The sequence below is a fragment of the Arsukibacterium sp. genome, assembly GCF_041616895.1.
Classification (GTDB): Bacteria; Pseudomonadota; Gammaproteobacteria; order Enterobacterales; family Alteromonadaceae; genus Alishewanella.
This window is the reverse complement of sequence record NZ_JBFJPY010000010.1, coordinates 1-53,142: the sequence shown is the minus strand read 5'-3', so window position 1 is coordinate 53,142 and position 53,142 is coordinate 1. Positions and strand designations below refer to the sequence as shown.

The window sequence follows — 53,142 nt, the reverse complement described above, 5'->3', positions numbered from 1 at the left end:
CTGAATTTACTCAATAACGGAGTGCATTATGCCAAGGCCTGATTTAAGCCGGTTTTATCCGCTATCAATAGCAGTACTTACCATCTCGGACAGTCGAAGCAGAGCTAATGACAGCAGCGGCGACTTGCTCTGTCAGCTGCTGCAAACCGCAGGTCACCAATTAGCCGAGCGGACATTATTGCCGAACAACAAATATCAGATACGTGCTGTGTTAAGTCAGTGGATCGCAAGCGATACCATTCAGGTGGTGTTGCTGAACGGTGGTACTGGATTTGCTGCGGGCAACTGTACGGTCGATGCATTAACACCACTGCTGGATATACAGGTAACGGGCTTTGGCGAGTTATTTCGCCAGTTATCCTTTAACGAATTAGGCTCAGCCGCATTGCAATCTGGCGCTTTGGCTGGCCTGGCCAATGGCACTTTGCTATTCGCGATGCCGGGCTCCGGCGGCGCCTGCACAGTGGCAATGCAACAGTTGATTTTGCCACAGTTAGATAGCAAAACCGGCCCCTGCAACTTTGTTGCACATATAAAAGGTAACTTTGTTGCTCATGTGAAAAACAACCCAATCAATAAATGTGGAGCCTGAAATGAGTGAATTCCCACATTTGACGCATCTGGATCAAAGTGGCGCCGCTGCCATGGTCGATGTTAGTAGCAAGCAAGACACTAAGCGGCTGGCCCGTGCCGGCGCAGTAGTATTTACCACGCCGGAGGTGATCAGTTTAATTGAGCAGGCATTGCTAAAAAAAGGCGATGTACTGGCCACCGCCCGCATTGCCGGCATTATGGCAGCGAAAAAAACCAGTGAGCTTATTCCGCTGTGTCATCCGCTTATGCTAAGCAAGGTATCGGTCGACTTTCAGCTACTGCCAGCGCAAGGTCAGATAAAAATTGAAAGCTGCTGCGTGCTAAGCGGCCAAACCGGCGTCGAGATGGAGGCATTAACTGCTGCCAGTATAGCAGCGCTAACCATTTACGATATGTGTAAAGCGGTAGATAAGGCGATGACCATTAGCGAGATCCGGCTGCTGGAAAAAACCGGCGGTAAGTCGGGGCATTATATTTCGGAGGCAATATGATTAAAGTTCTGTTTTTTGCAGCACTGCGTGAACGGCTGGATTGTGAACAATACCTGCTTAGTTGTGAAGGCAACACCTTGGATGTGGCGTCAGTGCTCAGCCAACTGCAACGCCGTTGCCAAAACTGGCAGCAAGAACTAAGTCGCACCGACTTACTGTGTGCAGTAAACCAGCAGCTGGTGCCGCTAACCGCCAGCGTGCAGGATGGCGATGAACTGGCATTCTTTCCCCCGGTAACCGGAGGCTGATATGAGCATATTTGTCGCCGTACAAAGTGATGATTTTTGTCTCGCCAGTGAATACAGTGAGCTACGCCGTAATGCAGCCTGTGGAGCAATTGTCACATTTAGCGGCCTGGTGCGGGAGCTGCATGATACCGTTTTGCATGGCATGACGCTGGAGCACTACCCTGGAATGACCGAACAGGCACTTAACCGCATTGCCACCGATGCACTTAACCATTGGCAACTGGCTGCTGTACATATTATTCACCGTGTAGGCAGGCTTAAGCCAAATGAGCAAATTGTGTTTGTCGGGGTTGCCAGCGCCCACCGGGCCGCGGCGTTCGCAGCCTGCGAATTTATTATGGATTACTTAAAAAACCGCGCTCCGTTCTGGAAAAAAGAACATACCGCAAGCGGTGATTACTGGGTAGAGCCGAAAGCCAGTGATCAACAGGCATTAACACGCTGGGAGTAGCCAATGCTGCGTTGTTTATTGTGGTGCTGTTTAATCGTTATGCTGCCATCAGCTGCCAGCGACAAGTTGATGCTGGCGGCAGCGTCAGATTTACGCTATGCCTTAGATGAGGTCATTCTGCTGTTTCGCCAGCAGCACCCCACCACAGATATTGATGTTGTATATGGCTCAAGCGGCAAACTCAGCACGCAAATTCGCCATGGCGCGCCTTTTGACGTGTTTTTTTCAGCTGACAGCCGCTTTCCTGAGCTGCTGTACCAGGATGGTCATGCGGTTACTGCGCCACAACCTTACGCGGTGGGTCATTTGGTACTGTGGAGCCCATGGCGAAATATGTCAGAGGTTGAGCTGCATCAGCTGAAAAACATGACGTTTCGCCGCCTGGCCATTGCTCAACCCGCGCATGCGCCTTATGGCCAGCGCGCCAAAGAAGCTTTGCAAACTCTTGGTCTGTGGGAAGAGCTTGAACCAAAGCTGGTGTATGGCGAAAACATCGCCCAAACCGCACAATTGGTGCAAAGCGGCGGCGCAGACATTGGTATTATTGCGCTGTCATTAGCAAAGTTTCCTGAATTGGCCAAACAAAGTTATCACCTTATTCCGACAGACCTGCATCAGCCGCTTACCCAGGCTTTTGTGGTTACCCGTCATGGCGCGGATAACCGTGCTGCTCAACATTTTAGCGCCTTTATGAAAAATCCGGCAACGCTAACGGTAATGCAACGCTTCGGCTTTGAACTGCCAGCAACTCTGCCAGCACAGGACTAAGCCATGCCTGAGCTTCTTTCAACATTGAGTAGTCAGGACTGGCAAGCCATCCAACTCACCCTTAAGCTGTGTTTATACACCACGGTAATTTTACTACTGCTGGGTACCCCACTGGCCTGGTGGTTATCGCTTAACCACAGCAAACTGCGCACCGCCATTCAGGCGATAGTGGCGCTGCCACTGGTATTGCCACCCACTGTGCTGGGTTTTTATTTGTTACTACTGCTGGGGCCGCATGGCGCTATCGGCAGTACCCTGGAGCAACTGGGGCTAAACCATCTGGCATTTAGCTTTAGTGGCATTTTAATTGGCTCGGTAATTTACTCACTGCCCTTTACCGTGCAGCCTTTATTGGAAAGCTTTCGACGCATGGGACCAAGGCCGCTGGAAGTCGCCGCCACTTTAGGTGCCAGCAAGCTGGATCAGCTGTTTAGTGTAATACTGCCATTATGTCGTGGTGGGTTTGTCGTTGCCGCAACCTTAACCTTTGCCCATACTTTGGGCGAATTTGGGGTTATTTTAATGCTCGGTGGCAGTATACCCGGCGAAACCCAGGTGTTATCGGTACTGATTTATGACCACACCGAAGCTATGAATTATGCGCAGGCACATCAGTTATCGTTAGGGTTATTAATTACCGCCTTTGCCGTGCTGTTTATTGTATATGGGTTAAACCGCCGGTTTGAACGCGAGGCCCTACTATGATCAGCCTGTTGCAACATACCGCCCAGCACTGCTGGAAGTATATTAGCCCGCCACGCCAAATAGCAGCGGCGCCTGAGTGCCAAACGCTTACCGTGCAGTTAAGCCTGGCCCGTGGCGAATTTTCACTGCAAATACATAATAACCTGCCACTAAAAGGTATCACCGCCCTGTTTGGCCGCTCGGGCTGTGGCAAAACCACCCTGCTGCGCGCCATCACCGGGCTCGATCGCCATGCCAATGCGCAAATTTGCCTTAACGACACGCCATGGCAACAGGGTAAAGAATTTGTGCCGGTGCATCAGCGCCGTATTGGTATGGTGTTTCAGGACAGCAGCTTATTGCCACACTTATCGGTTGAACAAAACCTGTTGTATGGTTTTAAACGCCGGGCTAAAAATAGCGTTGTACAGCTTGAACCAGAGCAGGTGATAAGTCTACTTGAACTGAGTACCTTACTGGCGCTGCCACCGGCGCAGCTGTCCGGCGGTCAGCGGCAGCGCGTGGCACTCGGCCGCGCATTATTAAGCCAGCCACAGTTACTGCTGCTGGACGAACCACTGGCATCGCTGGATCAGCAAAGCCGCAACGAAATTTTGCCATTTTTACAGCGCATTGCCAGTCATACCTGCATACCTATGCTGCTGGTTAGCCATCAGCTGGACGATGTTGTCAAACTGGCCGATCAGCTGGTGTTAATGCAGAATGGCCGCATCATCAGTCAGGGCCCACTGCCACAGCAACTCATGCAGCCACAGCTTGCCGCCAGCGGCGCAATGTCACTGCTGCATGCCAGAAGCCACGGCTGCAACCAGCACCTGCTTAAGCTCAGTGTTGGCCAGCAACAGTTGCAACTGCCGGCACCAATGCATACCGGCAACGCAAACTACTCACCCACCGCATACCGTTTACGCATTCAGGCCCGCGATGTCGCGCTTAGCCTGGCGCCACTTAACGACAGCTCAGTCAGTAATCAGCTTAAGGTTAGCATCATTGGCTTTAATACCGCCCCCCACCCGGCTGAAACTCTGGTGCAGCTAACACTGGAAGGCCAGCCGTTGCAGGCGCTACTGACAACACAGTCGGTTGAACGATTGGGGTTGCAGATTGGCCAGCAGGTTTATGCACAGATAAAAGCGGTAGCGTTGGATTAGAAAGAAACAATGCTACATTTCCTCTTCTAAGGGCGTAATCGTACGCCTTTACCGTTTCCATATGAGCGCTTAAACGCTATCAACTAACTCAATACAATCTATTGGGCATACAGCAATACAGGTTGGCTTGTCGTAGTAACCAATACATTCTGTACACAGTGCCGGGTCTACTTCGTAATGCTTTTCGCCCATGCTAATAGCGTCGTTCGGGCATTCGGGCACGCACATGTCGCAATTAATGCAGCTAATATCAATGACAGCGGGCATGCTGTTACACCACCCCGCCCGCTGCATTAATGGCTAAATCACTTGCGGTTGTTGCCGCTGCCGGCAACTGCTTTAGCAGCATGGCAAAACGCAAATCAGTGCGCAGTGGTAATTGAATTTTCAGCTGATAGCACGCCCCGGGGGCCAGCACAATATTGTTGTCCTGCTTATCGCGCAGCGCCTGTAAGGTAAAACTCTGGTTACCTTGCGGCGTCATTAGCAGCAGGCTATCACCAACGCTAAACTGGTTTTTCACCTCCAGCAGCGCAAAACCTTCACTGTCCTGCTCGCCTATAAACTCACCGACTAACAGCTGCTCGCCAACACTGTGACTGGTATCGTAGTTTTGCGTATCCTGTGGTTTATGCCGGCGCAAAAAGCCTTCGGTAAAACCGCGGTTGGCCATGCCGTTAAGCTCAGTGAGTAACGTTGGATCAAACGCTTTACCGGCCACGGCATCATCAATTGCCTGGCGATACACCTGTGCGGTGCGGGCAACATAATACGGCGATTTAGTACGCCCTTCTATTTTCAGCGAGTGCACGCCCATATTGGTTAACGCCGGCACATGCGCAATAGCGCGTAAGTCTTTTGAATTAAGAATATAAGTGCCGTGCACATCTTCATCTATGGCCATCAGCTCACCGGGGCGACCCTGCTCTTCTAACATTGCGGGTGTGGTTATCGGTTTAAACTGGCCTGCTTCATCCTCTGTCGCACCGTGCACCTGATACGGCCAGCGACAACTGTTAGTACAAGCCCCCTGATTCGGATCGCGTTTATTAATGTAGCCCGATAACAGGCAGCGGCCGGAATAGGCCATACACAGCGCGCCATGCACAAATACCTCCAGTTCCATTTCTGGTACTTCGCGTCGAATGTCAGCAATTTCTTCCACCGCCAGTTCACGCGATAAAATAACCCGCTCCACCCCCTGCGTTTGCCAGAATTTCACTGCCGCCCAGTTCACCGTATTAGCCTGCACCGACAAATGCAGTGCCATACCCGGGAAATGCTGTTGTAACAGATAAATAACACCAGGATCAGAGACAATAAGTGCATCGGGACCAAGCGCCACCACTGGCATCATATCGGCAATAAAGCTTTGTAGCTTGCTGTTATGTGGCGCAATATTAACCACCACATAAAACTTTTTACCAAGGGCATGAGCTTCATTAATACCCGTGGCAAGCGCCGTTAAATCAAACTCATTGTTGCGTACCCGCAAGCTGTAACGTGGCTGGCCGGCATATACGGCATCGGCGCCATAAGCAAAAGCAAGGCGCATGGCTTTTAAACTGCCGGCCGGTGACAATAATTCAGGTATTAACATGGTGTCAGTCTCTCTTTTGTCGCAGCCTTAAAGCCTGCAGCAAAATTATTTAAACGCTCTGTCCGGCTGCTACTATCCAGCATTACCTCAATCAGGCTAAAACGCATATCACTGGCCAATGCCAGCGCTAAAGCCTGGTTAAAATCGGCCAATGAACTAACCTGCATGCCATTTCCTCCCATAGTGCGAGCCAGATCAGCATACTTCCAGTTACTTAAGTTGGTACAGTTAAGCCCGGGCGAAAACGCCTCTATCATGTCCCAGCGCTGGTTATTAAACACAATGACAACAGGTGCAAAACCATAGCGGGCGCAGTGCCCAAGCTCCAGCCCGGTCATTAAAAAGGCACCATCGCCTACCAGCACTACCGGCCGCAGGCCAGTAACCGCCTGTACACCAAACGCCGCGGGCACCGCATAGCCCATTGACGCATAAAAGGCAGGCGCAAGCATTAAACTGGGTTTGGCGTGAAGTGAAGCAAATAAACAATCGCCAATATCTGAAATTAGCGGCATGGTGTTATGGCGCTCTGATAACATCTTATCCAAACACTGCACCAAGCTGCTGGTATTCAGCCGCTGCTCGGGTTCAGTAGCGGCCAATGTTGGCAAAATCAATGATTTAAACGGAGGTATTGCCTGGTTTAGTAGCGCCGCCAATAGTGGCTGCAGCCCCAGCTGTTTATAAGTTGTGTCGTTCAGGGTTAACTGGTTCTGATCAATACAAAGTAGCTTTCCTGGTGGGAATAATTCAGCATGAGCAGCAAAATTACTGTCCGTTTTAATCACACCAACCTGAATAATCAGATCGGCCTCTTTAAGCAGCTCTGCCGGACGAACATCCGTTTTATCTAAAAAGATACCACCATACAGAGGATGTTGCTGATCAAAGCTGGCGCGGCCCATCAGGGTGCTGACAAAGGGAATATTCAGCTTGCTGGCCAGTGCTTCCAGCTCGGCTACGGCACCAAAGCGCCGCACATCCACCCCGGCCAGGATCACCGGTTGTTTCGCTTGCCTTAAGCGCGCGGTAAGTTGTGTTACCGCAGCATCAAGCTCAGCCTGAGGAATATCGGCAATTTGATAAGCAGGTGCCAGAGAGGTGGTAAACTGTACTGCGTCGCGCGGTATTTCAAGCAAAACCGGCCGGCTCTGCTCTTTGGCGGTTTGCAGTGCCGCCCGAATATCTTCACCGGCGCGGGCCGGGTTATCTAAGCGGAACTGGAACGCGGTAATTTCCCGGTAAATATCACGTTGTGAATCGACCGTTTTAGCCTGATGATGGATTTGCAGGCCACGCTCAATCTCAGCCTGACTGGGAAAGCCGGCAATAACGACCAGAGGGACGTGTTCAACATACGCCTGGGCCACCGCATTAACAGCATTTAATGCGCCAGCACCGTAAGTTAGGATCACGACTGCCGGTTTATTGCTGATCCGGGCAGCGGCATCGGCGGCAAACACGGCTGAGGGCTCATGGCTTAAATAATACAGCGGCAGCGTGCTGCGCTGCTGTAATTGTTCAAACAGCGGCAGCACAAAATCACCAGGAATACCAAACAGTTGTTTAATTTCGAAAATGTCAAACTCATGTAGCAATACATCCACCAACAACATAACCTGCTCCGGGCCATTACCAGTGCAGACAGTCTGCAGATATTCGTTTTAGCCAGTGTTGATGCAGATCAAGCCTGCGCCAGCTTGTGCTGGCGCAAAGGTGGTATGTGTTGTGTTAACTATCAGCGTAACAGCACTGAAAACGGCTGTATTGATACGACTTCACCGGCAGGCAGGCTGGCGCTGTCAGCCGGCAGCACGATATAGCAATTGGCGTTGGCAATCGAGCTGAGCATACCCGAACTTTGGCTGCCTAATGTTTTCACCTGTAAACCTTGTGCGTCTTGCCAGTACCAGCCTCGCTGATAATCCTGACGCCCGGGTTGTTTTTTCAAAGGCACACTGCATGTCGCCTGCAGTAAAGAGGGTGTACCTTCGTGGGTTTCACCGCTAAGTTTGCGCAGCACCGGCTGTACCAGTTGCTCTAAGGTCACTACGGCCGCAACCGGATTACCGGGTAAACCAAAGAACCAGCAATTATCTAACTTACCAAAAGCAAACGGTTTACCCGGTTTAATCGCCACCTTCCAGAACGCAATCTGGCCAAGTTTCTGCAAAATTTGCCGGGTATAATCGGCCTCGCCTACCGACACACCGGCACTGGTAATAAGGACATCGGCTTCGGTCATTGCCTTTGCAAACGCCTGTTCTATAGCAACCGGATCATCAGGTAGCAAACCCAAATCAAGCACCTGTGCACCGAGGCGTTGTAGCATCGCCGCCATCACATAGCGGTTACTGTCATAAATATGCCCTGATAATAACGGCTGGCCCGGTGGCAGTAATTCATCACCGGTTGAAAATATTGCGACCTTAAGCTGTCGCAACACGTTAACGCTGGCATAACCTAATGACGCCAGTAAGCCAAGATCGGCAGGCCGTAATTTATGGCCTGCCGCAAATACCTGCTGACCTTTAACAATATCTTCACCGGCGAGGCGAACATGCTCACCTGCTTCAGGTACTATCTGACAATGGATCTGCTGGCGTGGCCCGGTCTGGTTTAGCGCGACCTGCTCCTGCATAACGACAGTGTCCAGTTCAGCTGGCATTACCGCGCCCGTGGTAATACGCACACAACTGCCAACCGGCACGGTCTCGTGATAAGCATGCCCTGCCAGCGCAGAACCAATCACATCTAATGGCTGATCGGGTTTTACGTCTGCAGCTCGCAGTGCGTAGCCGTCCATTGCTGCATTATCATAACCTGGCACATTGATTTCAGATAAAATTGGCTGCGCTAACACGCGATCCAGTGCTTCGGCCAACGGCACCGTTAGCGATTCAGATAACGCTGATACTTCGGCCAACATCTGGTCAATGGCACGCGCTGCAGTTAACATGTTTTTTGTTGTACCGCTCTCCTTCATCAGGCTTTAGCTCCCTGTTGGTTGACCATCCATACCGCTGCTTCAACCCGCGAACGCAACCCAAGCTTTTTCAATAAGTGTTTAACATGCACTTTTACCGTGCCATCAGAAATATTCAGCTCCCGGGCAATGAGTTTATTGCTCAAACCTTTGGCAATAAAACTAAGGATTTCGTGTTCACGATTGGTCAGACTATTCAGTTCAGCAGACGTTTTTACCGCGGGCCGGCGCAATGCAGTGGCGAGGACTTGTGTAATGGCTTCACTGAGCACCATTTTACCGGTAAGGGAGCGTTTAATCTGTTCCAGTAACATTTCAGGATCGCTGTCTTTTAACAGATAGCCATCTGCGCCATTACTAATAGCATTTACCACGTCTTCATCAGCATCAGAAACGGTCAGCATCACAATGCGTGAGGTAACCCCTTCATCGCGCATTCTTTTTAAGGTGGCAATACCGTCCATACCCTGCATATTTAAATCCAGAATTATTAAATCCGGGTCAAGTTCAACTGCCATCGGAATAGCGTCAGCACCACTGCTGGCCTCAGCCACCACTTCAAGCTCATCTTCTAACGCTAACAATTGCTTAAGCCCTTTGCGTAAGAGTGGGTGATCATCCACTAACATAATGCTGGATTTTTGCTCTGCCATGTTTTGCTCCAAATGTAATTCGGCTTAATAATGCTATTAGCTTATAACAAGCAGGAACAAACATTGATATAAATCAGTAAAATGATAACTCTTCAGCACCACCACCCTGGCGTAAAACCGGTTATCTCGTTAATTACATTGATCTTATCTTCATGATTTTAATACAGTAAATTTAAATACTCTTTTATGTCTACCACCTTATAGGTACCTACAACTAACCTCCTGGCTTAAGGTGCTAACACCGAAGATACATTGTGACATTGCTCATCGCCCTGCATAGTTCCTTACGCTAAAAAGGCTTTTAACAGGAGTGACCTATGTCAGATCTTAAACAGTGGCAACCAGAAGATGAACACTTCTGGCAAACAACCGGTAAGCGAATTGCGAATCGCAACCTGTGGATTTCTATCCCTAGTTTGCTCTGTGGCTTTGGGGTGTGGATGTTGTGGAGTATTGTCACCGTACAAATGCTCAACGTGGGTTATCCGTTCAGTACCGCCGAGTTATTCACCCTCACTGCAATTGCCGGCTTAACGGGTGCAACGCTGCGTATTCCCTCCAGCTTCTTTGTTCGTTTGTGTGGCGGGCGTTACACCTTGTTCCTTACTACCAGTTTGCTCATGATCCCTGCCGTTGGCACCGGACTGGCGCTGCAAAGTATCGACACACCGCTGTGGGTGTTTCAGCTAATGGCGCTGCTTTCGGGTATTGGCGGTGGTAATTTTGCCTCATCAATGTCAAATATCAGCTTCTTTTTCCCGAAAAAACAGCAAGGCTTAGCATTGGGTTTAAACGCTGGTCTGGGTAACTTTGGTGTCACCACGGTACAAATTCTGGTGCCTATTTTCATGTCTTACGGCGTGTTCACCTTACTTGGCGGCGGTGAGCCGATGGTTCTTGAAAAAGCAAGCGGTACCGTTACCGGTATTATCCCCGCGGGCACCGAAAGCTGGATCCAAAACGCAGGTTTTGCCTGGCTAATTACGCTAATCCCACTGGCCTTTTTACTCTGGTTTGGCACTAACAATATACATACCGAAGAAGTCACCCCCAAGCTGCCTTCTGCTGCAAAGTCGTTCAGTATTATCCTGGCAATGCTGGGCATTGGTTTTATTACCTCTATTGCCGGTTTATGGTTAATTTTGCCGGAGTCGGCTAATGGTTCCGGCTTTGGCATTCCGAAAGAGATCGTGCTGATAGCCATCTTGTTTGCCACCGTGTTTTTATTAAAGCTGTTGCCTGGCGCCATTCGCACCAGCCTGGATCGCCAGTACAAAATCTTTAATAACAAACATACCTGGGTAATGAGTGTGCTGTACGTCATGACCTTTGGCTCGTTTATCGGTTTCGCTGCTGCTTTTCCGTTGTCTATTAAAGTGATTTTTGGCTATAGCCACATCATGGTCGATGGCGTAATGACTCATAATACGTCTAATCCGAATGGCCCCAGTGCCCTAACGTACGCCTGGATTGCGCCCTTTGTTGGCGCACTAATTCGTCCTGTTGGCGGTTGGATTGCTGATAAATTGGGTGGCGCTTTCGTGACACAACTTTGCTCGGTGGTAATGGTGCTATGTGCGTTAGGCGCAGCTTACTATATGCAACTGGCGTATCAAAGTGCCACTCCCGAACAGTACTTTGTGCCCTTTTTTCTGATATTTTTAGGGTTATTTGCCGCCAGTGGTATTGGTAATGGCTCTACTTTTCGGACCATTGCCGTGGTGTTTCCCAAAGAGCAAGCCGGCCCGGTATTAGGCTGGACATCAGCTGTCGCTGCTTATGGCGCGTTTTATATTCCACAGGTGCTGGGTGAGCAAATTAAAGCCGCGACGCCAGAATACGCCATGGTGGGTTTCGCGATTTTCTATGCTCTGTGTTTGTTAGTTAACTGGTTTTTTTACTTACGCAAAAATGGTGAGTTTTATAATCCATAATCAAACTCATATCACACCGCTTAAACAGCGCGAGCGTGTTGCTTTTAAAAGCAACACGCTCAATCTCTATCAGACTGCCATTAACGCGTTTTACCACGTCGGTCTTTTCAGGTAGTACATTATGCGCTTTGCTGTTGCATCAGATACCCAGGTGTAAAACTGAAATAAACGCCGGTACCACCTGCATTACGGCGTTTAATCTCAATCTCACCGCCTAAGTGCTTACTGCGTTCCTGCATAATTGCCAGACCATAGTGATTCATTTTTTCGGCTGATTGCGGAATACCAACGCCATTATCTTCAATAGACAACACGATCGATTGATCTTCTTGTTGTTGTAAATTAATAACAACCTCGGTACCAGCACTATGGTGTACCGCATTTTGACTGGCCTCACGGATAATTTGCAGCAGATGGATCTCTTCATGTGGTGCTAACGGAACATTGGTTAACTGATAATTAAGCTTTATTTGCATACCCGACTGCTCACTAAGCTGTTTTGCAGTCATCTGCAGCGCACTGTGCAAACCGCTACCATCAACTTTAAGCCGGAAGGTCGTCAATAACTCACGTAGCTGCCGGTAGGCCGCATCTAAACCCTGTTTTAACTCAGCAGACACATCAGCGATGGTATCTTTATCGTCCTTTTGTGTCGCTTTATTTAATCGGGTCACCTGAATTTTCAAATAAGAAAGTGCCTGCGCCAATGAATCATGTAATTCACGTGCAATTACAGTACGTTCCTGCATCAATGCCAGGCGCCGAACCTGCTCTTCCTCAGATTTTAAACTCATTGCCAGCGCTAGTTGATCCGCTACCGCCGCCAGCAACTTTTGCTGCCACAGCGCTAACTCTTGACCTTCATCGATACGCGCGACCAACACCCCATATTTTTTCTGGTCTCGCTGCAACAAATAATTATAGATATCACTGCTGCAGCCCGAGGGCTGCGGCGAGCTCAAACAATCACCGCAATTTTTCTGTGCGCAAGGATCTGATTCACTGTCACCCGGTAACACTTGCATATAAGGCTTGTCGCCCTCTTTCGTAAACAAACACAGCTCCAGGTTGTCTACTTTCACTACCGTTTTTAATTCAGCAATTATTTGAGTAAAATCCAGATACTCTGGAACATGTTCACTAATTCTCTGTGCGGTATTATATAAAAAACGTAAGGTGGTATTTGAATGTTTCAGCGCTTCAGTCTGCTCGTCGACGCGCTTTTCCAGGTTACCGTACATATACGAAATAGAATCGCTCATCTTATTAAAACTATGCGCCAGCGCGCCAAGTTCGTCGTTATTTACCACACTGACTCTTTTGGTAAAATCACCCATCGCCACTTGCCGCGCGCCTTTAATTAACTCCTCCAACGGCTGTTGCACCATCACCTTCACCCAGTAAATCACGATGGCTGACAATAATACGGTTGCCAACAATGCTATTAACTGCAATGTACGAAAACTACGGATTTTATCTTCAGCATCTTGCTGAATTAAAGACACCAGCTGCTCCAGCAACACCATTTGCCGCCCTAATGCTTGCTCCATTTGCCCTAAAGTAAGCGTGCGCTGGGTGACTTGCGGTTCAAGTTGTTGCCAATGCTGCTTAGCGGTATTAAATTGCTTTGCTATTTCAGCATGTTGCGTAAAGCGAGTGAATATCGGATGTTGCCAGCTTTGATTAAATTGGGTTGTTGCTTCCTGCAGCTTTTGCTCATCTGGCTGCATTGCCAGCCAGGCAACCCGATAACTTTGCATTCGTAATGAACCGGCGACATTGACAGCAAGGGCATCACTGTCGGCTTTATCTGACAACCAGTACGATGCCAGCATAGTGCCGATCGCCAGGGTGACGATGCATGCCAGCGCAATATTAATCCGGGTAACCATTGAAAACTGTCGCATAACCACTCCGCTTTTTAACAACTTAAGCATACCTGTTTATTCGTTATTATGCCGCAATACTACTAAATACAGCCGAAACACCCCTCAAAATAGCGGGCACAATTGAGCTACCTCTTTTTTCCCGCCAGGGTAGTGTTTTTTTTAATCTCTACACCTGCGGGGGTAGAACAGCCACTATTGTCAGCCATCCAGCCACACTACGCACTACCACCTTGTAGGTATTTCTGTTTTTTATCATGCATTTAGCCCTGTAGCGACGTTGATCCAAATCAAGCATCATCGGCCTGTTGTTTCTATAGTGTGCATATCAGACGAGCAAGACATCTGTTCATGCCGGATAAGACCAGGAGCCATATATGAGTCACCTTCTCGACAAACTACGCTATTTTAAATCACGGAAAGAACCCTTTGCCGACGGGCACGGTATTACTACCGAGCAAGATCGCCGCTGGGAGCAAGGCTATCGTGAACGGTGGCAGCACGACAAAATTGTCCGTTCTACCCACGGGGTTAATTGCACCGGCTCTTGCAGCTGGAAAATATATGTTAAAAATGGACTGGTCACCTGGGAAACCCAGCAAACTGATTACCCGCGCACCCGTCCAGACTTACCAAACCACGAACCGCGGGGCTGCCCGCGCGGCGCCAGCTACTCCTGGTATATATACAGTGCCAACCGGCTGAAGTACCCCAAAATGCGGCAACAACTGATGATGTTGTGGCGTGAAGCTAAAGCGCAGCACGCTGATCCGGTTAAAGCCTGGGAATCTATTGTTTCCGATCCGGTAAAGGCAAAAAGCTACAAAGAACGCCGCGGTTTAGGTGGCTTTATCCGGGTAACCTGGGATGAAGTAAACGAGCTTATTGCTGCCTCGAACGTTTATACCACTAAAAAGTATGGTCCGGATCGGGTAACCGGCTTCTCGCCTATCCCTGCCATGTCAATGGTGTCGTATGCGGCAGGAGCCCGTTATTTATCATTAATTGGTGGTAACTGTTTAAGCTTCTACGACTGGTATTGTGACTTACCGCCTGCTTCACCGCAGGTATGGGGCGAGCAAACCGACGTGCCCGAGTCTGCCGACTGGTATAACTCAAACTACATTATTGTCTGGGGCTCGAATGTGCCACAGACCCGCACCCCGGATGCTCACTTTTTAACTGAAGTGCGCTACAAAGGCACCAAAACCTGCGTCATTACCTCAGATTATTCTGAGGCGTCAAAATTTGGTGATACCTGGCTGGCGCCACGTCAGGGTACAGATGCCGCACTGGCTATGGCTTTTGGCCATGTTATTTTGCAGGAGTTCTATGTTAATAACCCCAGCGCCTACTTTACTGACTATGTCCGCCGCACAACGGATATGCCGATGCTGGTTATGCTGGAGCCCGGTGATAAACACCTGACACAGGGTCGTTTTTTACGTGCGGCCGATTTAGTCGATAACTTAGGCGAAGATAATAATCCGGATTGGAAGACCATTGCCCTGAATAAAGATGGCCGCTTAACCAGTCCCAATGGTGCTATTGGCTATCGCTGGGGTCAAAGTGGTAAATGGAACCTGGAACAAAAAGACAAAGACGGCGAACTGGAACTGCAGTTAACGCTGAAAGATGGCCATGATGAATTGGTTGATGTTGGCTTTCCTTACTTTGGTGGCGCACCGCACGAGTATCAGTATTTTCAGCATACTGCGCATGATGATGTGCAAATCCGGAAAATTCCGGCCAAGCGTGTTGAGTTAGCCGATGGCAGCAGCGTATTGGTTGCCACTGTATTTGATTTAATGCTGGCGCACTACGGGGTAGATAACGGTATCGGTGATGAAAACCGCGCTAAATCCTTCACCGACAATGTGCCTTACACCCCAGGCTGGCAGGAAGCCATTACCGGTGTCCGACCAGATGACGTGATCCGCGTTGCTACCGAATTTGCTCGAAATGCAGACAAAACACGTGGGCGTTCGATGGTGATCGTGGGTGCGGCACTGAACCACTGGTACCACATGGATATGAATTACCGCGGCCTGATTAATATGCTGATGATGTGCGGCTGTATCGGCCAAAGTGGCGGCGGCTGGGCGCATTATGTTGGTCAGGAAAAACTGCGCCCACAAACCGGCTGGACGCCATTGGCCTTTGCCCTTGACTGGCAACGCCCGCCTCGTCATATGAACGGTACCTCGTTCTTTTACAATCACTCCAGTCAGTGGCGTTATGAAAAACTGGACATGACAGAAATTATTTCTCCTCTGGCCAATAAAGAAAAATGGAGCGGCAGTATTCTTGACTTTAACGCCCGCGCCGAGCGGATGGGCTGGTTGCCATCAGCGCCGCAACTGGGAGTAAACCCGCTGGGGCTCGCAGCAGAAGCCAAAGCGGCTGGAGTTGAGCTAAAAGATTATGTACTGGATCAGCTGAAAAACCGCAAAATTAAATTTGCTTGTGAGCAGCCTGAAAGCCCGCAAAATTTCCCGCGCAATATGTTTATCTGGCGCTCGAACTTACTGGGCTCCAGCGGCAAAGGCCATGAATATATGCTGAAGCATTTGCTGGGTACGAAACATGGTTTACTGGGCAAAGACTTAGGCGAGTTTGGCGGTAAAAAGCCGCAGGACATTGAGTGGACTGACGATGGCGCTGAAGGCAAAGTCGATTTATGGGTAACGCTGGATTTTCGGATGTCCACGACCTGTCTGTATTCCGATATCGTGCTACCAACCGCTACCTGGTATGAAAAAGACGATATGAATACTTCGGATATGCACCCGTTTATTCACCCGTTAACGGCTGCCATAGACCCGGTATGGGAAGCCCGCAGTGACTGGGAAATATTTAAAGGCATTGCTAAAGCGTTTTCAAAAGCATCTGTCGGGCATTTGGGGGTAGAGACCGATGTGGTTACCACACCGATGCACCACGATACCCCGGCCGAGCTGGCACAACCCTACGGCGTAAAAGCCTGGTGGAAAGGCGAATGTGAGGCTATTCCGGGTATGACCATGCCACATATTAATGTGGTAGAGCGCGACTACCCCAATACCTATGCCCGCTTTACATCGGTTGGACCGTTGCTGGAAAAACTTGGCAATGGCGGCAAAGGCATCGGTTGGGATACTAAGGTTGAAGTAGATTTTTTACGTCAGTTAAACCGGGTGCACACCGATGAGGGCGTTAACAAAGGCATGGCTAAAATTGACAGTGCCATAGACGCCTGTGAAATGATTTTATCGCTAGCGCCGGAAACGAACGGCCAGGTAGCCGTTAAAGCCTGGGCTGCACTGAGTAAAATGACCGGGCGCGACCATACCCACCTGGCATTACCAAAAGAAGACGAGAAAATCCGCTTTGCCGATATCGTGGCGCAGCCGCGCAAAATCATTAGCTCTCCTACCTGGTCGGGGCTGGAAGATGAACATGTGTCGTACAACGCAGGTTATACCAACGTGCACGAGCTGATCCCATGGCGCACCATTACCGGCCGCCAGCAGTTTTATCAGGATCACGAATGGATGCGCGACTTCGGTGAGCAATTGTGCAGCTACAAGCCGCCGATTAATCTAAAAACTGTTGAACCAGTGTTAAATAAAAAATCTAATGGTAACAAAGAGATAGTGCTTAACTGGATTACGCCACACCAAAAGTGGGGCATTCATAGTACCTACTCTGACAACCTGTTAATGCTAACGCTGTCACGCGGCGGCCCTATTGTCTGGCTTAGCGAAATTGATGCCAAAGCCGCGGATATTGAAGATAACGACTGGATAGAAATATTCAACGTTAACGGTTCAATCTCAGCACGAGCGGTGGTGTCACAACGCGTGCCCGAGGGCATGAGCATGATGTATCACGCTCAGGAGCGGATTGTAAATATACCGGGTTCAGAAATGACCGGCAGTCGCGGTGGTATCCATAACTCGGTGACCCGCGCGGTAATGAAACCCACCCATATGATTGGCGGCTATGCACAGCAAGCCTATGGCTTTAATTACTACGGTACGGTCGGCTGTAACCGCGACGAGTTCGTGGTGGTGCGTAAAATGAGCAAAGTTGACTGGCTGGATACTAAATAAGGTTGGAGTAAGCAATATGAAAGTTAGAGCCCAAATAGGCATGGTGCTGAATTTAGACAAGTGCATAGGTTGCCACACTTGCTCCATCACCTGCAAAAACGTCTGGACATCGCGCGAAGGCGCAGAATATGCCTGGTTTAACAATGTTGAAACCAAGCCCGGTATTGGTTATCCGAAAGACTGGGAAAATCAGGATAAATGGAAAGGCGGCTGGACTCGCGAGAAAAACGGCAAACTGGTTCCTAAAATTGGTGGCAAGTTGCGGGTATTGGCCAACCTGTTCGCTAACCCCGACTTGCCCGAAATTGATGATTACTATGAACCCTTCGATTTTGATTACCAGCACCTGCATAACGCCGGTGATACCAAACACCAGCCCGTTGCCAGGCCACGCTCGCTGATCAGTGGTCAGCGGATGGAGAAAATTGAATGGGGTCCAAACTGGGAAGAAATTCTTGGTACTGAGTTTGCTAAACGTAAAAAAGATCAGAACTTTAACGAAGTCGTGCAAAAGGATATTTACGGCCAGTTTGAAAAAACGTTTATGATGTACCTGCCCCGTTTGTGCGAACATTGCCTGAATCCGGCGTGTGTCGCCGCCTGCCCAAGCGGTGCTATTTATAAGCGCGAAGAGGATGGCATAGTACTGATTGATCAGGACAAATGCCGCGGCTGGCGCATGTGCGTTTCGGCCTGCCCCTACAAAAAAATCTACTACAACTGGAAAAGTGGTAAGTCGGAAAAATGTACTTTCTGTTTCCCGCGGATTGAAGCCGGACAGCCCACCGTATGTTCAGAAACCTGCGTGGGGCGTATTCGCTACTTAGGTGTGTTGCTGTACGACGCTGATAAAATTGCCAGTGCCGCAAGCACGCCAAACGAGAAAGATTTATATCAGGCACAACTGGATATCTTCCTCGACCCATTCGACCCCGATGTTATTTCAGCGGCCAAAGCTGAAGGTATTACCGATAACTGGCTTAAAGCGGCGCAGCGTTCTCCGGTGTATATGATGGCGATGCAGTGGAAAGTCGCCCTGCCGTTACACCCGGAATACCGGACACTACCCATGGTCTGGTATGTGCCACCGCTATCCCCCATTCAAAGTGCGGTGCAGGCCGGGCATGTTGGAATGAATGGTGAAATTCCGGACTTAAAATCGCTGCGGATCCCGCTGCGTTACCTGGCCAATTTGCTTACCGCTGGTGATGAAGAACCGGTAGTCCGCGCACTGGAGCGAATGATCGCAATGCGCGCATTTAAACGCTCTCAGCAGGTAGATGGCGTGGAAGATCTGGAGGTATTAACCCAGGTTGGTTTAACCGCAGTGCAAGTAGAGGAAATGTACCGCTACATGGCGCTGGCAAATTACGAAGACCGCTTTGTTATCCCTACCAGTCACCGGGCTTATGCTGAAAATGCATACGATATGAAGAGCGATTGTGGCTTTAGCTTTGGCAATGGCTGTGCCGGCGGCGAGAGCAAACTGAATATTTTTGGCGGCACCACCAAAGGTGTTCGCAAAGTCATTCCAGTGACGATGAAGGAGTAAACGATGGATATCATTCGAGTCATTTCACTGTTGCTGGACTATCCGCAACCTCAGTTACAAGACGCTGGTAACGATTTACTGGCCATTGTTAAACAAGCCGATTTATCGGCTGCAAAGCAACAACAGCTAAGCGCTTTTATTACTGAGCGTGCCCAAAGTGACATTATGGACTGGCAGTCAGAATATGATGGCCTGTTTGAGCGGGGCCGCTCATTGTCTCTGCTGTTATTTGAACACTTGCATGGCGAATCGCGGGATCGCGGCCAGGCCATGGTTGATTTAATGGCACAGTATCAAGAGGCTGGTTTAGAGATTGGGGTGCGGGAACTACCCGATTATATTCCGCTATACCTGGAATTTCTAAGCACCCAGGGCGAGGAAAATGCCCGGTTAGGTTTAGCTGAAGTGGCGCATATTCTGTCAGTGTTGCAATGTCGTTTAGAGCAACGTGACAGTAATTATCAGGCGTTGTTTGCCGCGCTACTTGAACTCTCCGGAGTTAAGGTAGAACTGGCTCCGCTGCGCGAACAGTTAAAAAGTGAGAAGCCCGACCATACCAACGAAGCGCTGGATAAAGTGTGGGAAGAAGAAATGGTGACATTTGGTCCTGGCGCCGAAAAAGACGGTTGTGCCAGTACCAGTAAACCGACTGAAACCCAGCGGCGCGACCAATACGTCCCGGTGCAGTGGTCTGATGCTTCGCAGCCAAAAAGCTCTAATATTCCGTCAGGAGTCTAGCGATGAAATTTATTGATATGTTGTTATTTGGTATTTATCCCTACGTCGCAACAGCGATATTCTTTATGGGCTGTATTATGCGCTATGAAAGAGAGCAATATACCTGGCGCGCCCAGTCCAGTCAGCTTCTGGATAAAAAATACTTTCGGTTCGCCAGTGTGTTTTTCCATATCGGCATCATTATGATCTTTGCCGGCCATTTTGCCGGTCTGGTCATTCCCTACGAAGTGTGGGAGTTGTTCGGGATCTCTCTGGCAACTAAACAGTTAATTGCTATGGGTGTGGGGGGTATTTTCGGCGTTATCTGTTTTATCGGACTGACGTTGCTCGTGTATCGCCGGCTGTTTAACCCACGGGTCAGAGCCAGCAGCTCTTTGATGGATACATTAATTTTATTACTCATTTACTGGCAACTTATTTTAGGTATTCTGACCATTTTCGTCTCCACCGGTCACATGGATGGTTACGTAATGAAAGGATTAATGAGCTGGTCACGTTACCTGCTAACCTTCAGACCGGCAGAGGCTATTGAATTTATTGACGGCCTGCACTGGATATACAAGGCGCACGTGTTCTGGGGTATCACGTTGTTTGTACTGTTCCCGTTTAGTCGGCTGGTACATATCTGGAGCGTACCGGTGGGCTACTTAGGCCGCAATTATCAGGTTGTACGTCGTCGCTTCGGCGCGAAATAGCCACCGCAATTTTCCGAGTACAGGAGCATTTTATATGATTCAGGTTAACCACACTCAGATCCCGGAAAAAGATATTCTGGCAGAAATGCAGTATCACCCGGCTCAGTCACAACGTGACGCCATGCTTAAGTCGGCAGAGTCACTGATAATTGCTGAATTGTTGCGCCAGCGCGCAAAAACGCTGGGGCTGAACATTGCGAACGACGGCGCCGCTACCAGCCAGGATGACTTTTTAGAGCAATTGCTGGCACAGGAAGTCGATATTCCCACCGCCAGCACTGATGAGTGCGAGCAATATTACCGGTTAAATCCGGGGCGGTTTGAGAGCTCGCCACTGGTTGAGGTAAGCCATATATTGCTGGCTGCCGCGCCAGAGGATGACAAGGCCAGAGTGGAAGCCAAGACATTGTCAGAAGCGTTAATCAGCCAGTTACAGCAAGGTGCCAGCCTGGCTGAACTGGCAAAGCATTACTCTGCTTGCCCTTCAAAAGAAACGGGCGGTAGCCTTGGTCAGATAAACCGGGGCCAGACCGTACCTGAGTTTGAGCGGCAACTGTTCAGTGCTGAGCCGGGCCTGTTACCAAACGCCATCGAGAGCCGTTATGGTTTTCACGTGGTATTTATAGCCCGCAAAGTACCGGGTCAGTTATTACCGTTTAAAGCGGTACAGCAGAAAATTGCAGAATATCTGAACGAAAAAGTACGGCGCAAAGCGGTGGCGCAGTATATTCATACACTGATTGTTGAAGCAGAAATAGCAGGTTACGATTTTAAATTGTCAGCCTCGCCGTTAATGCAGTAACCCGTCAACTTCAGGCAACAGTAAGCCAGCCTAACGTAAGGCGCCGGTGCAGTCTAAGCCGCCGGCGTCTTTTTTCATGGTTAATTTAAACTACGGCACAACGCTACCAACAACGAGGTAACCCCTTAACCTAATTATAAAAAAATCTTTTTCAGGCTAGGATCACTCCATCATCTGCCGTTTGGAGCTACACCATGAAAACCGCTATTTCTGCTTTACCTTTTGCAATTACTTTAGCGTTATCTGCCTCTTTGCTGCCAACACCGGTTAGCGCCAATACCCATAACGAATTGTCTGACGCTGTTAAACAAAGCAGTGTTGCAGTGCATTTTCGTTATCGTCTGGAATATGTCGACCAGGACAACGCGCTGGACGATGCGATAGCCTCTACCCTGCGCAGCCGCTTAACCGTTAACAGCGGCAACGCTTATGGCTTTAGCGCGTTAGTGCAACTGGATAATGTCAGTGTGTTGGGTAATGACAATTACAACAGCACAGTAAATGGCAATACAAATTACAGCATAGTCGCCGACCCTGAAGGTACCGATGTTAACCAGGCATTGCTGCGCTACGCCAATAACAGTGGTACCACCTTTAGCGCCGGACGCCAATTAGTAAACCATATGAACCAACGCTTTTTAGGCGGGGTTGGCTGGCGCCAGAATGAGCAAACACTGGATGGATATCGCTTGCAACAAGGGTTTGGGGAAAAAATAAATGCTGAACTGGGCCATTACCATAACGTAAACCGGGTGTTTGGCCCCAAAGGCGCCGCTGCCGACCGAAACGGCAGTTTTAATACTGCCCTGCTGCAATGGCAGGTTAACCCGGCCCATCAACTGGCCGCATTTGGCTATGATTTTGAATTTGATAGCTGGGCTGCGCGCAGCAGCCGCACTGTGGGTATCGATTATCAGGGCAAGTTAACAACCGGTCCAAAATTGAGCTGGCACTTGGCGCTGGCAAAGCAAGACGATGCGCATAATACACCGCTGAACGTCAGCCATCACTACCATCGTCTGAGTGTTAACTGGGCCTTCGATAACCTGACGCTGCAAGCCGGCCAGGAGCGTTTAGCCGGTAATAGCCAGAGTGCGTTTCAAACCCCGCTGGCTACCCTGCATGCTTTTTCGGGTTTTGCCGATCTGTTTTTAAACACGCCTAATACCGGCCTGCGCGATAACTGGCTGCAAGCCAGCGGAAAATTAAATAATATTGCGCTTACCCTGGCCTATCACCGCTTTGACAGCGATGTTGCTAGCAGCAAATATGGCGATGAATGGAATGCCAGTGCCACTTATGCGGTTAACAAGCAATTATCTGCCCTGGTCAAACTGGCACATTATCAGGCCTACAACCTGGCGGTGGATACCACTAAGGTCTGGTTGATGCTTAGCTATCAACCATAGATACACCGCCTAACGCAGAAGAATTTAAGCTTAGCCGTAGCGATTACGTTTCCCAGCTCCACAGCCAACCCTGCGCTGTTGCAAAACAGCATATAAGCAGCGTTGGTCCTCTGCCGCCCTCCACTTTGGAATGGGCGGTTTTTTATGCCCGCAAGACTTTTTCACCGCATATTTGCGCCACTACTCCCAATGGGGTAGCAAAACCAATAATGCTGCGCCCTGTCGCCATGCTGCCCCTTGCCGCACTATAAAAACGTGATCTGGATCAAGTTTCACACCGCTGGGAAGACTAAGCTGAAACACAACATCTAGTGCCATAAAAAAATAAACGCACTATATAGAGGGTCAAATGCTTAGATTTACTGATGAACAAATCGTCTTTCAGGAAGTGCCGGGAGAAGTATCACTGGCCTTTACTATTGCTGGCTGCCCGCTCGGCTGTAAAGGCTGCCACAGCAGCTACAGCTGGCGCGCCGATATCGGTTGCCTGCTAACCCCCGACTACTTTAGTCACCGCCTGCAAAGCTATCAGGGCTTAATTAGCTGTGTGCTGTTTTTAGGCGGCGAATGGCAGCCCCAGCATTTACTGGCACTGTTAACGCTGGCCCGCACCGCCGGCTTGCATACCTGTTTGTATACCGGCCTGGATGATGTCAGTCCTGATTTAAAACAACAGCTGACTTACCTGAAAACCGGTCGCTGGCTTCAGGAGCGCGGCGGCCTTAGTAGCCCCGACACTAACCAGATTTTTACCGATTTACGCACAGGCGAATGCCTGAACTCTCTTTTTACCCGACAATAACCTGCCGAGGAATTTACGATGCAAGCGCTAAACTTTGACCAACTCCAACAGAAGCTAAGCTTTATTGATAATTATCTGCATGCCACCAATGCCGCGGATGGCTCTAAGCTGGATGCCAATGCCAACGTTACCCAGAAAAATATTGCAACGCTGGAAGCCGAACTGATGAAAGATCAGTTTATTCAGGTTAACCGGGCACTGATCAGCAATAAAATCAGTGAACTATTTGGCGCTGAACTGGCTGCTGAATACCTGCGGCAAATCACTGATCACGAGATATATGTTCACGATGAAACCAGCTTAAAACCTTACTGTGTGTCAGTAACCATGTATCCGTTTTTACGGGATGGTTTAACAAAATTGGGGGGCGAGTCGCAAGCACCAAAACATCTTGAATCGTTTTGTGGTTGTTTTGTAAACTTTGTATTTGCTGTGTCCAGCCAATTTGCCGGTGCTGTAGCAACAGTAGAGTTTTTAACGTACTTTGATTACTTCGCCCGCAAAGACTATGGCGATAACTACTTAAAAACCCACCCTAAGCAAATTGCCAATCATTTGCAGCATGTGGTGTATGCGCTAAATCAGCCAGCGGCAGCGCGGGGCTATCAAAGCGTGTTCTGGAATATCTCAATTTACGATCAGCACTACTTTGACAGCATGTTTGGCAATTTTGTATTTCCGGATTTTGTAAAGCCAGAGTGGCAATCAGTATCAGCTTTACAGCAATACTTTTTAAAGTGGTTTAATAAAGAAAGAGAAAAAACGGTATTGACCTTTCCGGTCGTCACCGTTGCCATGCTAACCGATAATGGCCAGTGTAAAGATAGTGCATTTGCTAACGATATTGCCCGGGAAATGGCTGCCGGTAACGCTTTCTTTATTTATCAGTCAGAAAACGCCGACTCACTGGCCAGTTGCTGCAGGCTGCGCAGTGAAATCAGCGATAATACCTTCTCTTATTCGCTTGGAGCAGGCGGGGTCGCCACCGGCTCTATTAACGTTATAACCGTTAATATGAACCGGCTGGTGCAGGATGGCCGGGATTTAGCCACCGAGATCAGTAAAATTCATAAGTATCAGGTGGCCTATCGCAAAGTCATGGAGCAGTACCAGGATGCAGGCCTGTTGACCGTATATGACGCTGGCTTTATCAGCCTGGATAAGCAGTTTTTAACCATTGGAATTAATGGCATGGTGGAAGCCGCTGAATCGCAAGGGCTGGTTGCCGGCAATAATCCGGCCTATATCAGTTTTGTGCAACAGCAGTTAAAAGTTATTTTCGATGCTAATAAACTGGCTAAAGCTGAATATGGCTACATGTTTAACACCGAATTTGTGCCGGCAGAAAACCTTGGCGTTAAGAATGCTAAATGGGACCGGGAGGATGGCTACCTGGTGCCGCGCGATTGTTATAATTCGTATTTTTACGTGGTAGAGGATGAACAAAGCAATACCCTGGATAAATTTCAACTGCACGGCCGTGAGCTACTGGATTACCTCGACGGTGGTTCAGCCCTGCATTTAAATCTGGAGGAAAAACTGGATCAGAATGGTTATCTGCAACTGCTGAATATCGCTGCCCGCACCGGTTGCAATTATTTTTGCGTCAATGTCAAAATCACCATCTGCAACCGTTGCGAAACCATCGACAAACGTACTTTGTGCGCCTGCCAGGCATGCGGCAGTGACGATATTGACTACGGCACCCGGGTTATTGGCTATTTAAAGCGGGTATCAGCCTTTAGTAGCGGTCGGCGGCAAGAGCATGGGCTGCGCCACTATGAAAGAGTAAACAACAATGGTTTAAACCGCGCCAGATAAAAAATACCACCAAGCTGAGCCAATGCCAGCACCGCGCAGATCGCGCGGGTTGGCATTGTAAGGCTTTGTTTTAACGCCCCTACGCCAAAACCAATATAGCCCAGTAATAGCAGAATTTTAAACCCCAGCCACTGATGAGCAAAAGGCTGCCAGGGCCCTATTGCCAAAAGCGTAAAAGCTAAGGTTAATAGCAAGGTGTCATTAATATGTGGCAAATGGCGCAATGGACTATGCCGCCAGGTTGGTTTACCCAGCATATCCAACAAGAGTCGACCAATAAACAAGGTTGCACTCAAATAAGCACACAACATATGTAAGTGTTTAAGCGGTAAATAATATTCCATTCTTGCGTTCCGTCTTCACTAACTGGCTACTGCCTGGTTACTACCTGGCCACTACCTTAGAGCAACTTTATTGCTATGCCTATATCGCCAAAGGGGTAGAAATCACCATCAGCCTATCACCCTGGGTATTTTTAACCTGCTAAGTATATTTCACCCGACATTGCTCAGGTCAAAACCACCCCAACCTGCTATAAAATAATATATATTCATTTAAAACAACAACTTAAATTCTGGCTTGATTTTTGTAATGGCTGGTCTGGCGGGTAAAGCTCTGCCGATAAAAAACAGGAGTGAAAAATGACACTTTGGCGCGACAACATAATTATCTTAAGGGGGCTATATGGCCGGATATCGTAAACTCTGGTGGCTGTTAATTGCCATTTTAGCCATTACCTTCTCGGTGCTGGGCTATTTTGGTGCTGAGGTGTACCGCTCAGCGCCGCCAATCCCGGCTAAGGTGGTTAATCAGCAAGGGCAAGTGCTGATGACTAATGAGACTATCTTAAACGGCCAGACCGCCTGGCAATCTGTCGGTGGCATGCAGCTTGGGTCAATTTGGGGGCACGGTGCCTACCAGGCACCAGACTGGACTGCCGACTGGCTGCATCGTGAACTAATGGCCTGGTTGGAATTAGCCGCGCAAGACGAGTATGGACGGCACTATGCTGAGCTTAATGCAGCAGAGCAGAATGCACTGCAATTTGCGTTAAAACAGGCGTATCGCCGTAACAGCTACGATAAAGCAACTGACACCCTGTTGCTTAGCGACAGACGAGCACTTGCGATTTCGCAAACCGCTGAGCATTACATTGCCTTATTTGGCGATGACAGTTCGCTAAGCCAGACTCGCGCTAACTATGCGATGAAAAACAATACCCTGCCCTCACTGAAACGCCGCGAAGAAATGACCCAGTTTTTCTTTTGGACGGCCTGGGCCGCCAGCACGGAAAGAACCGCGGGCAGCGCGACCTATACCAATAACTGGCCGCACGAGCCGTTAATTGATAACCGTCCTACTGCAGAGAACCTGATCTGGTCGTTAGTGAGTATTATTTTACTGATCGCCGGGGTAGGTGCCCTGATCTGGGGCTGGGCATTTTTACGCAAACATGATGAAGAAGAGCCCGAAACACCTAAGTTAGATCCTATTGCCCGCTTAACACTAACGCCGTCGCAAAAGTCTCTGGGTAAATATATTCTGGTGGTCGTCGCCTTATTTACCTTGCAAGTTATGCTCGGCGGTTTCACCGCGCACTATACCGTTGAAGGTGATGGTTTTTACGGACTAAACACGACTGAATGGCTACCCTACAGCCTGGCTCGTACCTGGCATATTCAGGCAGCAATGTTCTGGATAGCGACGGGCTTTCTGGCAGCAGGATTATTTTTAGCACCGATAATTAACGGCGGCAAAGATCCTAAGTACCAAAAACTGGGCGTAGATATACTGTTTTGGGCGCTGGTGGTGCTGGTGGCTGGCTCCTTTGCCGGTAACTACTTTGCCATTATGCAAATTATGCCGGAACATTTATGTTTCTGGTTTGGCCATCAGGGCTATGAATACATCGATATTGGCCGCTTCTGGCAAATTATTAAATACGTTGGCGTATTGTTCTGGCTGCTGTTAATGCTGCGGGCTATTGTGCCGGCGTTTAAAGCACCGGGTGATAAAAACCTACTGGCGTTATTTGCTGCTTCGGTCATTTGTGTCGGTTTGTTCTACGGTGCCGGCCTGTTTTATGGCGAGCGTACCCATTTATCAGTAATGGAATACTGGCGCTGGTGGGTGGTTCACCTGTGGGTAGAGGGTTTCTTTGAAGTGTTCGCCACTGTGTCACTGGCATTTATTTTTCATAGCATGGGACTGGTGTCGCGCACCGTCGCGACCAGCGCCAGCCTGGCATCAGCCTCATTGTTTATGCTAGGCGGTATACCGGGTACCTTCCACCACCTGTATTTTGCTGGCACCACTACGCCGGTAATGGCAGTCGGCGCTACTTTTAGTGCACTGGAAGTAGTACCACTGGTGGTGCTTGGCTATGAAGCCTGGGAAAACTGGCGCTTAAAGAATAAAGCGCCATGGATGGGTGATATAAAATGGCCACTGATGTTTTTCGTTGCCGTAGCGTTTTGGAATATGCTTGGTGCCGGCGTGTTTGGTTTTATGATTAACCCACCTATCGCACTGTATTACCTGCAGGGCTTAAATACCACACCAACCCACGCTCACGCTGCGTTGTTTGGGGTTTATGGTTTTCTGGCACTTGGCTTCTGCCTGTTAATCCTGCGCTATATCCGACCGCAGTTGGTATTTGATGAAAAGCTGATGAAAACGGCATTCTGGTGGATGAACGGTGGCTTATTGCTGATGCTGTTTACCAGCCTGCTGCCCATTGGCTTTATTCAGTTTTATGCCAGCGCCACAGAAGGCTTATGGTATGCCCGCAGCGAAGCCTTTATGCAAAGCGATATACTGCAAACACTGCGCTGGGTTCGCACGGTGGGCGATGTGATCTTTATCATCGGCGCCTTAGCAGTAAGTTGGCAGGTGGTTAAAGGGGTGTTTGACAGTAACGCTGCCGTGCAACCATTGCAGCAGCCTAGCTGATTTAAAGCTAACCGGCTTCACTTTAAAGACGCCGCTTTTAACAGCGGTGTCTTTTTTTATGCTTACTGCTTATACTTGCCCCCCTTTGGTGCAAATACCGGATTTGCCTTTGCAAACTAAAGCAAAAAACCTGCTAAGTATGATGCTGGCCCAACTGGGCCTGATTAAACATGACAGCCAGCGACTATCCGCCATACCACTAACCGAGCGGTTAAAGGTAGCTTTCGCGGCATTTATAGCACTGTTTATCGTCACCTTTATTAGCCTGCAACTGGCCGATACCGCCAGCACTATAGTGCTGCTGGCCTCTATGGGCGCGTCCTCCGTATTGTTATTTGGCTTACCAAACAGCCCATTGGCCAGACCCTGGTCATTTGCAGCCGGCCATCTTATCTCCGCTGCAGTAGGCCTTATCTGCTCGCATCTGTTTACTGATCTGGCCCTGATGGCTGCAATGACCATTGGTTGCGTGCTGTTTGTCATGTACATTTTTGAATGTATGCACCCACCAGGCGGCGCCACGGCGTTGGTACCAGTAATTGCCTCAACCGATTCGGTACTCGGCTATGACTTTTTACTCTACCCGGTAGCGTTAAACGTTTTTGTGATGCTGGCGGTTGCCATGTTATTACAAAAATTCTGGCTAAAACGGGGTATGCAACTCACGTCACAGAAATTTGATCCAGTGCATCTGCATCACGATCAATCTCCGCTTAAACGCCTCGGCTTACAACCAGAGGATTTACTCGACGCTTTAAATAGCTTTGATACCGTAGTCGATATTAGCGAGCAGGATTTAGAACGCTTATATCATCAAGCACAACTGCATGCTTATCAGCGTAAAAGTGGCGAAATACGCTGTGGTGATATTATGTCGCGTGATTTAATTACAGTTGAACCAGATAGAGCTGTTGCTGCTGCCTGGCAGCTGCTGCGCAAACATAAAATCAGTATGCTTCCGGTTACTGATAGCCAGCAGCAACTGCTGGGTGTGGTATCGACAGTAGATTTTCTTAAAAACTTGCAGGTCCCACACTACTGGGGCTTACTGCGCCATGTTAATCAGCTGCTTTTAAAAAACCGCCACAATAAACAATACAAACGTAAAGTGGCAGAGATTATGGTGACCAAACTGACGGTTGCCCATGAAGACGATCATATTGCGGCACTGGTACCCATGTTGTCAGATCAGGGCCTGCACCATATCCCGGTGCTTAATGCACAGCAGCAGCTGGTGGGAGTTATAACGCAGTCGGATCTGATTGCGGCGTTATTTAACACCAAACTAAACTGAACGCGCTTTGCTAGTAGACTAAAATGCTTGAGCCCTACCCCATCTGGGGTAAAACCTTTACCCCTTAAAACCACATCTTAGTGCTCCACGGATTTGATACACTGGCTCAAATTCTTACTGAGCGTTTTTTATGAATATTGAATCCTACACCGACTTGATCCGCGCTGCCAGCATTCAGGATGAGCCGCAGCGCTTACTGTTTGTATTTGCTAAAGCCGAATTGCCCAATGGTTTTACCGATAGCCAGAAAAATAACTTTGAAAATGGCCAGGGGGGCGCCTTAGCGCCGGTGCTGTGTGTAGATAAACTGCCTGACGAAGTCGTCGAATTCAGTACTTTAGTAGCAGAATCTGAAAAAACCGGTATTGACTGGGATATCGCTTTTGTCTCAGCAATTGCGGGGCGCGGCAGCTTTGCCCCAAACAGTGATGAGGCCAGCCAGCCACTTAAAATGATGACTGAAAAAATTCAGGGCGGCATGATTGCCGATTTTCTGACCTTTAATAAAGCCGGCGAGTTAGTGGCGCTCTATTAACGAATATTGGGGCGTATATTTGCGCCCAGTTCATCCAATGTTTATCCTTCGGGCGCCATTGTATTTAACAACAAACGGGCGCCCTTACCGAATTACACCACTTTCGAATAGCGCTGTTGGCCCTGGGTTAAATAGGCGTCGAAACTGGCGCAGATACTTCGCACCCAGAGCCTGCCATTGTCAGTTACTTTAATTCGCCCGGCGTATACCTCAACCAGGCCGTCTTCCATAAAGGGCTGAAGCCGTTCTAGTGCCTCGGCAAAGTAGTGCCAAAAACCATCAATGCACCACTTTTGACTAAACGCTTCTATATCAAGCTCAAAGTGGCAGATTAACTGGCTGATCAACGCTGCGCGGATTTTATCATCGGCATTTAAACTAAAACCGCGCTCGGTGGGGAGTTGGCCGTTACTAATGGCAGCATAATAGGCAGGCAACTCTTTGCTGTTTTGCCACAGTACGCCATTTACCTGGCTAATACTGGATACGCCAAGGCCAATTAAAGCGTCTTGCCCCGCGGTGGTATAACCCTGAAAATTGCGCTGCAGCTTACCTGCCGGCTGTGCTTTGGCTAAGGTATCGTCTGGCCTGGCAAAGTGGTCCATACCAATAAACTGATAACCGGCAGCGACAAAACGCTCAATCGCCAGCTGCATCAGTTCCAGCTTTAATGGCGCATCTGGCAGGCTGCTATCGGCTATTTTACGCTGGGCGGCAAAGCGCTCGGGAATATGGGCATAGCTAAACAATGAAATACGGTGCGGGTTAAGGCGGATAATTTCATCAACCGTTTGGGCGAAGCTGGCCGGTTGCTGAAACGGCAAGCCGTAAATTAAATCCAGATTAATTGAGCTAAAACCGAGCTCACGGCTAAGCTGCACCTGGTGGCGAATTAAATCAGTATCCTGCACCCGATTAATAGCAATTTGTACTTTCTCGTCTAAATCCTGCACCCCGAAACTCACCCGGTTAAACCCCAGGGTGCGTAAATAGCGTAATTTATTGTCACTGCAGCTACGTGGGTCAATTTCAATACTGATTTCAGCATCGTTATTAATAGCAAAGTTCTGGTGCAACAAGTCCATCAACCGGCTTAGCTGAACTTCGGTTAAAAAGGTGGGGGTACCCCCACCTAAATGCAGCTGATTAATCTGTTTGCTCTGCAGCAAGGGGGCATACAGCGCCATTTCCTGCGCTAAGGCATTCAGATAGTTATCGGCTTTATATTGATGCCGGGTAATAACCTTATTACAACCGCAGTAGTAACAAAGCTTGTGGCAAAATGGGATGTGCAAATACAGGCTTAGCTCATTCGGACTCTGAGCAATAGCGGTTGCTATCAGTGCCGGGTCAAAGCTGCTGTTTAACGCCAATGCCGTGGGATACGACGTATATCGCGGGCCGTTAATGTTATACTTACTGATTAATTTAGGATCCCATTGTACGGTTTGCATCTTAACCTCATTAATTGTGTTGCTGGTTCTCACTGCACTGATCAGCAGCTAACTGACTTTGCGCTAACGCAGCATGTTGCTGCGCCAACCAGTTAAGGCTTGTGGACACGGGCAGCGGCAATCGCTCTGGGCCAATGCTATCGAGCAGATTTTTGCAGTACAAACCCAGCTCGGTGTCGCCTAACATTTGCAAGCGACGACGAAAAAACAGCGTATCCGGATCGGCCTGGTTACTGATCATGGCAACAAAATCCGCAAGTTCGGCTTTTAACAATAAGTTGTACTGCAACGGTCGCAACACCACCTTTAACTTGCAGCCATCAAGACTGATCCCAAATTGCAAACCAATATCACTGACCTCAATCTGCAGTATCTTATGCTGCATAAAGTTCAGCTCGCCTGCGCTAAGCTCTGACTGGAAAAATTGGTTTAATGCCAACTGTATCATTCCAGCTTGCAACCGTTCGGGAGCATAGCAGGTAAGCTGGCGCAACATTGTAGGTAGTCCTGATACCAACTTAGAGTTAACTCTTTTAATATCAAACATATAAAAGCATTCCTATTCATTATTCTTCTATAATAAAACCACAATATTTGCCGTGCAGCTATTCCCTGTCGGAGGTAGCTGAGGTTGATAATTAACTCAAGAGGCAATACATGGAGCTGCTCTGTCCTGCTGGCAGTATGCCGGCATTAAAGGCTGCAATTGAACATGGTGCGGATGCGGTATATATCGGTTTAAAAGATGACACCAATGCCCGTCATTTTGCAGGATTGAATTTTGACGAAGCCAGGCTTAAAGACGCAGCCTGCTTTGTGCATCAGCATGGCAAAAAGCTACACGTAGCCATTAATACCTTTGCCCATCCGAACAACTATCAACGCTGGCAATATGCCGTAGATATGGCTGCTAACGCCGGTGCTGATGTGCTGATCCTGGCCGATATTGCGGTACTGGCTTATGCGGCGCAGCGCTACCCTAAACTTGAACGGCATTTGTCGGTGCAGGCGTCTGCAACCAATGCCGCCGCCATCAATTTCTATCGCCAGTTTGATATCAGCCGGGTGGTTCTGCCGCGGGTATTATCAATGCAACAGGTTCGGGCGCTCGCCAAAAGCTGTGATATAGATCTTGAAGTGTTCGCGTTTGGCAGCCTGTGCATTATGGCCGAAGGTCGCTGCTACTTAAGCTCCTACATGACCGGTCAGTCACCCAATACGGCGGGGGCGTGCTCCCCGGCGGCGTTTGTAGACTGGCAGGACAACAATGGCACTCTGGAGTCACGTTTAAACGGCATTTTAATTGACCGTTTTGCGCCGAATGAAACCGCCGGTTATCCGACGCTGTGCAAAGGCCGGTTTAATGTCGGCAATGACACTTATCATGCGCTGGAAGAGCCTACCAGCTTAAACACACTGGACTTACTGCCGCAACTTCATGCTGAAGGAATTAAGTCACTAAAAATTGAAGGCCGGCAGCGCAGTCCGGCCTATGTCGCGCAAATTACTAGAGTCTGGCGTGCCGCCATCGATGCGGTGTTAAGTGCGCCAGATCATTTTCGTGTACAACCACAATGGCAACAAGTTCTGGCCGCGCTTTCCGAAGGCAGCCAGACGACCCTGGGCGCTTATCATAGAAAATGGAAATAACCACATGCAATTCTCACTAGGCCCAGTTCTCTATTTCTGGCCCAAAGCTCAAATACTGCAATTTTACCGGGAGGTCGCCGCCAGCGACATTGATATTGTCTATTTAGGTGAAACAGTTTGTAGCAAAAGACGTGAGTTAAAATTTGAAGACTACTTTGCCTTGGCGCAAATGCTGCGCGACGCTGGGAAGCAGGTGTGCTTATCATCCATGACATTATATGAAGCGCCCGGTGAGCTGCGGGAATTACGTAAATACGTTGATAACGGTGAGTTTTTAATTGAAGCCAACGATGTGGGTGCGATTAGCATGCTGCAGGATCAAGGTTTGCCTTTTGTCGCCGGCGCAGCAATCAACTGCTATAACCAGCATGCGCTGCGTCGCCTGGTGAGTATGGGATTAACCCGCTGGGTAATGCCGGTAGAGTTATCAAGCCAGTGGTTAAGTGACGTGTTAAGCCAAAGTATCATTAGTGATATTCGTGACTGTTTTAGCACTGAAGTATTTGCGCTGGGCCATTTGCCGCTGGCCTGGAGTGGCCGTTGCTTTACCGCCCGCTCTGAGAACCGCAGTAAAGATCAATGTGAACTCTGTTGCATTAACTACCCACAGGGGCGTGAAGTTACAAGCCAGGATGGCAGTCAGGTTTTTGTTTTAAATGGTATTCAAACTCAATCAGGATACCGTTACAACCTGGTAAATCAGCTTAGCACTATGCAAGGTTTGGTGGATATAGTACGGTTAAGCCCACAACAAACCGGTACGTTTGACTGGCTGGCCAAGTTTAAAGCTAATGTGGACGGCAAAGCACCACAGCAGCTTGGTAATAGCGACAGCAATGGTTACTGGCTGAATTTAGCCGGTATGATGACGGGGTAAACGACAAAGGCGGATATAGTATTGACGCAAGTAATCTAAGTGAGAATCGACTTACCCTTAGCTAACCGTTGCAGGCCAGGATGCTGACAAATTCGTCAGGAACGAATTTGAACAGCTGAGCTGGTCCGTAGGATAAACTTCATGGATGAAGTTTATAATCGAGCCCCCAGGGATGGGTTGACGGCGTGTTAGCATGGGTGAGTCGGTTCGTCATATTTAACAAGATGTGGAATCTCTAATGACCAACCAAATCGCCAAAATTGGCATAGTTACAGTAAGCGACCGGGCCAGTGCCGGCGTTTACGAGGATTTATCCGGTAAAGCAATTATCGATACCTTAACAGACTATTTAAGCAGCAACTGGCAGGCTGAATACCGGCTGATCCCGGATGAGCAGCCGCTGATAGAGCAAACACTGCGCGAGCTTTGTGATGAGCAAGGCTGCTGCTTAGTGGTAACCACCGGCGGCACCGGGCCGGCTAAGCGCGATGTAACGCCGGAGGCAACCGAAGCCGTATGCGATAGAATGATGCCGGGTTTTGGCGAATTAATGCGCACTGAATCATTGAAGTATGTGCCAACTGCAATATTATCCCGTCAAACTGCCGGCCTGCGCGGCAGCAGCCTGATTATTAATTTGCCCGGCAAACCCAAAGCCATTCGTCAGTGTTTAGATGCAGTATTTCCAGCGGTACCTTATTGCATAGATTTAATGGATGGACCTTTTTTTCAGTGCAATGAACAAGTGATCAAGCCGTTTCGGCCAAAAAAATAATAGTGGGGCAGCATAGTGCCGTAGCCATTCGTTTCGGCACTATATGTCACTTAGCGTTGATACTCTCCGCCGCGCTCGGGTTGATATACCACCTCGAGTATCTCTACTGTGCGGCTCTGACCATTTGGCATTGGCCACTCCAATGACTGGCCAACAGACAGCCCCAATAATGCACTTCCGACCGGAGCGAAAATCGATATCTGATGTTCACTTTTAGCATCTTGCGGATATACCAGCGTTTTCTCAAACACCTTACTGTCGCCGGCAAATTTAAAGCGCACCGTAGAATTCATGCTAACTACATCTGCTGGCATATTTTCCGGCTCTACGATAGTTGCGCGATCCAGCTCACTCTCCAGCGTTTCAAGCTCTGGCGTCAACCGAGGCATTTTTTCAATTAGCGCTTCTATTCTATCCATATCGACAGCGGAAACAGTAATGGTTGGTTTTGAACTCATTAAACACTCCTGAAAATGACAACCTTAAGAAAAAAGAAAAGCCCGCCGGCACTGGCCGTCGGACTTTCACACAATTTGAACGTTATAGCGCCACAGCTTCAAAAAAGCAAGTTAACGCCTAAGCAAAAACAACCACACTACCAGCAGCAAGGTAATAAACCAGAAACCAGATAACAATTGCCAGAATAACAGTGGGTTGGTTTTATGCTCCTGCTTTACTTCTTCGTGCAAAAACTCTGGGTTTGGCTGCTGTAAATCGGTCAGTAGCTGATTAATACTTTGATAACGCTGTGATAAGTCTAAACTCACTCCTTTTTGCAAGGCACGGTCAAACCAGGTTGGAATAACGGGGTTAAACTGGCAGCTGCAGCGATAGCGTAGTTTGTCGTAATCGGCCGCTGTACGACACTCCTCCACTGCATTCCCGTAGGGTAAATGGCCGCCACTGAACAGCTCATATGCGATGGTAGCCAGTGCATAAATATCGCCCTGCACGCCCGAGTTATGTCCGAGCAAATAATGGGGATCGGAATAGGCTGCTGTGCCAAGCGCGGCTTCGTGTTGCAGCGGACTGTATATTTCAGCCAAGCCTGCGACATAGACCGAGCCAAAATCGACAATTTTTAAGCTACCATCATTCAGGTAAATGATATTGCCAGGTTTTAAATCCTGATGAATGGCGCCCATCCGGTGGAAAGCCTTTAGCCCTTCGGCAATTTGTTTTACCAGCTTAATCGCTAATGCCGGTTTTAACGGTTTCGGTTGGCGCTCAAACCATTGCTCCAGGCTTTGGCCCGGCAAATACTCCATCAGGTAGTATAAAAAGGTCCGCGGTCGGTGTTGGCGCACCACCTTAACTACGTAGTTAGATTCAATCCGCAGGCCGATCCATTCTTCGCGAATAAAGCGGTCAATGTATAAAACATCATCATCGTAGTTAAGTGAGGGGCATTTAAGTACCAGCTGCAGACCACTGCTTTCATCTTCAACCAAGTATAAATGGCTGCGACTGCTGGCAAACAATTCGCGTTGCACCTTATAACCATCCAGCTTCATGCCGGGGCGAAGTGCCGGAGGGAATGGCAGCCGGGTAAGGTGCTCATTTAAATCATCCAGGCTTTGCTCAGGTAGTGTTACTGCTTCGAGCAAAATAAGGCTGATATTATCGTCACTGCCCTGGGCTAATGCCAGCTGCATAAGCTGCTGCGCCGCTTGTGGTAAGTCTGTCGCGATGGACAACTCGCGTTGTAACACCTCAGCACTGATAAAATCGGAAATACCATCTGAGCATAGCAAAAATTTGTCGCCAGGCAGCAGGCTGATACTGCCTTGTTGCAGTTCAACCCGTGCATCCATGCCCAGCGCCCTGCCCAAAAACTGGCGCTGCTCAGACAATACCGTGGTGTGGTCCTGGCTCAGCTGTACTAACACGCCTTCGCGCCAATGGTATAAGCGACTATCGCCAATATGAAAAAAATGGGCAGTTTGCGATTTAATAATCAGTGCAGTAAAGGTGGTCAGATAACCTTTTTGATTATGCACGAACTGATGGCTTAGCTCATACAACTCGTTATTGATGGTGGCAAGCAGCTGGCTGGCGCTGTAAGCGACCGACCAGCTATCGGGTGTCTGGTTATATTCACGACAAAAGCGGCTGACCGCCCGCTCACTGGCTTGCTGACCAGCCTCAGCGGTACTTACGCCATCGGCCAGCGTAAAGCAGGCACCTTTGTAGGTTAACAGGTGCGCGTCATCGGGCACATTCACTGCCACCGCATCTTCGTTGGCCGGCTTAATGCCAGCCTCACAGATACTACTGTAACGAAGTTGCAAGTCAGATTGGCTCACCTGTTAATCCTTTTTCCAGCAATAACCACATTAACCAACGTTAATCCGATGCACAGTACCGTCTTCCCCTACTTCAGTAATATGGCCTTTCGGGTCGTCCAAAAACATGACCGCAACCAGGCCTACCAGGGCAGAAGCCGCAATCACATAAAAGAACATACTGTAGCTGACATAGCTTAGCACCGTTAAATACACCACTGCACCCACGTTACCATAAGCACCCGCCATGCCAGCGATCTGCCCGGTCATGCTGCGTTTAATCAGTGGCACTATGGCAAACACCGCGCCCTCACCTGCCTGCACAAAGAAGCTACAAGCCATGGTTGCCAGCACCGCCAGTGGGATCCACCAATGGCTGTCCATCAAGCCCATCAGGAAATAGCCAGCGGCCAGGCCGCCAATTAACATCAGCATACTTCTGCGCCGGCCAAATTTGTCAGAGAACCAACCGCCCATCGGCCGCGATACTAAATTCATAAAGGCAAAGCCTGATGCCAGCATACCCGCTTTAACCGCGCTGATGCCGTCAAAGGTTTCCAGAAAATACAATGGCAGCATGGAAACCACGGCCAGCTCAGAGCCAAAGGTGGCAAAATAGGCAATATTCAGGATACTAACCTGCTTAAAACTGTATTTATCAGCCTCCGCTACACCAGCACGCAAATGCTCGACATTGATCCGCCAGGTTTGCTGAGTTTGCACTATAAACAACAGCAACAATATGCCCCAGAACACATACATCATATTAGTAGAGAACAAATTAACGCCCGCTGGAGATAACCGCCAGGCCAACATCCCCAATGCCAAATGCATAGGAATATTCATCAGTATCAGGCCCCACAGCGCCCCCCAGCTTGACACGACCATGGCACCGGTTTTTTTCGGTTTAAAATACACCGAGCCTTTAGGGGTATTACGGGCAAATTTATAAAATATCAGCGAATACACTGCACTTATCACCCCGACCGTGCCAATAGCATAGCGCCAGCCATTCTCGCCACCATAAGCCAGAGCCAGTAACGGTAGCGTCATGGCTGCTGCGGCCGAACCAAAGTTACCCCAACCGCCATAAATACCTTCGGCGGTGCCTACCTGATGGTGTGGAAACCACTCGCCCACTAAACGAATACCCACCACAAAACCGGCACCGACAAAGCCCAGTAGAAAACGAAACAATGCCAACGCATCAAACGTTTGCGCAAATGCAAAACCAATACAGAGCAACGCGGAGATAAACAACAGTAAGGAGTACATAATGCGGGGGCCATAACGGTCTACCAGCATACCCACCACTATCCGTGCCGGGATGGTAATAGCAACGTTTAAAATCAGCAGCGCTTTGACCTGTGCATCAGTCAGGGCCAGTGCTTCTTTAATATGAATAAGCAAAGGCGCATGAGCGAACCAGATCACAAAGGTTAAAAAGAACGCAAACCAGGTGAGATGCAGCATTTTTATTTTTTGTTCAGCGAAATTAAGCAGGTTTAACCCACCACCGCTTGGCGTTGCTAAAGCAGGACCAGCCATAACATTCTCCACAGAGTTAACAATTAACTGCGCCTAGTGTAGAGAGCTAAAAAGCTAAAATCATTGATATAAAACAAAGGTGCTCAGTCATGTTTTTCCATAAAAACAAGCAGATACTACTTTATGGGTAGTTCGTAGCACCGCCACACCCTGCCGGATACCGACACTACCTACCTATATGGGTTTAACCCTGTGGCAGGCATAGCCTTCACCAGCGCGTAGGAGGTACACCCTCATTGCTGCGGCAACAGCTCGCTTTAGCGTTACACTACACAGTAATCATTTGCAGCGGATATTTGCTATGGCGCACCGCGCTCCAACGACACTAGCCCAGGCCACATTGCCTGAAGCAAACAGAGCCCTATTACTGGCAACACTGGCTTTTGCGGCCTGCTTTTCGGTTTGGACGCTATATGCCGTTATGGGCATCACGTTGCAACAACAACTTAGTTTAAGTGCTACCGAATATGGCATTTTACTGGCAGCACCTATTCTAAGCGGCGCTGTGTTGCGACTACCCTTCGGCATGCTGGCTGATCGGATCAGCAGTCGGCGCATATGGATATATCAAATGCTGATCATCATTCCGGCATTGCTATTGCTACCGCTGGTTAGCAGCTACGGCGGTTATTTATTTCTGGGTCTGTGGTTTGGGTTAAGCGGTGTATCTTTTACTCTTGGTGTACGCTACGTCAGTAGCTGGTTTGCCTCCAGCCGCCAGGGCCGGGCTCTCGGGCTATTCGGGGTTGGTAATGCCGGGGTGGCGATAACCTTTGTACTGGTGCCTCTGGCCATTCATTATCTTGGCTGGCAGTGGGTAGGCCCTTTGTATGCAGCAGGCATGTTGATAATTACCATCCTGTTTGCTGTATTTTCGCCGGCTGAACCGGCTCAGGCTTATCCTGAAACATCCTCACTGAGTCTGCGTCAACTGGCCAGCGACGCCAGGATCTGGCGGTTTTCACTCTATTATTATTTTGTTTTTGGCAGCTTTTTAGCATTGTTGTTATGGCTGCCGCAATATTATATGCAAGCCTATGCGATGAATGCATCGCATGCGATGGCCTTTACCTTATTTTTTGTCGCTACCTCCAGCATGGTAAGAGCGCTGGGCGGGTGGTTTGCAGATCGCTACGGCGGTCGTGCAGTGAACTGGAGTGTGTTCTGGGTCTGCATTATCTGTCTGTTTTTTTTAAGCTATCCACCCACTACGCTGATTATTCATGGCATGGAGAAAAACGTACAATTAGAGATTGGCTTAAATGTCTGGTGGTTTACTTTACTGATATTTGTAATCGGCGTTGCTCAGGGCTTCGGCAGGGCCAGCGTGTATAAAGTCATCCACGATTACTACCCACATCATATGGGTAGCACCGGTGGATTTGTTGCGGCTATTGGTGCGCTCGGCGGCTGCACCCTGCCTATTGTATTTGGCCTGGCACAAGATGCGTTGGGCATCATTACTGGCTGTTTTATGATTTTATATGGCGTATTGGCGCTGTGTATGATCACCATGTTTTTTGCTAATCAAGCTGCGCAGTACCAACAAAAACTGGCCCAGGCGCGCCGCGACAATTTTTTACTCGATGACGCTATACCTTTTGAACATGAGGACCCACCATGCAAATAACTGATCTGGCAACCGAACAAAAGCTGTTACCACTGCTACGCCAGGCGTTCCGGCCAATGTTTTTAATGGGTGCAGCCTTTAGTACCATTGCTATGCTGTTATGGGGCCTGACGCTTACCGGTCACATTCAGCTTAAACCCTTTGCCAATGTCTTGTTCTGGCATAGCCATGAAATGCTGTTTGGTTTTGTTACTGCGATTATTATCGGTTTTTTGCTGACCGCAGTACAAAACTGGACAGGTCTGCGCGCACCGCATGGTAAAAGTTTGTTGTTTATCAGTCTGTTGTGGCTGGCAGGCAGATTACTACTACTTTTTGGTCAGGACCTGCCGCTGCTGTTAGTCGCAGCTGTAGATCTGAGCTTTTTACCGGTTTGCGCCTTTCTGCTGGCAAAGCCTTTACTACAAACAGGACAAACCAGAAACTTATTTTTTATCCCGGTACTGCTGTTGCTTACCGCCTGCAATGCCCTGATGTACATTGGCGTCGCCACAAACCGCTTTGAACTGATTCAACTTGGCAGCCAGAATGCGGTCTGGCTGATTACCTTACTGATGGCCATTGTCGGTGGTCGGGTATTGCCGATGTTTACCGCTAATGGCACCCAAACTAAAAAGGTGGAAGCCTGGCAATGGCTGGATCGCGCCGCGCTGGGCTCACTCTGGCTGATTTTTGTATTGCACTTTTTTGCCTTTACCCAATATCTGCCAGCCATGGCCATCAGTGGGTTATTTGCACTTAGCGCTGCCTTAACCGCGCTGCGCAGCCTGCGCTGGAAAATATGGATCACCTTAAAAGTGCCGCTGTTGTGGTCACTGCATATGGCGTACTGGTGTATTCCAATTGGCCTGGCACTCTACAGCGCCCGCTACGCCGGTGTTAATATCAGCAATAGCGTTGCGCTGCACACGTTAACCGCCGGTGCTATGGGCAGTATGATTTTAAGCATGATGGCCCGGGTGTCACTCGGCCACAGCGGCCGCATGTTAAAGCCGCATACCATTATGTCGCTGGCATTTTTGCTGGTACTGGCTGCTGCTGTCAGCCGCACCTTATTAATCTGGCTGTGGCCAGCACAAACCATGCAGTGGTTGTGGCTGGGTGTTGGCGGCTGGGTACTGGCATACTTGCTGTACGTACTGGTGTATTTCCCGGTGCTAACAACGCCAAGACCAGACGGCAGGCCGGGCTGAAGCGAGATTACCTCTGAAGAGGTAAGCGTGCCGCGGCTTTGATTTATATCAAGTCGCCGCACGCTGCAGCTTTTACACTGGGTAAATAGTCTTTAACAACGGTGTCCGCTATGAGCCCTGATTACAACGACAAACCCCTGGTATACTCCTGCTCCGGCTGCTCTAACGTCGCGCAGCTGGCCAACGATTTAGCCGTGGTACTGGATCGCGAAGGTTCAGCGCAAATGTCCTGTATTGCTGGCGTGGGTGGTGGCGTCAAATCGTTGATAAAAATAGCCCAATCCGGCAGGCAGATAATAGCCGTTGATGGTTGCCCGCTTAACTGCGTAAAGCATACGCTGGCGAAGGTAGACGTAGTGCCCACCTGGCATATTGAGTTAACGTCACTGGGCTATAAAAAGCGTGAGCATGAAAACTGTGATCTGGGCGATGCTTATAAATTACTGCAAACGGTACACTGTGATATTTTACCTCAGGCAGCAAAGCAGACCGGGTTTTAACTACAAACACGACAGCATGGATCTTTGTTTAAGCCGAACTGACGCCACTGGCCTGTTAGCGCATCAAATAACTGTAATTTGCCATACAGCGGCGTACCTACTTTCGCCAGTATTTTTACGGCTTCCAGCGCCTGCATGGTGCCAATAATACCCACTACCGGGCTTAAAATGCCTGCTTCCATACAGGTGAGTTGTTGCTCACCAAACATTTGGCTAAGACAGTGATAACAAGCGCTCTCTCCTTGCATACTAAAACTGGCAAGCTGGCCTTCAAAGCGGATAGCGGCGCCCGATACCAGCGGCACTTTGGCCTGCACACATGCAGCATTAATCGCATTGCGGGTATCCAGATTGTCAGTGCAATCCAGCACCAGTGAAAACTGGGGTACCAATGCAGCCAAATCCCCTGTAGTTAAACGCTGGCGCAAGGCATGTATTTCAATCTCAGAATTTAACTGGCGCAAACTGGCCGCAGCTTGCTGTACTTTGCTAAGACCAATATCGGCCTCGCGATACAATATTTGCCGTTGTAGGTTACTGCGGTCAATAACGTCATCGTCTACCAGGGTAATACTGCCGATACCACTTGCCACCAGATAAGGTGCGGCAGCGCAGCCAAGCCCGCCCATGCCAACCAGTAACACTTTGCTGGCAAGTAGTGCCTCCTGGCCACGAAAATCCATTGCCGGCAGCATTAGCTGACGGCTGTAACGCATCGCCTGCTCGGGGCTAAGCTCTGACGGATTAGTCGGTTTTGTCATAATCATTATCCTGATTGACTTGTTCAGGGCGGCGCCATAGCCAAAGTGCCACCATCAATAGAAAACATGGCAGCAGCAGTTTTAGTAATAACGGCGCTGCGGATAACTGCAACAACAGCACGCTTAGCAGCATCATGCCACAGGCCAGATATTTTGCACGGCGCGGTACCACGCCGTTTTGGTGCCAGGCCAGGATAGGTGGGCCTAAATGCGGATGGGTTAACAAACGTTGCTCCAGCGCTGGCCAGCCTTTGCCGGCCGACCAGGCGCTAAGTAAAATAAAAGGGACTGTTGGCAGGCCCGGCAAGGGTATGCCTAACAGGCCCAGTGCTAAACTAATTATTGCCAGCGCCCGCCAGAACAGCACCCGACTATAGTGCCACATTATGTTTCCACCAATTTACTTAAGCCCCAACCGTTGTGCCAGTTTATGCAGGTTGCTCGGGTCAAGCTCAAGCTGCCGTGCGGCTAACGACCAACTGCCGTTGTGCTGGCTTATCGCTTGTTGAATCATCTGTCGTTGCAGTTGATTAACCGCCTGCTTTAACGGTATAGCGCTAAGTTGCAACACACTGTTTGTTTCATTGTGCGCAATGGCTGCCGGCACGGTATCCAGATCAAGCAAAGCCGCCTCCAGGGTAACAATGTCAGCTCGCGACGCGCCATGACTTAACGCTTTAATCGCCGCCCGGCTTATTACATGCTCCAGTTCCCGCACATTGCCCGGCCAGTCGTAACTTAACAACGCCAGCTCGGCGTCACTGGATAATCTGAGCGCCCGCAGCCCCAACCGGCTGCGGTTCAGCTCAAGAAAATGGCCGGCTAACAACGGAATATCATCCGGCCGCTCGCGCAGTGGTGGGATGGGTAAAGGGTATACCGATAAACGATGATATAAATCGGCCCGAAACTCGCCACTTTTAACTTGCTGCTTTAAATCACGATTCGTCGCGGCAACCAGCCGCACATTTACCTGACGGGTTTTGTCTGAGCCCAGGCGCTGAATTTCACCGTCTTGCAGTACCCGCAGCAATTTGGCTTGCACGGAAAGTGGCAGCTCGCCTACTTCATCCAAAAACAGCGTACCGCCATCGGCTGCCTCAAAACGGCCGGCCCGCTCGCTGTGGGCACCTGAGAACGCACCTTTGTTATGCCCAAACAGCTCACTTTCTGCCAGGCTTTCCGGCAGTGCCGCGCAATTAATGTAAATCATCGGCTTAGTGGCGCGGGCGGAACTGCGGTGCAAATGACGGGCAAATAGCTCCTTACCCACACCCGTTTCACCAAGCAACAAAACGGGCAGATCAGAGCTTGCCACCACCGTGAGCTCCTGCAGAATTTGTTGCAAAGCTTTACTCTGGCCAATCAGCTCATAACGTTGTTTGGCGGCCGGTTCATATTGCTGCTCGTCGGCCTGATGATTGAGCCGTAAAGCCCGGTTAGCTTGCTCCAGCTCGGTGATCCGCACGGCGGCTTCTACCAGCAAACTGTAGCGCTGCAGCTCATATATCGCAGCCTGAGAAAAACTACCTGCCGTCAATGCGTCCAGCGTTAACGCGCCCCAACAACGCCCCTCAACGTAAAGTGCAATACCCATACAATCATGCACCGGTAGTGCCTGGCCTGGTTGCTCAGCTAACAAACCGTCATAGGGGTCGGGTAATTCAGACTCAGGTTCAAACCGCACCGGGTTGCGGCTGGCCAGAATAGCGGCCAGCCTGGGATGCTCTGCCACCACAAAGCGCCGGCCCTGGGCTTCGCGCACCAGACCATGCAGCGCCACAGGTTTAAGCACGTCATGCTCAAGCCTCAGCAGGCCTACTGCGCCGCAACTAAAGTGGCTACGCAGGGTACTCACCAGCCGCTGCAAGCGCACGGCAGCAGGTAAATCTGTTACTAAATCAGCAATTAAACTTTCTTCCAACATGGTGGTTTTTACCCTTGGGTAGATACTACCCTGAATTAACTGGGTGCAATTTACCACAGCGTAAAATAAAGCTATATAAATCAAAGGAGGTAGTTTTGGCCCAACTCTTGCCATCTTAGTCTTGTTAATAGCGATTAACCGCTCAGTTTAAAGCGGCCCCTTTAATCAATTAAGCAACTAAGTAAGCAGGAGCAAGTATGTCATTCACCCATGTGTCATTTTTAGACCAGTCTTTAGGCCAGATAGCCACTACCATTGCCGGTGCTACGGCGGTATTTCATCAGTACAAACTGGATTTTTGTTGTGGCGGCCAACACAGCCTGCGCGAAGCACTGGCTGCAAAAGAACTGGATGCAACGCCTATTCTCAGTGCTCTTCAGCAATTACAACAACAAGAAGGCGAGATAACCGACTGGCGCATCAAACCGGTAAAGAAGCTTATCGAGCATATCTTGCAGCGTTTTCACCAGCGCCACCGTCTGCAACTGCCCGAGGTTATCCGACTGGCCCGGCGGGTTGAACATGTTCATGCTGACGATCCAAATTGCCCGACAGGGCTAACACAACACCTGGAAGACATGTATCAGGAGCTGGAAAGCCATATGGTAAAAGAAGAACAGATTCTGTTTCCTATGTTGGCAGGCGGCATTTATCCGTCCGGGCCGATTAGCGTAATGGAAGAAGAACACCTGCAGCATGGGGATGCCCTGGAAACTCTGGATAAGTTGACCAATAACATTACTTTGCCGGCCGATGCGTGCAATACGTGGACAGCACTGTATTTGGCATTGCAGGAGCTGAAAGAAGACTTAATGCAGCATATCTTACTGGAAAACCAAATCTTATTTGTCCAGCCCAAAGCCAGTGCTCACGATGATGATCGCCAAATGTGCTGCGGTAGTTGCCAATAACTCATTTTTTCATCGGAACCATGCATTAATGCCTGGTTCCAATCAGCCTTTTAGTGTTTAGCCAGGTGTTTGAATCTGTGTTTAATCGTTTTTCGGCCATTTTTGAGCAATTAGTTAATCGTCGACAAAGCACTAAAATGTGAGTTTATGCTTGGAAACTTTTAATTTGTCACAGTTTTCTTTCTTATAGGTCTATATCTAGCATTCCCCACAGGCTAAAATTGGGACCACATAACCTCTAAGACGTTAAAGATGTTTAAAATCAAAATAATAAAACCATCCTTCCCTATGTTATAGATTCGTTCCCTTCTCAAGTACCCACCTAACCTAGTAGCGACCAGATTGTCTTCCAATAAAGATCGCATTGATATATCAAAAACCAGCAAACACAAAATACACAGTGAGCACTGCAAAGCGAAAAGTGTGCAATATACTGATATTTATACACTTATAGTGCGCACCATCTTGAAAAAAATTAAATAATAGTCAAAATGGAAACTTTTAACTTGTGGCCTTTTAGTGACCAAATAGTATTCTAAAGGCTTTTAAAGCGACCAAAATCTAACTTGAAAAAATATTTTATTGTGCTATAGTTCTTGTAGTATAAGGCTTTCAGGCTACCCAGCCTTATTTTCAGTGTTATTCAAAGCATAAATATACCCCCTTGACATGGTAGGGGTCGGTGGTTCGAGTCCACTAGGACGCACCAAAAATTCCAATAAAAACGCCACCTTATAGGTGGCGTTTTTATTGGTTCTTTTTAAATATCACCATATAACTTACCTTTATGCTACTTACCATGAATGATTTCATAAGCAGTGCCCAGCATACGGCTAACTCTGCCGGCTTCATCCAGAAAAGGCACCAGGCAAGTCTGCGAGTGCGTACAATTAATAGGTAAATCTAAGATTCCCTGATAATCAGTTCACCTGAACTACCTTAGCGGGTGCTAGCAATTCTTCGCTCCGTCACCCGGTTACTTCACTTTACCGCACCGACACTGGATAGCTATCGTTAATCCAGGTAGATGCTAACATTACTATTGTGTGCTGGAAAAATCGAATAGATGAAACTCGCCACTAACAAATACTGCGACCCGCGTCGTTTAACCAACTGTCCAGACCGTATCTTTCGATGCATTGCAGGATGCGCTCTGGCCTGCCCCAATCATCCCAATCGATGTCAGTCATCGGCAGTACCCAGCATTGCTGGGTTACGTTTTGCAGTAAGTCTTTAGAAAAATCCAGTTCTGGCATATGTTTAAAAGTATTACTAATCTCCTGCTCGACAGCTTCTTGCTGCCTACTGCCAAAGCGCAGTTCCTGATTAAGGAGGTGCAGATACAAAAAACACATAAAAAATTTTGGATGTAGTGCCTTAGCAAGTCGCCATAGCAATTCGCCCTTAGCTGCAATAATCATGGTGCTCCATAATGCGTTGCTACTAAACAGTAGCCGAGCTTGCTGGTTATCGGGTTTTTCAAAAAATGCCAATACCGGCTGCACTACTGCGTTGCTGGTAAGCTGACTACCTGACCCAACAGCTGCCGGCTTAATCCAGCCAAAGTCGGTATTGGGCCAGCGAGCTTCAGCGCCAAGCAATACAAGGTGCTGAGAGTCTGCAGCGGCATAAGCTAGCGCTGCATTGGCCAGCGCCACAAAGCGTGCTTCAGGAAAAATAAAATGATCCGAGGGCATAATGATCACACTGGCATCAGGATCCAGTGCCAAAATATGCGCTAACGCCAGATAAACAGCCGCTGCGGTGCCATTATGCTCGGGCTGATACAGCACCATCCCGGGAATAACAGCCATGTCCAGTTCTTCAAAATACATGGCCTGATCAGCTACCGATACCGTGACAATATTATCACTGCCGACAAGTTGCCGCGCTCTACTCCAGGTATTTTCCAGCATAGAGTGCTCGCCGGTAAAGCGGCAAAACTGTTTAGGCCGGTAGCTGCCCAACCACTCGCTAATCGCCTCACGCATTCGTTCACCATGCCCGCCAGCCAATATTATGGCCCAGGTATGTGGCCTAGCTTTGTCGGACTGACACTGCTCGTCTGTTGCATCAGACACAATATTATTTCCATCTTGAGCGGACAGGTAAACGCTGCTGGGTACCATGCTTCCTCCTAAGTAACAATTGAATAATAAAGAGCGATAAACGACGTTGATACAGCGCGACATCGCATTGGATTTGCCAGATAAATTTTAAGAGGACGTTACTTTAACGCAGTTATCAGATGTGCGGGATAGGGGTAAGACGGAATGTAAAGTAGGTAAATCCCTGATTAAAAGCAACCAAGCTTTACCTACAGATTTAATTATCAGACCTATGTTATTCAGCTTGGAATGCACCTACACGGTTTAACACTGCAGAATCGCTAAACGCCAGTAGCGGTGAAGGAGCTAATAGTAGTATAAACCCGGTTACTCCTAACATACGGTGCATTTACCATAACTTTGTCACCCCGCAGAATGACTGCTCAAACCCACAAAGCAGACAACTGAGCATGGCCGCAACTAACAAACAGCTCTCGGCATAAGGCTTAGGCCGATTAACGTTTGTGAAAACGACCTACGTATTACCTGACAAAAATTAGCGCATACAAACTTAAAGACTACAATTATTTATACTAATGAAAATGCGCGTGATGCAAATGCCTACAAAAATGGATACTGATAAAGAAGAATTACAGGCCATTCTCAATACAATGACCGATGTTGTTATTACTACTGACCACCAAGGAATTGTATTGCGAGTTAATCAGGCCGTTGAGCAACTTTTCGGTTATCCATCCACTGAGCTGATTGGCCAGAATATCTCAGTGCTAATGCCAGCGTCTTATGCTTCTCACCATCAACATTACATGGCGCGTTACCTGCAAACTGGAGTACCAAAAATAATTGGCATAGGCCGCGAGTTGACAGCCAAACATAAAAATGGTCATTTATTTCCCATCCATCTCTCGGTCAGCGAAGTGGAACGGTACCCATTTTTTGTTGGCGTTATTCGCGATATATCTGAGTTGGTGAAGTTAGAGCAGGAAGCGTTACTTTGCAGTGAAAAAGAGCGTAACCTTATCAGCAGAGAACTGCATGACGAATTGGGCCAGAATCTATTAGGTTTAACCATGCAACTTCAGGTAATCACCAGGCAGTTAGGTGATACCAATCCCCATATTCAGCAACAATTGCAAAAACTTAGTAGTGGATTAAAACAAAATGTCAGCAATATCAGAGCGATTATTAGTGAACTTGCCACCGTTGAGTTAGAGGAGCAAGGTTTGCAAGAAGCATTGAAAACTTTTGTTGATACCTGTAACAGCTATAACAAAGCCCGAGTGAAGCTAACCTGCGAAGGGCAATGCTTTAAAGAAGATTACAGTATTACTGTACATTTATACCGCATCGCCCGCGAAGCCATTTATAATGCACTGAAACACGCTGATGCCAGCCTGATTGAAGTCAGTCTGGTGCAGCATGGTAATACTACACAACTATCAATACAGGACAACGGAAAAGGGTTACCACCAGACTTGACTGTCCGAGATTGCCGGTTAATTAACGTTGGCAATGGGCTGCGAAATATTCATTCTCGTGCCCATGTTATAGGGGCCCATCTGACTATTAGTTCCTCTGCGGCAAGTGGAACCCGAATTGAATGCCTTTATACCAAACCTGACACCAAACTTAATTTTGACAGAGCAGACAAGTGAGCAATCTGTTATTAATAGATGACCATCCGGTTTTTTGTTGCGGTCTGACGGCTCTTATTCAGGCAGAAGCCGATCTTAAGGTATGCGGCGAAGCGGCAAACGTTACAGATGCTATAAAGCTTATTGCGCAGCTTAAACCCGATATGCTGATATTGGATCTTATTCTCGAGGAAGGTGACGGTTTACAACTAATCAAGCACTTGCGGGCCCGGGGCAGTAAACTGCCCATCCTGGTCATCTCAATGTACGATGAGCAGTTATTCGCCGAGCGGGTGATCAAAGCCGGAGCCAACGGCTATCTTAACAAAGCCGATGCAATCGGCAAAATCATCCCTGCTATTCGCCGGGTACTGCAGGGTCGACTTTATCTTAGCGATACGATGACAGAAATATTACTGCACTCCCAGTTTAACCAAAAATCGAACATCGATATCACTGGCGAAGCAAAGTTGTCTGATCGTGAATTGGAGGTATATATGATGTTAGGCAAAGGCTATTCAACCAAAAAAATCGCTACAGAATTGAACCTTAGCAGCAAAACGGTTGATTCGCATAAAGAGCATATCAAAGAAAAGCTCGCTATTGCTGATAACAACAGCCTTATTCAACATGCTGTCATCTGGATGATGACCCACTAGCACTTCTTTACTACGGGAGTTATTGATACAAAGTTAGGTTTATTCCCTACCCCATAAAATGGTTTTCTCCTAAACCCTTCGTGCAGTGCAACAGCTATTCTTTAGCCATTGGGAACCCCTATGGAGAACGAGCATGAAAATTAAAAGCTGTATGAATCCGGATATCAGAAGTATTAACGCGGCAGAAACCTTGCAGCAAGCTGCAAGAATAATGTGGGAAGCGGACTGTGGTGCCCTGCCCGTGTTAGACGACCACAATCAGGCGATAGGTATGATCACAGACCGCGATATCGCGATGGCCGGTTTTATTCAAGGCCTACCATTAAGCGATATTCCGGTTAATAGTGTCATGTCAAAAACGCTGGTGAGCATTGGTCCAGAGCAGGATCTGAGCGAGGCTGAACACTTGATGCAGGCTAACCAACTCAGGCGCTTGCCAGTGCTGAATGGCAAAAAACAGCTGGTAGGTATCTTGTCGTTAAATGACATTGCCACTGCATATAAACGGGACAGCGGTAAGCAGGTAAAAGCCAACGAAGTTGCCGACACGCTAGCCTCTATTTGTATCCACAGAACCCTGGTAAAAAACTCGGCTGTGGCCTGAAAATTCATCCAAAAAGGAGATCAATAATGAGCTTAATACCAATCGGCGGCCCGTTAGCGCAATGGGACCCATTTAACCAGTTCGGCAGCCTGTATGAAAAATTTAATACGCTGTTTAATGGCAACAATGGGATGCCGTTAGAAACCCAATGGACACCCGCCATGGATATCGTTGAAAAAGACCATGAAATAATGGTGCGCTTAGACACACCAGGCATGGAACGCAAAGATATGAAAGTTGAAATTAACGGCAATATGCTGGTGATTAGTGGCGAACGGAAGTACGAGAATAAAGATGAGAAAGACAATTACCATCGGCTGGAAAGAGGTTATGGTAGTTTCCTGCGTAGCTTCCGGTTACCCGACTATGTTGACCAAAACCATATAAAAGCTGAATGCAAAAACGGTCTGTTACAAATTCATCTTGCCAAAGTACCAGGCAAGAAAAAAGAACTGAAAAGCATTACCATCAACTAATCCAACATACTTAAAGGAGAGTGTTATCGCTGCACTCTCCTTTTGTTTAGGCCTTTTCATTCTATGGCCACTGAGGGGGTGGCCTATAACAGATTTGCTTTGTATGCTGTTGCGTATTGTCATTTGATCAGCGCGGCTTAAATATTAAACCGTTTAGTTCAGGTAATTTTATCGCTACCAACTCACACCTGCGAATGTTGCCAGATAAGGTTGTGATAAACGTGGTGAAGGCGATCTAATTGCTCACGCACTACCGCAGGATTGGTCAGCAGATTCTGGATACTTTGGTCCAGCCAATGCTAATGAGAATAGTTTTTTATTTGCAACTGAAGATTAGTTCAGTTTTTGACGTATGGGTATGGCATCCTTACCACTAAGTATTATCGATTATCTGAGGAATGTTGATGCTCAAATATTCCAGCACCGATGTCAGCGCGGTCTGCGTCTGATCGCTGATAGCCTCTTTGACAAAGTGTAATGCGACATTACACAGGCCGGAGCCGCTATCATTAACGTCATCCGCTTCAATCCGAATGACCTTACCTGTCAGCTTGCTGATGAAGTAAGCGCTGTCGTGGCTAAGCTCATCTAACGTAATATCCAGTTGGTACCGGTCAAACAACTTTATTTGCGCGTTGTAGGTTAGCTGCAACATAACACCGGTGTTACTGATGTTTTTTACCTTCGGCGTTAACTTTGCTTGCGGCGTATAAAGACACACTTTATGCGGCGGCAGCCCGGACAAACGCACCGCATTGCGCTTTTTTGCGCCATTCCAGGACTTGTTGATTGCGTCTTCTAATTTATCCGAACTGAAGGGTTTGACGACGTATTGGGTTACCCCATGTTGCATTGCAGTGATGACATAATCTCTGCCTCCTTTGGCCGTCATCATAATAAAAGGAATATCTTTTACCCTGTGATGTTTTCTGACATTTTTTAACAGTTCCAGTCCGTTCAGCAACGGCATTTCCCAATCCGAGATAATAATATCAATGTCTTTGGTTTTAAGAAGTTCCAGCGCTTCCTGGCCATTCTTTGCAGTATAAATTTTTTCAGCGCCCAACCTGTTTAACAGTGCACTGCTGACAACGCTAATAACGGTTGGAGAGTCATCGACCACCAAAAACTTTACATATTGCATCGTTGCTCCTTCTGAAAAACGTGAGATGATCTGGCCAGTTTGATTGTGCTGTTTAGCATACCGTTTACTTACGATATTGCATCATAAAACCATCGGCAACACGCAAATAGATACTTATTCGCCTTGTAAGGTAATAACCAATGTTCTGCTACCAGCATGGTTACGGTGTTCGCCCAGATAAATGCCCTGCCAGGTACCAAGACACAAACTGCCGCCAGTAATTGGAATGGATACGCTGCTGCCAATTAAGCTACTTTTCAGATGTGCTGGTAAATCGTCACTACCCTCATAAGTATGGGTATAATAAGGCTCGTTTTCTGGTACCGCTTTACTTAAAAATTGCTCAAAGTCCTGCCGCACGGTCGGATCGGCATTTTCATTAATCGTTAAGGAAGCTGAACTGTGTTTAATGAAAATATGACACAAGCCAACTGACAGCTGGTTAAGCTCGGGCAACTGCCGCAATACTTCAGCCGTGATTAAATGAAATCCCCTTGTTTTTGCTGTTAACATCAATTCTTTTTGTAACCACATTGTTATCTGCTCTTGATTAAAACCGTACTTAGCTGGTTACAGCCCACTGCCGCTGAGGCTTACTCTCCGATATCTTCAAACCACAGCTGGGGTTTGGCAGCAATAAAATCCTGCATTAGCTTTATACACTCGGCATTATGCTGATTTTCAAGAGTAACACCGCGGCTTTGTACATAAGCCTCCGGCCCCTGAAAGGTTTGGTTTTCGCCAATAACTACTTTGGGAATGCCATACAGCAATACCGTGCCGCTACACATATCGCACGGTGATAACGTAGAGTACAGCGTGGCGCGCCGGTAATCGGCGGCGGTTAAGCGGCCTGCATTTTCCAGGCAGTCCATTTCAGCATG

48 protein-coding genes and 1 pseudogene are annotated in these 53,142 nt (G+C 48.5%); 30 read left to right on the top strand and 19 right to left on the bottom strand.

Annotated elements, in window-relative coordinates; genetic code table 11:
- Nucleotides 1-28 precede the first annotated feature (28 nt).
- The 7 genes from ABY802_RS03430 to modC are packed head-to-tail and all read left to right on the top strand — an operon-like array spanning nucleotide 29 to nucleotide 4,408.
- Nucleotides 29-592 (top strand): molybdenum cofactor synthesis domain-containing protein, encoded by a 564-nt coding sequence (locus tag ABY802_RS03430; RefSeq protein ID WP_372625610.1) that lies wholly within the window; start codon nucleotides 29-31, stop codon nucleotides 590-592.
- Between the two features lies 1 nt (nucleotide 593).
- The gene (moaC, locus tag ABY802_RS03425) at nucleotides 594-1,085 is read left to right on the top strand and encodes a cyclic pyranopterin monophosphate synthase MoaC (RefSeq protein ID WP_372625609.1); all 492 of its coding nucleotides are present in this window, start codon (nucleotides 594-596) and stop codon (nucleotides 1,083-1,085) included.
- Nucleotides 1,082-1,333, top strand: coding sequence for a MoaD/ThiS family protein (locus ABY802_RS03420; protein ID WP_372625608.1), 252 nt, complete (start codon nucleotides 1,082-1,084; stop codon nucleotides 1,331-1,333). Before moaC ends, ABY802_RS03420 begins: the two co-directional genes overlap by 4 nt.
- Before the next feature lies 1 nt (nucleotide 1,334).
- Nucleotides 1,335-1,784, top strand: coding sequence for a molybdopterin synthase catalytic subunit MoaE (gene moaE, locus ABY802_RS03415; protein WP_372625607.1), 450 nt, complete (start codon nucleotides 1,335-1,337; stop codon nucleotides 1,782-1,784).
- A 3-nt stretch (nucleotides 1,785-1,787) separates the two neighbouring features.
- The gene (gene modA / locus ABY802_RS03410) at nucleotides 1,788-2,552 is read left to right on the top strand and encodes a molybdate ABC transporter substrate-binding protein (protein ID WP_372625606.1); all 765 of its coding nucleotides are present in this window, start codon (nucleotides 1,788-1,790) and stop codon (nucleotides 2,550-2,552) included.
- A 3-nt stretch (nucleotides 2,553-2,555) separates the two neighbouring features.
- Nucleotides 2,556-3,257, top strand: a complete 702-nt coding sequence (modB, locus tag ABY802_RS03405; protein ID WP_372625605.1) for a molybdate ABC transporter permease subunit — start codon at nucleotides 2,556-2,558, stop codon at nucleotides 3,255-3,257.
- The gene (gene modC / locus ABY802_RS03400; protein ID WP_372625604.1) at nucleotides 3,254-4,408 is read left to right on the top strand and encodes a molybdenum ABC transporter ATP-binding protein; all 1,155 of its coding nucleotides are present in this window, start codon (nucleotides 3,254-3,256) and stop codon (nucleotides 4,406-4,408) included. Before modB ends, modC begins: the two co-directional genes overlap by 4 nt.
- An 84-nt stretch (nucleotides 4,409-4,492) precedes the next feature.
- Here the strand turns inward: modC and ABY802_RS03395 are convergent.
- From ABY802_RS03395 to narL, 5 genes and pseudogenes are all read right to left on the bottom strand, one after another.
- Nucleotides 4,493-4,675: pseudogene (locus tag ABY802_RS03395) on the bottom strand (YfhL family 4Fe-4S dicluster ferredoxin); the annotation flags it as partial.
- Between the two features lie 4 nt (nucleotides 4,676-4,679).
- Nucleotides 4,680-6,008: a tRNA 5-hydroxyuridine modification protein YegQ gene (gene yegQ, locus ABY802_RS03390; RefSeq protein ID WP_372625603.1), complete on the bottom strand. Its 1,329-nt coding sequence runs from the start codon at nucleotides 6,006-6,008 to the stop codon at nucleotides 4,680-4,682.
- Entirely contained in the window at nucleotides 6,002-7,624 is a 1,623-nt protein-coding gene (locus ABY802_RS03385) for a thiamine pyrophosphate-binding protein (RefSeq protein WP_372625602.1), read from the bottom strand. Before ABY802_RS03385 ends, yegQ begins: the two co-directional genes overlap by 7 nt.
- Before the next feature lie 122 nt (nucleotides 7,625-7,746).
- The gene (gene glp / locus ABY802_RS03380; RefSeq protein WP_372625600.1) at nucleotides 7,747-8,967 is read right to left on the bottom strand and encodes a gephyrin-like molybdotransferase Glp; all 1,221 of its coding nucleotides are present in this window, start codon (nucleotides 8,965-8,967) and stop codon (nucleotides 7,747-7,749) included.
- Between the two features lie 26 nt (nucleotides 8,968-8,993).
- Nucleotides 8,994-9,647 (bottom strand): two-component system response regulator NarL, encoded by a 654-nt coding sequence (narL, locus tag ABY802_RS03375; RefSeq protein WP_290612736.1) that lies wholly within the window; start codon nucleotides 9,645-9,647, stop codon nucleotides 8,994-8,996.
- A 317-nt stretch (nucleotides 9,648-9,964) separates the two neighbouring features.
- Here narL and ABY802_RS03370 point away from each other — a divergent pair, with 317 nt between their 5' ends.
- Entirely contained in the window at nucleotides 9,965-11,581 is a 1,617-nt protein-coding gene (locus ABY802_RS03370) for an MFS transporter (protein ID WP_372625599.1), read from the top strand.
- 119 nt (nucleotides 11,582-11,700) lie between these two features.
- On the opposite strand, the gene ABY802_RS03365 is transcribed toward ABY802_RS03370, so the two are convergent.
- Nucleotides 11,701-13,488 (bottom strand): ATP-binding protein, encoded by a 1,788-nt coding sequence (locus tag ABY802_RS03365; RefSeq protein WP_372625598.1) that lies wholly within the window; start codon nucleotides 13,486-13,488, stop codon nucleotides 11,701-11,703.
- A 356-nt stretch (nucleotides 13,489-13,844) separates the two neighbouring features.
- Here ABY802_RS03365 and ABY802_RS03360 point away from each other — a divergent pair, with 356 nt between their 5' ends.
- From ABY802_RS03360 to nrdD, 8 genes are all read left to right on the top strand, one after another.
- A complete protein-coding gene (locus tag ABY802_RS03360; protein WP_372625597.1) occupies nucleotides 13,845-17,561 on the top strand; it encodes a nitrate reductase subunit alpha in 3,717 nt (1,238 codons plus the stop codon).
- A 16-nt stretch (nucleotides 17,562-17,577) separates the two neighbouring features.
- Nucleotides 17,578-19,113, top strand: coding sequence for a nitrate reductase subunit beta (gene narH, locus ABY802_RS03355; RefSeq protein WP_372625596.1), 1,536 nt, complete (start codon nucleotides 17,578-17,580; stop codon nucleotides 19,111-19,113).
- A gap of 3 nt (nucleotides 19,114-19,116) precedes the next feature.
- Nucleotides 19,117-19,851, top strand: a complete 735-nt coding sequence (gene narJ / locus ABY802_RS03350) for a nitrate reductase molybdenum cofactor assembly chaperone (protein ID WP_372625595.1) — start codon at nucleotides 19,117-19,119, stop codon at nucleotides 19,849-19,851.
- A gap of 2 nt (nucleotides 19,852-19,853) precedes the next feature.
- Nucleotides 19,854-20,546: a respiratory nitrate reductase subunit gamma gene (narI, locus tag ABY802_RS03345; protein ID WP_372625594.1), complete on the top strand. Its 693-nt coding sequence runs from the start codon at nucleotides 19,854-19,856 to the stop codon at nucleotides 20,544-20,546.
- A 34-nt stretch (nucleotides 20,547-20,580) separates the two neighbouring features.
- The gene (locus ABY802_RS03340; protein ID WP_372625593.1) at nucleotides 20,581-21,348 is read left to right on the top strand and encodes a peptidylprolyl isomerase; all 768 of its coding nucleotides are present in this window, start codon (nucleotides 20,581-20,583) and stop codon (nucleotides 21,346-21,348) included.
- Nucleotides 21,349-21,542: 194 nt separating this feature from the next.
- Nucleotides 21,543-22,757, top strand: coding sequence for a hypothetical protein (locus ABY802_RS03335; RefSeq protein WP_372625592.1), 1,215 nt, complete (start codon nucleotides 21,543-21,545; stop codon nucleotides 22,755-22,757).
- A 349-nt stretch (nucleotides 22,758-23,106) separates the two neighbouring features.
- Nucleotides 23,107-23,559: an anaerobic ribonucleoside-triphosphate reductase activating protein gene (nrdG, locus tag ABY802_RS03330; RefSeq protein ID WP_372625591.1), complete on the top strand. Its 453-nt coding sequence runs from the start codon at nucleotides 23,107-23,109 to the stop codon at nucleotides 23,557-23,559.
- An 18-nt stretch (nucleotides 23,560-23,577) separates the two neighbouring features.
- Nucleotides 23,578-25,380, top strand: a complete 1,803-nt coding sequence (gene nrdD, locus ABY802_RS03325; protein ID WP_372625590.1) for an anaerobic ribonucleoside-triphosphate reductase — start codon at nucleotides 23,578-23,580, stop codon at nucleotides 25,378-25,380.
- Here nrdD and ABY802_RS03320 read toward each other — a convergent pair.
- On the bottom strand, nucleotides 25,338-25,724 hold the full coding sequence (locus ABY802_RS03320) for a SirB2 family protein (protein WP_372625589.1): 387 nt from the start codon (nucleotides 25,722-25,724) through the stop codon (nucleotides 25,338-25,340). The two genes, nrdD and ABY802_RS03320, sit on opposite strands and share 43 nt — an antisense overlap.
- Nucleotides 25,725-26,064: 340 nt before the next feature.
- Between ABY802_RS03320 and ABY802_RS03315 the strand changes: the two genes are divergently transcribed.
- The 3 genes from ABY802_RS03315 to ABY802_RS03305 all read left to right on the top strand — a co-directional run bounded on the left by ABY802_RS03315 (nucleotide 26,065) and on the right by ABY802_RS03305 (nucleotide 30,161).
- On the top strand, nucleotides 26,065-28,332 hold the full coding sequence (locus tag ABY802_RS03315; protein ID WP_372625587.1) for a nitric-oxide reductase large subunit: 2,268 nt from the start codon (nucleotides 26,065-26,067) through the stop codon (nucleotides 28,330-28,332).
- 109 nt (nucleotides 28,333-28,441) lie between these two features.
- Nucleotides 28,442-29,626 carry an HPP family protein gene (locus ABY802_RS03310; RefSeq protein ID WP_372625586.1) on the top strand — a complete coding sequence of 395 codons (1,185 nt, stop codon included), beginning with the start codon at nucleotides 28,442-28,444 and terminating at the stop codon, nucleotides 29,624-29,626.
- Between the two features lie 130 nt (nucleotides 29,627-29,756).
- Nucleotides 29,757-30,161: a ribonucleotide reductase subunit alpha gene (locus tag ABY802_RS03305; RefSeq protein ID WP_372625585.1), complete on the top strand. Its 405-nt coding sequence runs from the start codon at nucleotides 29,757-29,759 to the stop codon at nucleotides 30,159-30,161.
- Between the two features lie 92 nt (nucleotides 30,162-30,253).
- Here ABY802_RS03305 and hemN read toward each other — a convergent pair whose 3' ends face one another.
- A complete protein-coding gene (gene hemN, locus ABY802_RS03300) occupies nucleotides 30,254-31,615 on the bottom strand; it encodes an oxygen-independent coproporphyrinogen III oxidase (protein ID WP_372625584.1) in 1,362 nt (453 codons plus the stop codon).
- 10 nt (nucleotides 31,616-31,625) lie between these two features.
- Complete coding sequence (locus ABY802_RS03295; RefSeq protein WP_372625583.1) at nucleotides 31,626-32,111, bottom strand: SCP2 domain-containing protein; 486 nt, start codon at nucleotides 32,109-32,111, stop codon at nucleotides 31,626-31,628.
- Between the two features lie 161 nt (nucleotides 32,112-32,272).
- On the opposite strand from ABY802_RS03295, the gene ABY802_RS03290 reads away from it, so the two are divergent.
- The 3 genes from ABY802_RS03290 to mog all read left to right on the top strand — a co-directional run bounded on the left by ABY802_RS03290 (nucleotide 32,273) and on the right by mog (nucleotide 34,917).
- Nucleotides 32,273-33,265 (top strand): peptidase U32 family protein, encoded by a 993-nt coding sequence (locus ABY802_RS03290; protein WP_372625582.1) that lies wholly within the window; start codon nucleotides 32,273-32,275, stop codon nucleotides 33,263-33,265.
- 4 nt (nucleotides 33,266-33,269) lie between these two features.
- A complete protein-coding gene (locus ABY802_RS03285; protein WP_372625581.1) occupies nucleotides 33,270-34,142 on the top strand; it encodes a U32 family peptidase in 873 nt (290 codons plus the stop codon).
- A gap of 238 nt (nucleotides 34,143-34,380) precedes the next feature.
- The gene (gene mog, locus ABY802_RS03280) at nucleotides 34,381-34,917 is read left to right on the top strand and encodes a molybdopterin adenylyltransferase (protein WP_372625580.1); all 537 of its coding nucleotides are present in this window, start codon (nucleotides 34,381-34,383) and stop codon (nucleotides 34,915-34,917) included.
- Between the two features lie 50 nt (nucleotides 34,918-34,967).
- On the opposite strand, the gene rnk is transcribed toward mog, so the two are convergent.
- The 3 genes from rnk to ABY802_RS03265 form a co-directional block, all read right to left on the bottom strand.
- Entirely contained in the window at nucleotides 34,968-35,375 is a 408-nt protein-coding gene (gene rnk, locus ABY802_RS03275) for a nucleoside diphosphate kinase regulator (protein ID WP_372625579.1), read from the bottom strand.
- Between the two features lie 111 nt (nucleotides 35,376-35,486).
- Complete coding sequence (locus ABY802_RS03270; RefSeq protein WP_372625578.1) at nucleotides 35,487-37,223, bottom strand: protein phosphatase 2C domain-containing protein; 1,737 nt, start codon at nucleotides 37,221-37,223, stop codon at nucleotides 35,487-35,489.
- 30 nt (nucleotides 37,224-37,253) lie between these two features.
- Complete coding sequence (locus ABY802_RS03265) at nucleotides 37,254-38,750, bottom strand: NarK family nitrate/nitrite MFS transporter (protein WP_372625577.1); 1,497 nt, start codon at nucleotides 38,748-38,750, stop codon at nucleotides 37,254-37,256.
- Between the two features lie 301 nt (nucleotides 38,751-39,051).
- Between ABY802_RS03265 and ABY802_RS03260 the strand changes: the two genes are divergently transcribed.
- The 3 genes from ABY802_RS03260 (at nucleotide 39,052) to ABY802_RS03250 (ending at nucleotide 42,073) form a co-directional block, all read left to right on the top strand.
- A complete protein-coding gene (locus tag ABY802_RS03260) occupies nucleotides 39,052-40,380 on the top strand; it encodes a nitrate/nitrite transporter (protein ID WP_372625576.1) in 1,329 nt (442 codons plus the stop codon).
- The gene (locus ABY802_RS03255) at nucleotides 40,371-41,573 is read left to right on the top strand and encodes an NnrS family protein (protein WP_372625575.1); all 1,203 of its coding nucleotides are present in this window, start codon (nucleotides 40,371-40,373) and stop codon (nucleotides 41,571-41,573) included. The genes ABY802_RS03260 and ABY802_RS03255 overlap by 10 nt, the downstream gene beginning before the upstream one ends.
- A gap of 110 nt (nucleotides 41,574-41,683) precedes the next feature.
- The gene (locus ABY802_RS03250) at nucleotides 41,684-42,073 is read left to right on the top strand and encodes a putative zinc-binding protein (protein ID WP_372625574.1); all 390 of its coding nucleotides are present in this window, start codon (nucleotides 41,684-41,686) and stop codon (nucleotides 42,071-42,073) included.
- Here the strand turns inward: ABY802_RS03250 and moeB are convergent.
- The 3 genes from moeB to norR are packed head-to-tail and all read right to left on the bottom strand — an operon-like array spanning nucleotide 42,070 to nucleotide 44,761.
- On the bottom strand, nucleotides 42,070-42,834 hold the full coding sequence (moeB, locus tag ABY802_RS03245; RefSeq protein WP_372625573.1) for a molybdopterin-synthase adenylyltransferase MoeB: 765 nt from the start codon (nucleotides 42,832-42,834) through the stop codon (nucleotides 42,070-42,072). The genes ABY802_RS03250 and moeB overlap by 4 nt on opposite strands.
- Nucleotides 42,818-43,219 (bottom strand): YbaN family protein, encoded by a 402-nt coding sequence (locus ABY802_RS03240; protein WP_372625572.1) that lies wholly within the window; start codon nucleotides 43,217-43,219, stop codon nucleotides 42,818-42,820. Before ABY802_RS03240 ends, moeB begins: the two co-directional genes overlap by 17 nt.
- Nucleotides 43,220-43,234: 15 nt before the next feature.
- Complete coding sequence (gene norR / locus ABY802_RS03235) at nucleotides 43,235-44,761, bottom strand: nitric oxide reductase transcriptional regulator NorR (protein ID WP_372625571.1); 1,527 nt, start codon at nucleotides 44,759-44,761, stop codon at nucleotides 43,235-43,237.
- 197 nt (nucleotides 44,762-44,958) lie between these two features.
- On the opposite strand from norR, the gene ytfE reads away from it, so the two are divergent.
- A complete protein-coding gene (ytfE, locus tag ABY802_RS03230; RefSeq protein WP_372625570.1) occupies nucleotides 44,959-45,672 on the top strand; it encodes an iron-sulfur cluster repair protein YtfE in 714 nt (237 codons plus the stop codon).
- Between the two features lie 1,079 nt (nucleotides 45,673-46,751).
- Here ytfE and ABY802_RS03225 read toward each other — a convergent pair.
- Complete coding sequence (locus tag ABY802_RS03225) at nucleotides 46,752-47,753, bottom strand: sugar phosphate nucleotidyltransferase (protein ID WP_372625569.1); 1,002 nt, start codon at nucleotides 47,751-47,753, stop codon at nucleotides 46,752-46,754.
- A 596-nt stretch (nucleotides 47,754-48,349) separates the two neighbouring features.
- On the opposite strand from ABY802_RS03225, the gene ABY802_RS03220 reads away from it, so the two are divergent.
- The 4 genes from ABY802_RS03220 (at nucleotide 48,350) to ABY802_RS03205 (ending at nucleotide 51,114) form a co-directional block, all read left to right on the top strand.
- Nucleotides 48,350-49,396, top strand: coding sequence for a PAS domain S-box protein (locus ABY802_RS03220; protein ID WP_372625568.1), 1,047 nt, complete (start codon nucleotides 48,350-48,352; stop codon nucleotides 49,394-49,396).
- Nucleotides 49,393-50,034: a response regulator gene (locus ABY802_RS03215; protein ID WP_372625567.1), complete on the top strand. Its 642-nt coding sequence runs from the start codon at nucleotides 49,393-49,395 to the stop codon at nucleotides 50,032-50,034. Before ABY802_RS03220 ends, ABY802_RS03215 begins: the two co-directional genes overlap by 4 nt.
- A 133-nt stretch (nucleotides 50,035-50,167) precedes the next feature.
- Nucleotides 50,168-50,638: a CBS domain-containing protein gene (locus ABY802_RS03210; protein WP_372625566.1), complete on the top strand. Its 471-nt coding sequence runs from the start codon at nucleotides 50,168-50,170 to the stop codon at nucleotides 50,636-50,638.
- A gap of 26 nt (nucleotides 50,639-50,664) precedes the next feature.
- On the top strand, nucleotides 50,665-51,114 hold the full coding sequence (locus ABY802_RS03205; RefSeq protein WP_372625565.1) for an Hsp20/alpha crystallin family protein: 450 nt from the start codon (nucleotides 50,665-50,667) through the stop codon (nucleotides 51,112-51,114).
- A 373-nt stretch (nucleotides 51,115-51,487) separates the two neighbouring features.
- Here ABY802_RS03205 and ABY802_RS03200 read toward each other — a convergent pair whose 3' ends face one another.
- From ABY802_RS03200 to ABY802_RS03190, 3 genes are all read right to left on the bottom strand, one after another.
- The gene (locus ABY802_RS03200) at nucleotides 51,488-52,258 is read right to left on the bottom strand and encodes a response regulator (RefSeq protein WP_372625564.1); all 771 of its coding nucleotides are present in this window, start codon (nucleotides 52,256-52,258) and stop codon (nucleotides 51,488-51,490) included.
- A 114-nt stretch (nucleotides 52,259-52,372) separates the two neighbouring features.
- On the bottom strand, nucleotides 52,373-52,792 hold the full coding sequence (locus ABY802_RS03195; protein WP_372625563.1) for a secondary thiamine-phosphate synthase enzyme YjbQ: 420 nt from the start codon (nucleotides 52,790-52,792) through the stop codon (nucleotides 52,373-52,375).
- Between the two features lie 59 nt (nucleotides 52,793-52,851).
- Nucleotides 52,852-53,142, bottom strand: a 291-nt coding sequence (locus ABY802_RS03190; protein WP_372625562.1) for a deaminase, incomplete at its 5' end; no start/stop codon positions are given.

What these genes read in the sequence shown, in the direction of transcription:
- narH (WP_372625596.1), top strand. Translation starts at nt 17,578, where the DNA reads ATGAAAGTTAGAGCCCAAATAGGCATGGTGCTGAATTTAGACAAGTGC.
- ABY802_RS03260 (WP_372625576.1), top strand. Translation starts at nt 39,052, where the DNA reads ATGGCGCACCGCGCTCCAACGACACTAGCCCAGGCCACATTGCCTGAA.
- ABY802_RS03195 (WP_372625563.1), bottom strand. Translation starts at nt 52,792, where the DNA reads ATGTGGTTACAAAAAGAATTGATGTTAACAGCAAAAACAAGGGGATTT.
- ABY802_RS03205 (WP_372625565.1), top strand. Translation starts at nt 50,665, where the DNA reads ATGAGCTTAATACCAATCGGCGGCCCGTTAGCGCAATGGGACCCATTT.
- nrdG (WP_372625591.1), top strand. Translation starts at nt 23,107, where the DNA reads ATGCTTAGATTTACTGATGAACAAATCGTCTTTCAGGAAGTGCCGGGA.
- ABY802_RS03370 (WP_372625599.1), top strand. Translation starts at nt 9,965, where the DNA reads ATGTCAGATCTTAAACAGTGGCAACCAGAAGATGAACACTTCTGGCAA.
- rnk (WP_372625579.1), bottom strand. Translation starts at nt 35,375, where the DNA reads ATGAGTTCAAAACCAACCATTACTGTTTCCGCTGTCGATATGGATAGA.
- narJ (WP_372625595.1), top strand. Translation starts at nt 19,117, where the DNA reads ATGGATATCATTCGAGTCATTTCACTGTTGCTGGACTATCCGCAACCT.
- modC (WP_372625604.1), top strand. Translation starts at nt 3,254, where the DNA reads ATGATCAGCCTGTTGCAACATACCGCCCAGCACTGCTGGAAGTATATT.
- ytfE (WP_372625570.1), top strand. Translation starts at nt 44,959, where the DNA reads ATGTCATTCACCCATGTGTCATTTTTAGACCAGTCTTTAGGCCAGATA.
- ABY802_RS03295 (WP_372625583.1), bottom strand. Translation starts at nt 32,111, where the DNA reads ATGTTGCGCCAGCTTACCTGCTATGCTCCCGAACGGTTGCAAGCTGGA.
- moeB (WP_372625573.1), bottom strand. Translation starts at nt 42,834, where the DNA reads ATGACAAAACCGACTAATCCGTCAGAGCTTAGCCCCGAGCAGGCGATG.
- modA (WP_372625606.1), top strand. Translation starts at nt 1,788, where the DNA reads ATGCTGCGTTGTTTATTGTGGTGCTGTTTAATCGTTATGCTGCCATCA.
- mog (WP_372625580.1), top strand. Translation starts at nt 34,381, where the DNA reads ATGACCAACCAAATCGCCAAAATTGGCATAGTTACAGTAAGCGACCGG.
- ABY802_RS03220 (WP_372625568.1), top strand. Translation starts at nt 48,350, where the DNA reads ATGGATACTGATAAAGAAGAATTACAGGCCATTCTCAATACAATGACC.
- moaE (WP_372625607.1), top strand. Translation starts at nt 1,335, where the DNA reads ATGAGCATATTTGTCGCCGTACAAAGTGATGATTTTTGTCTCGCCAGT.
- ABY802_RS03430 (WP_372625610.1), top strand. Translation starts at nt 29, where the DNA reads ATGCCAAGGCCTGATTTAAGCCGGTTTTATCCGCTATCAATAGCAGTA.
- moaC (WP_372625609.1), top strand. Translation starts at nt 594, where the DNA reads ATGAGTGAATTCCCACATTTGACGCATCTGGATCAAAGTGGCGCCGCT.
- glp (WP_372625600.1), bottom strand. Translation starts at nt 8,967, where the DNA reads ATGTTAACTGCAGCGCGTGCCATTGACCAGATGTTGGCCGAAGTATCA.
- ABY802_RS03250 (WP_372625574.1), top strand. Translation starts at nt 41,684, where the DNA reads ATGAGCCCTGATTACAACGACAAACCCCTGGTATACTCCTGCTCCGGC.
- ABY802_RS03265 (WP_372625577.1), bottom strand. Translation starts at nt 38,750, where the DNA reads ATGGCTGGTCCTGCTTTAGCAACGCCAAGCGGTGGTGGGTTAAACCTG.
- hemN (WP_372625584.1), bottom strand. Translation starts at nt 31,615, where the DNA reads ATGCAAACCGTACAATGGGATCCTAAATTAATCAGTAAGTATAACATT.
- ABY802_RS03360 (WP_372625597.1), top strand. Translation starts at nt 13,845, where the DNA reads ATGAGTCACCTTCTCGACAAACTACGCTATTTTAAATCACGGAAAGAA.
- yegQ (WP_372625603.1), bottom strand. Translation starts at nt 6,008, where the DNA reads ATGTTAATACCTGAATTATTGTCACCGGCCGGCAGTTTAAAAGCCATG.
- narI (WP_372625594.1), top strand. Translation starts at nt 19,854, where the DNA reads ATGAAATTTATTGATATGTTGTTATTTGGTATTTATCCCTACGTCGCA.
- ABY802_RS03420 (WP_372625608.1), top strand. Translation starts at nt 1,082, where the DNA reads ATGATTAAAGTTCTGTTTTTTGCAGCACTGCGTGAACGGCTGGATTGT.
- ABY802_RS03305 (WP_372625585.1), top strand. Translation starts at nt 29,757, where the DNA reads ATGAATATTGAATCCTACACCGACTTGATCCGCGCTGCCAGCATTCAG.
- ABY802_RS03285 (WP_372625581.1), top strand. Translation starts at nt 33,270, where the DNA reads ATGCAATTCTCACTAGGCCCAGTTCTCTATTTCTGGCCCAAAGCTCAA.
- ABY802_RS03315 (WP_372625587.1), top strand. Translation starts at nt 26,065, where the DNA reads ATGGCCGGATATCGTAAACTCTGGTGGCTGTTAATTGCCATTTTAGCC.
- ABY802_RS03335 (WP_372625592.1), top strand. Translation starts at nt 21,543, where the DNA reads ATGAAAACCGCTATTTCTGCTTTACCTTTTGCAATTACTTTAGCGTTA.
- modB (WP_372625605.1), top strand. Translation starts at nt 2,556, where the DNA reads ATGCCTGAGCTTCTTTCAACATTGAGTAGTCAGGACTGGCAAGCCATC.
- ABY802_RS03210 (WP_372625566.1), top strand. Translation starts at nt 50,168, where the DNA reads ATGAAAATTAAAAGCTGTATGAATCCGGATATCAGAAGTATTAACGCG.
- nrdD (WP_372625590.1), top strand. Translation starts at nt 23,578, where the DNA reads ATGCAAGCGCTAAACTTTGACCAACTCCAACAGAAGCTAAGCTTTATT.
- ABY802_RS03200 (WP_372625564.1), bottom strand. Translation starts at nt 52,258, where the DNA reads ATGCAATATGTAAAGTTTTTGGTGGTCGATGACTCTCCAACCGTTATT.
- ABY802_RS03290 (WP_372625582.1), top strand. Translation starts at nt 32,273, where the DNA reads ATGGAGCTGCTCTGTCCTGCTGGCAGTATGCCGGCATTAAAGGCTGCA.
- ABY802_RS03320 (WP_372625589.1), bottom strand. Translation starts at nt 25,724, where the DNA reads ATGGAATATTATTTACCGCTTAAACACTTACATATGTTGTGTGCTTAT.
- ABY802_RS03385 (WP_372625602.1), bottom strand. Translation starts at nt 7,624, where the DNA reads ATGTTGTTGGTGGATGTATTGCTACATGAGTTTGACATTTTCGAAATT.
- ABY802_RS03240 (WP_372625572.1), bottom strand. Translation starts at nt 43,219, where the DNA reads ATGTGGCACTATAGTCGGGTGCTGTTCTGGCGGGCGCTGGCAATAATT.
- narL (WP_290612736.1), bottom strand. Translation starts at nt 9,647, where the DNA reads ATGGCAGAGCAAAAATCCAGCATTATGTTAGTGGATGATCACCCACTC.
- ABY802_RS03340 (WP_372625593.1), top strand. Translation starts at nt 20,581, where the DNA reads ATGATTCAGGTTAACCACACTCAGATCCCGGAAAAAGATATTCTGGCA.
- ABY802_RS03255 (WP_372625575.1), top strand. Translation starts at nt 40,371, where the DNA reads ATGCAAATAACTGATCTGGCAACCGAACAAAAGCTGTTACCACTGCTA.
- ABY802_RS03365 (WP_372625598.1), bottom strand. Translation starts at nt 13,488, where the DNA reads ATGCGACAGTTTTCAATGGTTACCCGGATTAATATTGCGCTGGCATGC.
- norR (WP_372625571.1), bottom strand. Translation starts at nt 44,761, where the DNA reads ATGTTGGAAGAAAGTTTAATTGCTGATTTAGTAACAGATTTACCTGCT.